This window comes from Occultella aeris (assembly GCF_902703175.1).
Classification (GTDB): domain Bacteria; phylum Actinomycetota; class Actinomycetes; order Actinomycetales; family Beutenbergiaceae; genus Occultella; species Occultella aeris.
The window spans coordinates 1-55181 of record NZ_CACRYJ010000011.1; the positions used below are offsets into that span (position 1 = coordinate 1).

53 protein-coding genes (1 of these 53 running past the window's edge) are annotated in these 55181 nt (G+C 70.9%); 24 read left to right on the plus strand and 29 right to left on the minus strand.

The window, feature by feature from the left end; translation table 11 throughout:
• Positions 1–3 precede the first annotated feature (3 nt).
• From HALOF300_RS03045 to HALOF300_RS27600, 3 genes are all read right to left on the minus strand, one after another.
• Complete coding sequence (locus HALOF300_RS03045) at positions 4–576, minus strand: GNAT family N-acetyltransferase (RefSeq protein ID WP_156739184.1); 573 nt, start codon at positions 574–576, stop codon at positions 4–6.
• Between the two features lie 91 nt (positions 577–667).
• Positions 668–1786 carry a TNT domain-containing protein gene (locus HALOF300_RS03050; protein ID WP_156739185.1) on the minus strand — a complete coding sequence of 373 codons (1119 nt, stop codon included), beginning with the start codon at positions 1784–1786 and terminating at the stop codon, positions 668–670.
• A 150-nt stretch (positions 1787–1936) separates the two neighbouring features.
• Complete coding sequence (locus HALOF300_RS27600) at positions 1937–2806, minus strand: DUF2249 domain-containing protein (protein ID WP_156739186.1); 870 nt, start codon at positions 2804–2806, stop codon at positions 1937–1939.
• A 129-nt stretch (positions 2807–2935) separates the two neighbouring features.
• Between HALOF300_RS27600 and HALOF300_RS03060 the strand changes: the two genes are divergently transcribed.
• From HALOF300_RS03060 to HALOF300_RS27230, 7 genes are all read left to right on the plus strand, one after another.
• Positions 2936–3604: a helix-turn-helix transcriptional regulator gene (locus HALOF300_RS03060; protein ID WP_156739187.1), complete on the plus strand. Its 669-nt coding sequence runs from the start codon at positions 2936–2938 to the stop codon at positions 3602–3604.
• A gap of 97 nt (positions 3605–3701) precedes the next feature.
• Complete coding sequence (locus HALOF300_RS03065) at positions 3702–6329, plus strand: multicopper oxidase domain-containing protein (protein WP_156739188.1); 2628 nt, start codon at positions 3702–3704, stop codon at positions 6327–6329.
• Between the two features lie 47 nt (positions 6330–6376).
• Positions 6377–7276 (plus strand): phosphoribosylaminoimidazolesuccinocarboxamide synthase, encoded by a 900-nt coding sequence (locus HALOF300_RS03070; RefSeq protein WP_156739189.1) that lies wholly within the window; start codon positions 6377–6379, stop codon positions 7274–7276.
• An 8-nt stretch (positions 7277–7284) separates the two neighbouring features.
• A complete protein-coding gene (locus HALOF300_RS03075; RefSeq protein WP_156739190.1) occupies positions 7285–7836 on the plus strand; it encodes a TOPRIM nucleotidyl transferase/hydrolase domain-containing protein in 552 nt (183 codons plus the stop codon).
• A gap of 101 nt (positions 7837–7937) precedes the next feature.
• Positions 7938–8192, plus strand: a complete 255-nt coding sequence (gene purS, locus HALOF300_RS03080; protein WP_156739191.1) for a phosphoribosylformylglycinamidine synthase subunit PurS — start codon at positions 7938–7940, stop codon at positions 8190–8192.
• Positions 8192–8875, plus strand: a complete 684-nt coding sequence (gene purQ, locus HALOF300_RS03085; RefSeq protein ID WP_156739192.1) for a phosphoribosylformylglycinamidine synthase subunit PurQ — start codon at positions 8192–8194, stop codon at positions 8873–8875. The genes purS and purQ overlap by 1 nt, the downstream gene beginning before the upstream one ends.
• A 55-nt stretch (positions 8876–8930) precedes the next feature.
• Positions 8931–9146 (plus strand): hypothetical protein, encoded by a 216-nt coding sequence (locus tag HALOF300_RS27230; RefSeq protein WP_231954982.1) that lies wholly within the window; start codon positions 8931–8933, stop codon positions 9144–9146.
• Here HALOF300_RS27230 and HALOF300_RS03090 read toward each other — a convergent pair.
• Genes HALOF300_RS03090 through HALOF300_RS03100 form a run of 3 tightly spaced genes read right to left on the minus strand, consistent with a single transcriptional unit; the run spans position 9097 to position 10762 of the window.
• Positions 9097–9408, minus strand: a complete 312-nt coding sequence (locus tag HALOF300_RS03090) for a DUF6510 family protein (protein WP_156739193.1) — start codon at positions 9406–9408, stop codon at positions 9097–9099. The two genes, HALOF300_RS27230 and HALOF300_RS03090, sit on opposite strands and share 50 nt — an antisense overlap.
• Positions 9408–10100, minus strand: coding sequence for a ferredoxin reductase (locus tag HALOF300_RS03095; RefSeq protein ID WP_231954983.1), 693 nt, complete (start codon positions 10098–10100; stop codon positions 9408–9410). The genes HALOF300_RS03090 and HALOF300_RS03095 overlap by 1 nt, the downstream gene beginning before the upstream one ends.
• A gap of 17 nt (positions 10101–10117) precedes the next feature.
• Positions 10118–10762 carry a molybdopterin-dependent oxidoreductase gene (locus HALOF300_RS03100; RefSeq protein ID WP_156739195.1) on the minus strand — a complete coding sequence of 215 codons (645 nt, stop codon included), beginning with the start codon at positions 10760–10762 and terminating at the stop codon, positions 10118–10120.
• Between the two features lie 111 nt (positions 10763–10873).
• Between HALOF300_RS03100 and rnhA the strand changes: the two genes are divergently transcribed.
• The 3 genes from rnhA (at position 10874) to HALOF300_RS03115 (ending at position 13692) form a co-directional block, all read left to right on the plus strand.
• The gene (gene rnhA / locus HALOF300_RS03105; RefSeq protein WP_156739196.1) at positions 10874–11335 is read left to right on the plus strand and encodes a ribonuclease HI; all 462 of its coding nucleotides are present in this window, start codon (positions 10874–10876) and stop codon (positions 11333–11335) included.
• A 163-nt stretch (positions 11336–11498) separates the two neighbouring features.
• Complete coding sequence (locus tag HALOF300_RS03110) at positions 11499–12287, plus strand: TMEM165/GDT1 family protein (protein WP_156739197.1); 789 nt, start codon at positions 11499–11501, stop codon at positions 12285–12287.
• Positions 12288–12414: 127 nt separating this feature from the next.
• Positions 12415–13692 carry an AI-2E family transporter gene (locus tag HALOF300_RS03115; RefSeq protein WP_156739198.1) on the plus strand — a complete coding sequence of 426 codons (1278 nt, stop codon included), beginning with the start codon at positions 12415–12417 and terminating at the stop codon, positions 13690–13692.
• 26 nt (positions 13693–13718) lie between these two features.
• On the opposite strand, the gene HALOF300_RS03120 is transcribed toward HALOF300_RS03115, so the two are convergent.
• The 8 genes from HALOF300_RS03120 to HALOF300_RS03155 form a co-directional block, all read right to left on the minus strand.
• The gene (locus tag HALOF300_RS03120; protein ID WP_156739200.1) at positions 13719–14414 is read right to left on the minus strand and encodes a class I SAM-dependent methyltransferase; all 696 of its coding nucleotides are present in this window, start codon (positions 14412–14414) and stop codon (positions 13719–13721) included.
• 75 nt (positions 14415–14489) lie between these two features.
• Positions 14490–17090 carry a family 78 glycoside hydrolase catalytic domain gene (locus HALOF300_RS03125; RefSeq protein ID WP_156739202.1) on the minus strand — a complete coding sequence of 867 codons (2601 nt, stop codon included), beginning with the start codon at positions 17088–17090 and terminating at the stop codon, positions 14490–14492.
• A 16-nt stretch (positions 17091–17106) separates the two neighbouring features.
• Complete coding sequence (locus HALOF300_RS03130) at positions 17107–18579, minus strand: hypothetical protein (protein WP_156739204.1); 1473 nt, start codon at positions 18577–18579, stop codon at positions 17107–17109.
• The gene (locus HALOF300_RS03135; protein WP_156739206.1) at positions 18576–20489 is read right to left on the minus strand and encodes a heparinase II/III family protein; all 1914 of its coding nucleotides are present in this window, start codon (positions 20487–20489) and stop codon (positions 18576–18578) included. Before HALOF300_RS03135 ends, HALOF300_RS03130 begins: the two co-directional genes overlap by 4 nt.
• Positions 20490–20557: 68 nt before the next feature.
• Entirely contained in the window at positions 20558–21265 is a 708-nt protein-coding gene (locus HALOF300_RS03140; protein ID WP_156739207.1) for a polysaccharide deacetylase family protein, read from the minus strand.
• 108 nt (positions 21266–21373) lie between these two features.
• Positions 21374–23002 carry an extracellular solute-binding protein gene (locus HALOF300_RS03145; protein ID WP_156739209.1) on the minus strand — a complete coding sequence of 543 codons (1629 nt, stop codon included), beginning with the start codon at positions 23000–23002 and terminating at the stop codon, positions 21374–21376.
• Between the two features lie 65 nt (positions 23003–23067).
• A complete protein-coding gene (locus HALOF300_RS03150) occupies positions 23068–23994 on the minus strand; it encodes a carbohydrate ABC transporter permease (protein WP_156739211.1) in 927 nt (308 codons plus the stop codon).
• A complete protein-coding gene (locus HALOF300_RS03155; RefSeq protein WP_156739213.1) occupies positions 23991–24986 on the minus strand; it encodes an ABC transporter permease in 996 nt (331 codons plus the stop codon). Before HALOF300_RS03155 ends, HALOF300_RS03150 begins: the two co-directional genes overlap by 4 nt.
• A gap of 131 nt (positions 24987–25117) precedes the next feature.
• On the opposite strand from HALOF300_RS03155, the gene HALOF300_RS03160 reads away from it, so the two are divergent.
• Entirely contained in the window at positions 25118–26116 is a 999-nt protein-coding gene (locus HALOF300_RS03160; RefSeq protein ID WP_156739215.1) for a LacI family DNA-binding transcriptional regulator, read from the plus strand.
• Between the two features lie 23 nt (positions 26117–26139).
• On the opposite strand, the gene HALOF300_RS26880 is transcribed toward HALOF300_RS03160, so the two are convergent.
• A complete protein-coding gene (locus tag HALOF300_RS26880; protein ID WP_197522262.1) occupies positions 26140–26745 on the minus strand; it encodes a HEAT repeat domain-containing protein in 606 nt (201 codons plus the stop codon).
• Between the two features lie 107 nt (positions 26746–26852).
• Here HALOF300_RS26880 and HALOF300_RS03170 point away from each other — a divergent pair, with 107 nt between their 5' ends.
• On the plus strand, positions 26853–27626 hold the full coding sequence (locus HALOF300_RS03170; protein WP_197522263.1) for a sugar phosphate isomerase/epimerase family protein: 774 nt from the start codon (positions 26853–26855) through the stop codon (positions 27624–27626).
• Positions 27627–27724: 98 nt separating this feature from the next.
• On the opposite strand, the gene HALOF300_RS03175 is transcribed toward HALOF300_RS03170, so the two are convergent.
• The 6 genes from HALOF300_RS03175 to HALOF300_RS03200 all read right to left on the minus strand — a co-directional run bounded on the left by HALOF300_RS03175 (position 27725) and on the right by HALOF300_RS03200 (position 34572).
• Complete coding sequence (locus HALOF300_RS03175; RefSeq protein ID WP_408636734.1) at positions 27725–28576, minus strand: carbohydrate ABC transporter permease; 852 nt, start codon at positions 28574–28576, stop codon at positions 27725–27727.
• Positions 28577–28586: 10 nt separating this feature from the next.
• Complete coding sequence (locus tag HALOF300_RS03180) at positions 28587–29543, minus strand: carbohydrate ABC transporter permease (RefSeq protein ID WP_197522264.1); 957 nt, start codon at positions 29541–29543, stop codon at positions 28587–28589.
• A 3-nt stretch (positions 29544–29546) separates the two neighbouring features.
• Positions 29547–30866, minus strand: coding sequence for an ABC transporter substrate-binding protein (locus HALOF300_RS03185; protein ID WP_156739221.1), 1320 nt, complete (start codon positions 30864–30866; stop codon positions 29547–29549).
• A 120-nt stretch (positions 30867–30986) separates the two neighbouring features.
• Complete coding sequence (locus HALOF300_RS03190) at positions 30987–31913, minus strand: MaoC/PaaZ C-terminal domain-containing protein (protein WP_231954984.1); 927 nt, start codon at positions 31911–31913, stop codon at positions 30987–30989.
• Positions 31910–33259: a 3-oxoacyl-ACP reductase gene (locus HALOF300_RS03195; RefSeq protein ID WP_156739223.1), complete on the minus strand. Its 1350-nt coding sequence runs from the start codon at positions 33257–33259 to the stop codon at positions 31910–31912. The genes HALOF300_RS03190 and HALOF300_RS03195 overlap by 4 nt, the downstream gene beginning before the upstream one ends.
• Positions 33256–34572 (minus strand): acetyl-CoA C-acetyltransferase, encoded by a 1317-nt coding sequence (locus HALOF300_RS03200; protein WP_156739225.1) that lies wholly within the window; start codon positions 34570–34572, stop codon positions 33256–33258. Before HALOF300_RS03200 ends, HALOF300_RS03195 begins: the two co-directional genes overlap by 4 nt.
• Positions 34573–34734: 162 nt before the next feature.
• On the opposite strand from HALOF300_RS03200, the gene HALOF300_RS03205 reads away from it, so the two are divergent.
• Both HALOF300_RS03205 and HALOF300_RS03210 read left to right on the plus strand, forming a co-directional pair.
• The gene (locus HALOF300_RS03205; RefSeq protein WP_156739227.1) at positions 34735–35436 is read left to right on the plus strand and encodes a TetR/AcrR family transcriptional regulator; all 702 of its coding nucleotides are present in this window, start codon (positions 34735–34737) and stop codon (positions 35434–35436) included.
• Entirely contained in the window at positions 35433–37520 is a 2088-nt protein-coding gene (locus HALOF300_RS03210; RefSeq protein WP_156739229.1) for an acyl-CoA dehydrogenase family protein, read from the plus strand. Before HALOF300_RS03205 ends, HALOF300_RS03210 begins: the two co-directional genes overlap by 4 nt.
• On the opposite strand, the gene HALOF300_RS03215 is transcribed toward HALOF300_RS03210, so the two are convergent.
• A complete protein-coding gene (locus HALOF300_RS03215; protein ID WP_156739231.1) occupies positions 37510–38280 on the minus strand; it encodes an MBL fold metallo-hydrolase in 771 nt (256 codons plus the stop codon). The genes HALOF300_RS03210 and HALOF300_RS03215 overlap by 11 nt on opposite strands.
• A gap of 80 nt (positions 38281–38360) precedes the next feature.
• Between HALOF300_RS03215 and HALOF300_RS03220 the strand changes: the two genes are divergently transcribed.
• Together HALOF300_RS03220 and HALOF300_RS03225 are read left to right on the plus strand one after the other, a co-directional pair.
• Entirely contained in the window at positions 38361–39215 is an 855-nt protein-coding gene (locus tag HALOF300_RS03220) for a siderophore-interacting protein (protein ID WP_156739233.1), read from the plus strand.
• 44 nt (positions 39216–39259) lie between these two features.
• Positions 39260–40288, plus strand: coding sequence for an LLM class flavin-dependent oxidoreductase (locus HALOF300_RS03225; RefSeq protein ID WP_156739235.1), 1029 nt, complete (start codon positions 39260–39262; stop codon positions 40286–40288).
• Positions 40289–40344: 56 nt separating this feature from the next.
• Here the strand turns inward: HALOF300_RS03225 and HALOF300_RS03230 are convergent, their stop codons facing one another.
• The 5 genes from HALOF300_RS03230 to HALOF300_RS03250 all read right to left on the minus strand — a co-directional run bounded on the left by HALOF300_RS03230 (position 40345) and on the right by HALOF300_RS03250 (position 45203).
• Complete coding sequence (locus HALOF300_RS03230) at positions 40345–41331, minus strand: aldo/keto reductase (RefSeq protein ID WP_156739237.1); 987 nt, start codon at positions 41329–41331, stop codon at positions 40345–40347.
• Between the two features lie 26 nt (positions 41332–41357).
• Positions 41358–42689 (minus strand): hypothetical protein, encoded by a 1332-nt coding sequence (locus HALOF300_RS03235; RefSeq protein WP_156739239.1) that lies wholly within the window; start codon positions 42687–42689, stop codon positions 41358–41360.
• Between the two features lie 121 nt (positions 42690–42810).
• A complete protein-coding gene (locus HALOF300_RS03240) occupies positions 42811–43176 on the minus strand; it encodes a DUF2255 family protein (protein WP_156739241.1) in 366 nt (121 codons plus the stop codon).
• A gap of 58 nt (positions 43177–43234) precedes the next feature.
• Entirely contained in the window at positions 43235–44272 is a 1038-nt protein-coding gene (locus HALOF300_RS03245; protein WP_197522265.1) for a zinc-binding dehydrogenase, read from the minus strand.
• Positions 44273–44315: 43 nt separating this feature from the next.
• On the minus strand, positions 44316–45203 hold the full coding sequence (locus HALOF300_RS03250; protein WP_156739243.1) for an aldo/keto reductase: 888 nt from the start codon (positions 45201–45203) through the stop codon (positions 44316–44318).
• 194 nt (positions 45204–45397) lie between these two features.
• On the opposite strand from HALOF300_RS03250, the gene HALOF300_RS03255 reads away from it, so the two are divergent.
• The 6 genes from HALOF300_RS03255 to HALOF300_RS03280 all read left to right on the plus strand — a co-directional run bounded on the left by HALOF300_RS03255 (position 45398) and on the right by HALOF300_RS03280 (position 50804).
• Positions 45398–46312: a helix-turn-helix transcriptional regulator gene (locus HALOF300_RS03255; RefSeq protein ID WP_156739245.1), complete on the plus strand. Its 915-nt coding sequence runs from the start codon at positions 45398–45400 to the stop codon at positions 46310–46312.
• A complete protein-coding gene (locus HALOF300_RS03260) occupies positions 46309–46710 on the plus strand; it encodes a (R)-mandelonitrile lyase (RefSeq protein WP_156739247.1) in 402 nt (133 codons plus the stop codon). The genes HALOF300_RS03255 and HALOF300_RS03260 overlap by 4 nt, the downstream gene beginning before the upstream one ends.
• Before the next feature lie 31 nt (positions 46711–46741).
• Positions 46742–47581 (plus strand): alpha/beta fold hydrolase, encoded by an 840-nt coding sequence (locus HALOF300_RS03265; RefSeq protein WP_197522266.1) that lies wholly within the window; start codon positions 46742–46744, stop codon positions 47579–47581.
• A gap of 52 nt (positions 47582–47633) precedes the next feature.
• The gene (locus HALOF300_RS03270; protein ID WP_156739251.1) at positions 47634–48680 is read left to right on the plus strand and encodes an Rv2578c family radical SAM protein; all 1047 of its coding nucleotides are present in this window, start codon (positions 47634–47636) and stop codon (positions 48678–48680) included.
• A gap of 107 nt (positions 48681–48787) precedes the next feature.
• Entirely contained in the window at positions 48788–49939 is a 1152-nt protein-coding gene (locus HALOF300_RS03275) for an aminotransferase class I/II-fold pyridoxal phosphate-dependent enzyme (RefSeq protein WP_156739345.1), read from the plus strand.
• Between the two features lie 4 nt (positions 49940–49943).
• A complete protein-coding gene (locus HALOF300_RS03280) occupies positions 49944–50804 on the plus strand; it encodes an aminoglycoside phosphotransferase family protein (protein WP_156739253.1) in 861 nt (286 codons plus the stop codon).
• 23 nt (positions 50805–50827) lie between these two features.
• Here the strand turns inward: HALOF300_RS03280 and HALOF300_RS03285 are convergent, their stop codons facing one another.
• On the minus strand, positions 50828–52465 hold the full coding sequence (locus HALOF300_RS03285; protein WP_156739255.1) for a right-handed parallel beta-helix repeat-containing protein: 1638 nt from the start codon (positions 52463–52465) through the stop codon (positions 50828–50830).
• A 123-nt stretch (positions 52466–52588) separates the two neighbouring features.
• Here HALOF300_RS03285 and HALOF300_RS03290 point away from each other — a divergent pair, with 123 nt between their 5' ends.
• Positions 52589–53599 carry a GDSL-type esterase/lipase family protein gene (locus HALOF300_RS03290; RefSeq protein ID WP_156739257.1) on the plus strand — a complete coding sequence of 337 codons (1011 nt, stop codon included), beginning with the start codon at positions 52589–52591 and terminating at the stop codon, positions 53597–53599.
• 30 nt (positions 53600–53629) lie between these two features.
• Positions 53630–55117, plus strand: coding sequence for a gluconokinase (locus HALOF300_RS03295; RefSeq protein ID WP_156739259.1), 1488 nt, complete (start codon positions 53630–53632; stop codon positions 55115–55117).
• A 21-nt stretch (positions 55118–55138) separates the two neighbouring features.
• Here the strand turns inward: HALOF300_RS03295 and HALOF300_RS03300 are convergent, their stop codons facing one another.
• A protein-coding gene (locus HALOF300_RS03300; RefSeq protein ID WP_156739261.1) for a pyridoxamine 5'-phosphate oxidase family protein crosses the window boundary here: on the minus strand, positions 55139–55181 show its end. It continues 515 nt past the right edge of the window; only the last 43 of its 558 coding nucleotides appear in the window; the start codon falls outside the window, past its right edge — the gene reads right to left on this strand; the stop codon is at positions 55139–55141.

The window sequence follows — 55181 nt, forward strand, 5'->3', positions numbered from 1 at the left end:
GAACTACGGGCGGGGGTCGGTGGCGAGGCGGGACATGAAGTGCTCGTCGATGCGCTCGCCGTCGAAGATGGCGGCGTCCCGCTTGGTGCCCTCGAACACGAACCCCGCCTTCTCGTAGGCCCGCCGGCCGGCCGGGTTGAACGAGAACACGTCAAGGCCGATCCGGTGCAGGCCGATCACGTCGAGCCCATGATCGGTGATCAGCCGGGTTGCCTCGGTGCCCAGCCCGCGGCCGCGGCCCGCCGGGCCGATCAGGATCCGGAAGTTGCAGGAGGAGGCGTTCGGGTCGTAGTCGTTGAGGACCGCCTCGCCGACGACGGCGCCGCTCGCGTTGTCCACGATCGCGAGGTCGAGGCGGTCGGTCGCCGTGGTGTTACGGAGGTAGAACTCCCGCACGTCCTCGACTCCGGTGTGGTCGGCCTCGAGATCGGCGGTGCTGGTGTAGCTCATCGTCAGCCGGCCCACCTCGGGGTCGTTCAGGACGGCGGCGATCGCGGGCAGGTCCGCCTCCTCGAACGGGCGGAGGGTGACTCGGACCCCGGTCAGGACGGGCTTGGTGGCGAAGTCGTGGGTCATTCCTCGACGGTAGGCGCGGAGGGTCCGCGATGTCGACGCCCGGGTCCGGTCGCACGTCCGCCGTATGTGTTGCTGGTCCGCCAGGGAGGTCTCAGTTCACCGGCAGGACCTGACGCAGCACCCCCGCGCGAACCAGGTCGCGCACGCCCCGGCCCTTGCCCTCCACGTGGAACCGGATGCCGCCGCCGGGCTGGTCGAACCACGGTGGCACGATCTCGGCCTGCACCTCGACCGGCTGCATCGCCATCAGGATGATCTCCCGGGCGCCCTCACCCGCAGCGGCCGGCGGCAGCGAACGCTGTTCCCAGGGCGTGCGCCAGGGGTAGAAGTAGAGGCCGTCGAGCACTCCGATCCGGTCGTAGGGCACTCCGGCCGCGAGGTTCGTGATGATGCCACCGGGCCCCGCCTGCATGAGCCGAGCGTGTAGGTCGGTGTAGCTGCGCTGGGCGGCCTGCGCGCGCTGGGCGAGCTCCTCCGTCGGGATCTGGAGCGGCTGCGGGACCGGCGCGGTGAGATAGCCCCAGACCGTCGCGCAGGCGTCGCGCTCGGTGAAGTGTTCGGCCAGGAGTTCGTGCTGGCCGTAGTCCTCGATCTGCACCCCATAGTGGCGAGGGCCGTAGCGGACGACTTCGATCGTGCCCTCGAGCGCAGCGTTCGGATCGTCGCCGGGCAGCACGACCCCGCGCTGCGGGTGCCCGATCGTGCCCAGTGCCGCACGCAACCGGGCCGCCTCCTCGCCCTCCACGTGATCCGGGGTCAGCCAGGCCGGCACCAGGTCGCGCTCCCGAGGGTGGCGGCGCAGGTCGGCCAGCCACTTCTCGTCGGTGGGCACCGGTGGCTCCTCGGGCGCGTCCAGCATCGAGCCGGTGGTCGAGTTCCAGTACGGGCGGCGGTCGTAGTTGTAGCTGACGTCCAGCGACCCCGGCGGGGTCATCGACGCCGCCGCGGACAGCCACGTGCCCTTGCGGGCCGCGCTCATGTGTGCGCGCAGCGCGGCCAGCGCTCCGACGGCGGCGTCCGGCACCCGCACGGGACGCGGGGCCGCATGTCCGGTGTCGGTCAGGTAGGCGCGCCCGCTGTGCTGCGTGCCGGCCTGCGACCACTCGACGTCGAACCTCAGCCATGACTGGGTGCCGGCCTCGACCTTCGCCGCGGTGAGCAGCGACCGACCCAACTGCTCCGTGAGGTCGGAGATGGCGTCGAGTTCCATGCCAGGCATTATGCCGTCCGGACCCTGCTCAGACGCATGGCCGGACGCGCCGCTGCGCCACTGACCCGTCGCGCGAATCAGTGACGCAGCGCCGGGGTCGGCGCGCCGTTGCGCCGGTGATGGCTCAGCGGTGCCATGCCACGGAATCGCTCAGTTGCGGGTGAACCGCAGCCGCCAGGCCTGCGGGGCCCGCTCGACGTAGATCACGTCGAACGCGCCAGGCCGGCGCTGCTCCAGCTGGGCCAGCAGTGGCAGCGGGTCATGGGGTGCGACGAGGATCATCGACGCTCCAGGCTGCACCGCATCGAGTGCCCCGAAGACGGTTGCGTGCCGGATCGGGTGCGGCACGGTCCGGGCATCGAGTTCCGGTTCCGCCACCTCGGTGCCGCCGCACGCGCAGGTGTGGCCGTGACCGGTGGCTGCTTCGACGGCGAGAGCCGGCTCCGCATGGTCCGGCCCGACGGCGAGGGCCGGGTCGGTCGCCGCGCTCGCGTCGTCGGCGGTGGCTGGCGCCGCGGTGCCGGTGCCGGCCGTGGCTGGGGCCAGCGCCGCCGCGAGGTCGGCGAGCGACACCACCGGAAGCGCAGCCAGGGCGGGCAGCAGGTGGTCGTCGACGTCGGCGAGGTGGGCGGTGGTGAGAGCGGTCAGGGCGCCGGCCGCAGCGACGCCGGCGATCGGGTCGGGCGCGTGGGCGAGGGACTGGGCCGCGCCGACGATGCCGGCCTGCTGGCCCGCGAGGCTCTGCGCCAGGAGTCGGGTGCCGCCATGCTCGCGGGCCTGCGCGAGGGTGTTGGCGGCCAGCCGGGTCAGATGGGGCAGCACGGCCGCGGCGGTGAACTCCTGCAACTCGCGCCGGGCGGCCTGGGCCGCGGTGGTGCCGTCCGTGGTCGCGCCGCCCGCGGCGGCGAACAGGGCGTCGGTGCGCGCCCGCAGCGCGGCCGCGAGTTCGGTGTGCCGGGCGCGGATCTCCTCGACGGCGGTGGCATCGGCCTGGGTGCTGGCGACAACGAGCGTGTTCATGAGCTTCCTCCGGAGTGGTGCGCCTGACTCCAGAACTTTATTACACTCTATTCCGTGATTATTAATCGAGGGCGCCCGTCGGACCTTGGCCCGCGGCCGATGGCGCCACCGGCAACGGTGCACAGACCGATGACCGCGGCTCGCGGGGCCGTGCTCGACCTGCTCGCGCAGCAGTCCGCCCCGTGCACCGTCGGCGCCCTCGCCCAGGCGCTGCACCAGCACCACAACACCGTCCGCGAACACCTCGACGCCCTCATCGACGCCGGCCTGGTCACGCGCACCCGCGCCGCGGCCAAGGGGCGGGGCCGGCCGGCCTGGCTGTATGTCGCGACCGAGCAGGACGCGCCGATGGCGACGCAGGAGTATGTGGGCCTGGCGACCGCGCTCGCGGCCCAGATCGCCCGGACCAGTGCGGATCCGCAAGAGGCCGGCATCACGGCCGGCCGGTACTGGGGTCAGGACCTGGCTCGTCGATCGACTGCTCGTGCCGACTCGAGTCCCGCGAGCCTCGGGGACGCCTACGACGAGGTGCTCGACACCCTGGACGGCCTCGGCTTCGACCCCGACCCGGAGCACGGCTCCGACGTGGTCCGGCTGCGCCGGTGCCCGCTTCTGGAGGCCGCCCACCGCCACGAGCACGTGGTCTGCGGCGTGCACCTGGGCATGGTCCAGGGATTGCTGGAGGAGGCCGGTGCGGACCCGGTCGGAGTGAGCCTCGAGCCGTTCGCCGAGCGGGGGGCGTGTGTGCTCCATCTGCCCGAGCAGTTGCCTGTTCGCGCGCCCGGGTCCGAGGCCTGAGCCAGTGCGGTCCCGATCCGACCTCCGACTGCCGGCCGCCCCGGTCGGCCCCACATCGCCCGAGGACGGACGCGCTGCCCGCCCGCCGCTACCGCCGATGCCGGACCGCACCCGCCATCACCTACGCGCGAACGCACCGGTCGTGTTCTGGCTGCTCGCCGTCGTGGTCGTCGCCATCGCACACCGGTGGATCCCCGACCAGCGCTGGCTACTCGTGCACCTGCTGCTGCTCGGCGCCGTGACGAACGCCATCGGAGTGTGGAGCAGCCACTTCACCGACGCACTGCTGCGCCACCGGCCGGCGTCCCGGCGCTGGCAGATGGTGCGCGCCGTCGCACTCAACGTCGGCGTAGCGGTGACCGTGACCGGGGTGGTCGCCGGGATCTGGCCCTTGGTGCTTGCCGGCGCGATCGTCGTCGGCGCCGCGGTGGCGGCGCACGGGACGGCCCTGGCGCTGCGGGCTCGGCGCGCCCTCTCCTCCCGGTTCGCCGCCACGATCCGCTACTACGTCGTCGCGTCCTGGCTGCTGCCGGTCGGTGCCGGCCTGGGCGCTCTCATGGCCCGCGGACCGGCCGACGAGTGGCAGGCGCGTCTTCAGGTGGCGCACGTGGCCGTGAACCTGCTCGGCTTCGTCGGCCTCACCGTGCTCGGAACGCTCATGACGCTCTGGCCGACCATGCTGCGCACCCGGATCGACCCCGACGGCGAGGCCGCGTCCCGGCGCGCACTGTGGCTCCTGGCGGGCTCGGTCGTCCTGATCGGGGTCGGGGCGGTCGCCGGGTCCAGGTGGCTGGTGCTGGCCGGGCTGGTCGGCCATCTCGTCGGGATCGCCTGGATCGGGGCGCCGATGGCGCGCGTGACACGCACGAAGGCGCCGACGTCGATGCCGACCCTGTCCGTGCTGGCCGGGATGTGCTGGCTCGTGTTCGGCCTCGTGCAGCTGATCGTCATCGTGGCGCGGACCCCGGACTGGGCCGAGCTCGCCACCGCCGTCGACGCGGTGGCGGTCCCGTTCGCGGCCGGGTTCGCCGCCCAGGTGCTCATCGGCGCGATGACCTACCTGGTGCCGGTGGTGCTCGGCGGCGGGCCGGCGGTCCTGCGCGTGACCATGACCGCGGTCGAGCGCGGCGCCGGGTGGCGGTTGGCGGTCGCCAACGCGGGCCTCGTGCTCGGCGTGGCTCCGGTGCCCTCGCTGGTGCTCGTCGCGGCGTCGTTCGCTGTGCTGATCGGGCTCGGGTCCTTCCTGCCGCTGCTCGTAGCCGCGGTCGTGACGAACCGCCGGGCGCGCTCGGCTGCGCGGACCCCGCGCGCGACCGGTCCGGTCGCGCCGGTGCCGCACCGCTATCGGAACCAGGCCGTCGCGGGTCTGGCGGCCCTCGCCCTCGCCGTCGCCGCGGCGGTCGCCGCGGACCCGGCGGCGGTCGGGGCGGGTGCGGGAGCAGGCGCCGGGGCGGACGGGACCGGGCAGACCACGACTGTGGTGGTCGAGGCCGCGGACATGCGGTTCACGCCGGATGTGATCGACGTGCCAGCCGGGAACCGGCTCGTGATCGAGGTGCACAACGGCGACGCGACCCAGGTGCATGACCTGGTGCTCGACAATGGCATGAGTTCGGGGCGGCTCGACCCCGGGGAGTCGGCCACGGTCGACGTCGGCGTGGTGGGCCGGTCCCTCGACGCCTGGTGCTCGGTGATCGGGCACCGGCAGATGGGCATGGTGCTGGCCATCCAGGTGACCGGCGGCGCCACTGACGCGACGGGCGACGCGGACACCGACGGCGCGGCGGGGCACGACGGTCACGACATGACCGGCGCCGCCGGCGCCACCGGCGCCGGCGCGGCCGCCGACCTCGACCCGGGCGCGACCCCCGCGCCGGGCTGGGAGGCGCCGGACGCCGTCGTCCCCGCGATACCGGCGGGCACCACGCACGAGTACACGTTCACGGTCGGGGAGGCGCAGACGGAGGTCGCGCCCGGGGTCACCCAGACGCTGTGGACGTTCGACGGGACGGCGCCCGGCCCCACCCTGCACGGCCGGATCGGGGACACGTTCGTGATCACGCTGGTCAACGACGGCACCATCGGGCACTCGATCGACTTGCACGCCGGTGCGCTCGCGCCCGACGAGCCGATGCGCACGATCGCGCCCGGGGAGTCGCTGACCTACACGTTCACGGCCACCCGCTCCGGGATCTGGATGTACCACTGCGCCACGATGCCGATGAGCGCCCACATCGCGAACGGCATGTTCGGGGCCGTGATCATCGACCCGCCGGACCTGGCGCCGGTGGACCGGGAGTACCTGCTGATCCAGTCCGAGTACTACCTCGGCGAACAGGGCGGCGAGGTCGACACCGCCAAGATCGCGGCGGGGGAGGCGGACCTGGTGGTCTTCAACGGGTACGCGAACGCCTACGACTTCGCGCCGCTCGAGGCCGTCGTGGGGGAGCGCGTGCGGATCTGGGTGCTCGCGGCCGGGCCGAACCGGGGCATCTCGTTCCACGTCGTCGGCGGCCAGTTCGACACGGTGTTCGCCGAGGGCGCCTACCTACTCACGCCGGACGGGACCACCGGGGGCGGCGCGCAGACCCTCGCGCTCGGCGCCGCACAGGGCGGGTTCGTGGAGCTCGTGATGCCCGAGGCCGGGCGCTACCCGGTCGTCAACCACGTCATGAGCGACGCCGAACGCGGCGCGCACGGCGTCCTCGAGGTGACCGCGCCGTGACCGGGCGGCGGCGCCGGCGGCCGCGATGATGGTGCCAGACTGGACCCGTGACCGACACCGCGACCACCCCACCCGCGCTGCCCGGCTGGCGGCACACCTACTCGGGCAAGGTCCGCGACCTGTACGTGCCCGACGACGGCGCCACCGACGTGGTCCTGGTCGTGGCCAGCGACCGGATCAGCGCCTACGACCACGTGCTCCCGACGACCATCGACGACAAGGGTGCCGTCCTCACGGCGCTGAGCCTGTGGTGGTTCGATCAGCTGAGCCCGCTCGTGGCGAACCACGTGGTCTCGCTCGAGGTGCCGGAGCAGGTCGCCGGCCGGGCGATGATCTGCCGCCGGCTCCAGATGTACCCGGTGGAGTGCGTGGCGCGCGGCTACCTCACCGGTTCCGGACTGGTGGAGTACCAGGCCACCCGTGAGGTGTGTGGGGTTCCGTTGCCGGACGGCCTCGTGGACGGCTCTCGGCTGCGCGAGCCGATCTTCACCCCGGCCACCAAGGCGGCCGTCGGCGAGCACGACGAGAACGTCTCGTTCGACGTGGTCGCCGCCCAGGTCGGTCAGGACGTCGCCACCCGGCTGCGGGACACCACCCTCGCGGTCTATGCGCGCGCCGAGGAGATCGCGGCCGAGCGTGGCGTGATCCTGGCGGACACCAAGCTGGAGTTCGGCACCGACCCGGTGAGCGGCGAGTTGATCCTCGGTGACGAGGTGCTGACCCCGGACTCGTCCCGGTACTGGCCCGCCGACCAGTGGCAGCCCGGCCGCGCCCAGCCCAGCTTCGACAAGCAGTTCGTCCGGGACTGGCTGACGTCGCCGGAGTCCGGGTGGGACCGGCGTTCGGAGGAGCCCCCGCCGCCGCTGCCCGCGGACGTGGTCGCCCGCACCCGGGACCGTTACGTCGAGGCCTATGAGCGGATCACCGGCCTGACGTTCGGAGCCTGACCCGAGCCATGCGGGCAGCGGTGCTGGTCGAGGGGCGCAGTGACAGCGCCGCGCTCGAACGGCTCGCCATCCGCCGGGGCCGGGACCTGGCCGCCGAGGGCGTCGCCGTCGTCGCGATGGGCGGCGCCACGAACATCCGCCGCTACCTCGAGCGGCTCGGCCCACGCGGGCTCGGACTTGACCTCGCCGGTCTGTGTGACGCGGCCGAGGTCGGCTACTACCGGCGCGGACTGGCCGCCGCGGGACTCGGTGCGGACCTGACCCGGGCGCAGCTGGAGCAGCGCGGGTTCTTCGTCTGCGTCGCCGACCTCGAGGACGAGCTGATCCGCGCCCTCGGCACCGACGCCGTCGAGGCCGTCATCGACGAGCGCGGCGACCTCGGCTCCTTCCGGACGATGCAGCAGCAACCGGCCCAGCGGGACCGGCCCCTGGACGCCCAGCTCCGCCGGTTCCTGGGCACGCGTGGCGGACGGAAGATCGCCTACGCACCGGCGCTCGTCGACGCGCTCGACCTGGACAGGGTGCCCGCGCCGCTCGACGGGGTGCTCGGCGCAGTCTGAGCCGACTGCCCGCTCTGCGGTCACCTCGCAGGACCGACGACGGCGGCCGGTAGGATCGGGACGTCCCGTCACCTTTCGTAGAACCAGGGAGTCCAGCTCAGATGGCACGTGTCGTCGTGGAGATCATGCCGAAGCCGGAGATTCTGGACCCCCAGGGCAAGGCGGTCGCCGGTGCGCTGCCGCGGCTCGGGTTCACCGACTTCGCGTCGGTGCGTCAGGGCAAGCGGTTCGAGCTGGAGGTGGCTGGCGACGCGACCGAGGACGTCCTCGCAGCGGCCCGCAGGGCCGCCGAAGAGGTGCTCTCCAACCCGGTCATCGAGGATGTCGTCTCGGTGCACGTCGCCACGGAGGACTGATGGCCCGCATCGGTGTGATCACGTTCCCTGGCAGCCTCGACGACCGGGACGCCGCCCGCGCGGTGCGCCTCGTCGGCGCCGAGCCGGTGCGGCTGTGGCACGCGGACGACTCCCTCGCCGAGGTCGACGCGGTGATCCTGCCCGGCGGCTTCTCCTACGGCGACTACCTGCGCGCCGGGGCGATCTCCCGGTTCGCTCCGATCATGGGCGCCCTCGTGGACGCCGCCAACGGCGGACTGCCGGTCCTCGGGATCTGCAACGGCTTCCAGATCCTGTGCGAGACGCACCTGCTCGCCGGCGCCATGATCAAGAACGAGCGCCTCACCTTCGTCTGCAAGGACCAGACGCTGCGGGTGGAGAACAACACCACCGCCTGGTCGAACGAGTACGCGGCCGGTGAGGAGATCGTCGTCCCGCTGAAGAACCAGGACGGGCAGTTCATCGCCGACGAGGCCACGCTCGACGAGCTCGAGGGCGAGGGCCGTGTCGTGTTCCGCTACGTCGGCAACCCGAACGGCTCCCGCCGGGACATCGCCGGCATCACCAACGCCCGCGGCAACGTGGTGGGCCTGATGCCGCACCCCGAGCACGCCGTCGAGGCCGGATTCGGCCCCGAGGGCTCCGGCACGGACGGTCTGCGCTTCTTCACCTCCGCGCTCGGGTCGCTGCTCGCTCGCAACTGACCCCCTCACCCGCAGCCCATCTCACCTCGTCGCGAAGATCGCGGACGGCCGCCCGGTGGGCACTGCCGTCATCCATTGGGACGGCTACCACGACGGTGACGTCGCCGACCGGCTCGGCCCGATCCCGGAGATCGCCACGCTGCACGTGGCCGAGCGCACCCGCTCCCGGGGAGTCGGCACTGGGACCGATCACACGGCTACCGAGACCGATCGGGCCATGGTCAAGATCCTGGGCGCGCAGCGGCTCCCGATCCCTCGCCGGGAAGGATGAGCAGGCGCGTGCCGGTCATGTCCAGGCGCAGCCGGCCCCCGGCGGTGGAGTAGCGCAGCACGACGTGGTCGCAGCCCCGGCAGCGGATCACCAGGCCGGGGCCGTGCGCGTACACGTCGTACCGCGCCAAGTCCGTGGTGGCCGCGCAGCCGTCGCACTGGACGGTGGCCATCGTGAGATCCACGGCGAACAACTCGGCGAGCGGTCCGGCGGCGGCATTGATGTCCAGCCTTCTGTCCGGCGGGTTCGGTGGCGTGCTCATCAGGGTCCTCCCGTGGCTCCGAAGCGTTCCGTCTTGATCCGAGACTGGTCGTGACCGAGGCTGAGCAGTCCGGCTGCGACGGTCTCGACGAAGGACGTCGGCCCGCACACGAACACCAGCGGCGATCGTTCGGGCGCGAGCGTGTGCTCGGCGAGCATCGTCACGTCCACCCGGCGGCGCAGGCCCTCCCAACCGGGCGGTACGGCTCGGGTCAGGGTCAGCGTCGTCGAGATTCCGGGGCCGGCGAGCTCGCCGGTGCCGATCAGATCCGCCTCGGACCTGGCCGAGTACAACAACCGCACCTGGATCTCGCTACGGGTCGCACGATGCTGGCCGAGCATCGACAGGAACGGAACCACGCCGGAGCCCCCGGCGATGAGCTGGACCGGACCGGCCGCCGTCGCCGGCCACACGAAGTAGCCACCGATCGGCCCGCGCAGCTCGAGCAGGTCGCCGCTGCGCAACTCCTCGGTCATGTAACCCGACACCTCGCCGTCCTCGAGTCGCTCGACGACCAGGTCCAGGTGCGGCGCCTGCGGCGGCGAGGCGATCGAGTAGCTGCGCTGCGCCGTGTAACCGTCCGGCGCGGTCAGCCGCACGTCCACGTGTTGGCCGGCGTCATGCCCCGCCCAGTCGTGGACGGCGAGGCGGAGGCGGCTCGCTGTCGGCGTCTCGGCCGTGACCCTCAGCACGTCGGCCACCTGCCAGTTCAGTCGCCGGCGTAGCGCTGTTGGCGCCATGGGTCCCCGTAACGGTGGTAGCCGAACCTCTCCCAGAACCCGAGCTCCTCGACCTCGCCGAGGACAAGTCCGCGCACCCACTTGGCGGACTTCCAGAAGTACAGATGCGGCACGAGTAGCCTGGCCGGGCCGCCGTGCTCGGGCCGCAACGGCGCGCCGTCATAGGTGTCGACGATCCAGGCGCGCCCGCCGGTGAGATCGGCCAGCGGCAGATTGGTCGTGTACCCGCCATCACTGAACGCGAGGGCGTACTCCGCCTCGGACTCGACGTCAGCCAGCAGCGTGTCCACGGAGACGCCCTCCCACCGGGTGTCGAACTTGGACCAGCTCGTCACGCAGTGGATGTCCACCTGGACCGGCTCGCGGGGCAACGCCCTGAACTCCGCCCAGGAGTAGTGCCGCACCCGATCCACAAGGCCCTGAACGGTGAAGTCCCAGCTGGACAGGTGGGTGTTGGGTGTCGGGCCGGCGGACAGCACCGGGAACCCGGTGCCGACGTCGTACTGCCCCGGTGGGAGCCGGGCCGAAGGTGGCCGGCGTGCCCGACCTGTGAAACCACGCGAGACGAATCGCGGCGTGGTGCCGTTGTTCGGATCGATATCGTTCGCGCCCATGGCCACATCCCGTCTCGAATATGCCCAACGTAGACGCCCGGCCGGGCCGGGCACCAGTGCTGCGCGGCCGCCGGTATGACTCGACCGCTCCGACGATCTAGGGTGCCAGTCATGGCTGAACCCGAACTCCCTGCGGTGTCGATGTGGACGGACGGTGCCTGCAAGGGCAACCCGGGCGTGGGCGGTTGGGGTGCCTGGATGCGCTTCGGCGAACACGAGCGCGAATTGTTCGGTGGCGAGGAGCTCACGACGAACAACAGGATGGAACTCACCGCAGTCATCGAGGGTCTGCGTGCGTTGAACCAGCCGTGCGAGGTGACGCTGCACGTGGACTCCTCCTACGTGATGAACGGGATGAAGACCTGGTTGGCCGGCTGGAAGCGCAATGGCTGGCGCACGGCGGACAAGAAGCCCGTCAAGAACGTGGAGTTGTGGAAATCCCTCGACGAGCAGGTGGCCCGGCACACGGTGCACTGGGTCTGGGTCAAGGGCCACTCCGGCGATCCGGGCAACGAGCGCGCGGACGAGCTCGCCAACCGCGGCGTGGACGCGGTGCGTACCGCGGCCGGATGAATTGTTCGGCCGACCGAATTCATAATTGTTCGCAGAGGCGAACATTCTCACCATTCGAGAATTCGGTGATGCGAATGTTCCGCGGGATTTGATTCTGCGTCGAACGCGCGCGTACCGTCATAGATCGCGGGGCATTCCCCGCGATCGATGAGGGGTCTGCTCCGTGCTGTCTGCGCTCGTGCTGAGTTTCGCCGTGATCTTCGTCGCCGAACTGGGGGACAAGTCCCAGCTGATGGCAATGACGTTCGCGCTGCGCTACCGCTGGTGGGTGGTCCTCGGCGGGATCACGGCCGCAACGGCCCTGGTGCACGTCGCCTCCGTCGGTCTCGGCCACGTCCTCGGCAACGCCATCCCGACCGGCCTGATCGCGGTCATCGGTGGGTTGGCGTTCATCCTCTTCGGGTTCTGGACATTGCGCGGTGACAGCCTCAGCGACGACGAGGAGGCCAAAGCCGCCCGCGTGAAGAAGTCGGCCTTCGTCGCCGTCGCCTCCGCGTTCTTCCTGGCCGAGATCGGCGACAAGACGATGCTCGCCACCGTCGCACTCGCCACCGACCACGACTGGGCCGGGGTCTGGATCGGCTCCACCCTTGGCATGGTCGCCGCTGACGCATTGGCCATCGTCGTGGGCGCCGTACTCGGCAAGCACCTGCCCGAGCACGTCATCCAGCTCGGTGCCGCCGTGCTGTTCTTCGCATTCGGTGGCTGGCTGCTCCTCGACGCGATCGTGCCGGACACGCCGGCGGGCCCGATGGGCGCGGTGCTGGTGGTCCTCGGTGCCGCTGCGGTCTGGATCGGCCAGCGGAACCGGCCGCGCGGCATCGGCCCGGCCGAGGGTACGGCCCAGGACGTCGGCCCCGGTGCCGAGCCGGCCGCCGTCGACCAGTCCGCCGCGATCGAGCCGGCGGTCCTGGCCGACGTCACCGACGGCGCGCTGAGCACAGGTCGCTGACCGGAGGCCGTCGCCCTGGCGGCCGCCAGGGCGGTGCTTCACGAAAGCAGCCTCCCGGCGTGGAAGACTGACCGCGCGGGGCAGACCCCCGCCGCATCATCCTCAGCGGGCCCAGCACAGGAGCAGCATGTCCACCCAGTCAGGATCGGGCGTTCTCGAGGTCAACTCGCGGCCCTCACTGCAGACCACGGCGCTCGTGCTCGGGGGACTCACGATTGCGGCGGTCGGCCTGCACTTCGCGTCCAGCATCGTCGCGCCCACGTTCTTCGCGCTCACGCTCATCGTGTCCGCCCGGCCCCTGCAGATGTGGCTGACCAGGCACCGGGTCCACCCGATGGTCGCGGCGATCCTGGTGTTGCTGTTCCTGTACGTGATCCTCGTCGCGCTGGTGATCATGCTGGCCCTCTCGGTCGCCCGCCTGGTCGCCGAGCTGCCGGCGTACTCGTATCGGTTCCAAGCGATCTACGCCGACCTCATCGAGTGGCTGAGCCAGTTCGGCGTCGACGAGCAGACCCTCGAAGGGGTGCTCGGCGACTTCGACCTGAACCGGATCGTCGGGCTGCTCGGCACCGTGCTGGAGGGGATGTCGTCCGCAGGCGGTCAGGCGGCACTGCTGTTGGTCGTCATGTTCTTCCTGGCCATCGACTCGACCAACGTCGGGCGCAGGTTCGAGCTGTCCGTCGCCCAACGTCCCAACCTCACCGCCGCCCTGGTCGACTTCGTCACCGGCGTTCGCAAGTACTGGATCGTCGCGACCGTGTTCGGCCTCATCGTGGCCGTGCTCGACGTGATCGCACTGTCGATCATCGGGGTGCCGATGGTCCTCGTGTGGGGCGTGCTCGCCTTCGTGACCAACTACATCCCGAACGTGGGGTTCGTCCTCGGCCTGATCCCGCCGGCACTGATCGCCCTGGTCGACGGCGGGGTGAGCCAGATGATCTGGGTGATCGTCGTCTACTCGGTGCTCAACTTCACCGTGCAGACGATCATCCAGCCGAAGGTCACCGGCGATGCGGTCGGGCTGAGCCCGGTGGTCAGCTTCCTCAGCCTGACGTTCTGGACCCTGGTGGTCGGCCCGCTCGGCGCCATCCTCGCGGTCCCGCTGACCCTGTTCGCCAAGGCCGTTCTCGTGGATGCCCACCCCGCGTCCCGGTGGATCAGCGCGTACCTGGTCACCGACGCCGAGGCGCGAAAACAGCTCGCTCGGTTCCGAGATGCCAGGACCGGCGCCGATCCGGAGCCCGACCCGGCCGACCCGGACGAGGTCGACGACGCAGCCGGGCCGGAACCGGCCGGGCCCGAGGCCACCGTGAACGCGACCAGCGGGTCCATCGCGGACGGCCCCGAGGAGTCAGGTGTCGGTCGCGATGACGATCCCGGCGAGGAACGGCGCCCGCAGGCGTGATGCCCGGCGCGGACCTGCCGGCTGAGTCAGGCGGTCCGGCGCGCGCGCAGCACCACGTCGTCCACATGGCCGACGCCCGCCCCGCTCGTGGGCACCACCCGTGGACGGGTTTCCAGCGTCTCCACCTGCCAGCCCTCGTCCAGCGTCGCCGCGAACTCCTCCGGGCGCAGGAACTCACCGGGGTCCGGCCCTCGCCACTGCCGTGAGGGGGTGGTGCCGCCGTCCGCACCGATACCGGCGGGCGCGCCGTGGTTGTGGTTGTGGTTGTGACCATGCCCGTGCCCTGCGGCGGGCTGGTCCGCTGGTGCGCCCAGGTCGTGCGCGACCATGAGGAACAACCCGCCCGGGGCGACGGCGTCGGTCAGGCCGCGCACCGCCGTCAGGCCCTGGCTGCGCAGCAGCGGGAAGTACATGAGGGAGACCAGGTCGTACCCGCCCGGCTCGGGCACTTCGGCGGTCAGGTCGACGTGGACCCACTCGATCCGATCCCCGTGCTCAGCGGTCACGGACGCGGCCGCGCGCTCGAGTGCGACGGGGGAGATGTCCGTCGCCGTGACGCGCCATCCGCGGGCCGCGAGCCAGAGCGCATCCCCGCCCTCGCCGGAGCCCACATCCAGCACCCGTCCCGGTTCGAGGTCGGCGGCCTCGACCGCCAGGGCGCCGTTGACCGCGCCGCTCCAGTTCCGCTCGGCGTAGATCTCGTCCCAAACCGCCTGGTCCATCCGGGCTCCTCTCGTCAGTGCCAAGCCTGAGGTCCGGTGTGTCAGTTCGACAACTCCCGTTGCCGGACTGGCAAACTACCCGACGGCGCCACGCCTGCGGAGAGTGGCGTCCCAACGGATGTTCATCTTGCCCGCCGGAGCGTTCGTGATCTCGATGCGGTCAGCTGCCCAGGCGATGGCCGCGCCTGCCGGGGCATCGACGGTGGCGCCCTCGGGGAGACCGAGCTCGGCTCGGTGGACGATGAGGTGGCCGGTGGTGTTCGGCGGCGTCGCGACGTCCAGCGTGCCACGGGCCCGGTCGTAGTCGACGGTGACCGGGCCCCTGATGGTTGGGACCGTCCCGGACATCCGGTTGAGGAGCCCGGGACGCGGTTCGATGAGGACGCGCGCCGCCCCGGGGGACTGCGAACGCACCCCGAGGACCCATCGAGCGATCACGTTGACCGGGGCCGAACCCCAGGCGTGGGAGTACGTCATGTTGGGCTTCAAGGACGGATCCCAAGCCTCGGGAACGATCGTGGCAGCGAGGTTGTCGATCAGATGCAGCCAGCTGTTCGGCCCGGACGCGGACATGAGCGCGAGCGCGTGATCGCTCCGGCCCGCCCGGCACAGCGCCTCCAGGAGGAACTGGGCACCGTAGACGCTCATCCGGATGCCGCCGCGCCCGAGCCAGTCACCGAGACCGGCGAGCCGGTCGGTAGGAGCGAGGCCGAGCGCGACCGGGAACGCGGTGGCGTGCTGGGCGTGGTGGGTCGACCCCAGCCCGTCACGGTAGGCGGACGCATCGAGCAGGAGGGAGTTGAGGGCGGCGCGCATCCGGTCGGCCAGGGCACGGTAGCGGGCGGCGGCCTGCGGGCGGTCGGTGACCTCGGCGATACGGGCGAGGGTCGCATAGGCGGCTGCCTGGAAGGCGTTCAGGACCGTGTTCACCTCGGTGAACTCGTATCCGTCCCGGTACGTGACCGGCCAGTCGACCAGATCGGCGTCCCAACCGCCGGCAGCAGGCCCCGGGTCCTTCCGCAGCAGACCGTGCACACCGAGGAAGTGGTCGTAGTTGAGACCTTCCCAGTGCTCGAAGTCGGTCCGCAACTGCCGATCGTCACCGGTGGCGAGGTAGTCCTCCCACGCCATCAGGACCGGCATCAGGTGGTACTCGGACGGCCAGGTGGACCGCCGGGTGAGGTACTCGCCGGAGTAGCGTGCCAGCGCGTAGCTGCGCTCGACCGCGTACTGGGAGAGCTGGTTCACATACGCATCTCCCTCGTACGGGCCGCGCTCGCGAGCCGGCGTGTCGATGTACACGTCGAGCGAGGTCGCCTCGATCGTGTACCGACACAGCTCCCAGACTCGGTCCAGATCCGGGTCGGAGGAGGAGAACGCCGCGCCACCCACGTAGGGCGAGCGGAGCACGAGGGGCCGGACCGCGTGGGTCAGGTCGAGCGCCGGGTCCGCCTCGAGCTCGATGTAGCGGAACGCCCGGTACCCCCAGTGCTCCACGGACTGCGGCCCGTCACGCAGGGTCCAGGTGTCCTCGTAGACGTTCTGGGTGCGCATCCGGAACCGCACGCGTCCCTGCGCCAGCTCCTCTCCGAGGCGAACGTGCACGCGTGCACCCGAACGGCCGTCGACGTCGAGGCGGATACCTCCGACGATCTCGCGACCGAGGTCGATGAACCAGCGACCGTCCGGCTGCCGAGCCGCCTCGGCGACCTCGCCGAGACTCTGCTCGATGCTGACGATCGCCGGGGCGGGATCGGGCGGCGCCGCGCATACGCGGGCCGGCGCCCAGTCGCGGTCGTCGAAGCCTGGCTCGGTCCAACCCACTGGTTCGTGTCTGGCGTCCCAGTCCTCGCGGGGGGCTCGGTACCAGCCGCCGCCGATGTCCGCGGAACCGGGTAGCAGCCGCTCCCCGCTCGCGGCCTTCCACCGGCTGGAGGTCGTGACCTCGATGCGGTGGCCGTCGGCGAGCACGACGACGAGCCGCGCGATGAACTGCCGTCCGTGCTCAGCCCAGCACAACGCCGCAAGTGCGTTCCGGCCAGGCTTGAGCGCGTTGGCGAGATCGTGGGTGTGATACCGGGCGCGCGAGTCCGAGTCGCGCACGCTGCCCCGGCCGGCGACGGAGGCGTTGGCCCACAGCTTGTAGACGTACTGCCGTCCGCCCCGAGGTCCGGTCTGCGCCGTCTGCCCGCCCTCGGCCGAGCGCCCCGCCGCCTCGACGAATGCCGACAGGACGGGCGCGTCCGGCAGGTCGAACTCGTGCCGCAGAAGCACCCAGGAGTTCTCGGCGCCCGAGTCCTCGACGCCGGCGGGTCCCCAGATCGCCTCGCCGCCCCACGAGTCGGCGGCCGTGATCAACCGTGACGGCGTCGACCAGTCCCCGGCCACCGACGTGTCCGCTCGCACCCGCCACCAGTACGGCGTCGATGCCGCCAGCCGCGGCCCCGCGTACGGCACGGCGGTCGACGACGACGACGTGACCGGCCCGCTGTCCCAGAACGGCGCGCCGAAGGACGCCGGCGAGGCGGCCACCTGGATCCGGTACCCGACCTGCATACCGTCGCCGAGTGCCGGGACGAGCCAGGAGAACCGGGCGTCGGCGACGTCCACGCCGACCGGCTCCGACTGCAGATCGACCATCAGGCCGGACGGCCGGCCGGGCGAATCGGCGCTCATGCCGCGCACTGCCGGATCAGAAGACCCCGCCCCGGCGAGACCACTGCAACGTCAGGCCGGCTCCGCCGTCGACATCCGACGGCGCCCGATAGTGCAGCCACCACGTGCCGTCCGGGGCGGACTCGACGCGTTCCAGCGCGGCGGCGCCGGTGACGGCGACCTCCAGTCCGGGCAGCCGCCACCGCTCCGGCGTCACCGATCCGCCGTCGAGCCCGTCCGCCCGGACCTGGAACGCGAAGGAGCCACCCGCCGGCCACCGCAGCCGGACCTCGACGGCGTCGCTGCCCGCGCAGGACGCGGCGACGTCGATCGTGAGCTCGCTGACCAGCCGGAGCCAGCCTACGCCGGTGCCGAGGCGCCAGTGTGCGGTCAACGGATGGAACTGATCGCCCAGACCGCTGCGATCGCCACCGAGATGCTCGGCGCCGACCATGACGTTGACGTCGAGCACCGTCGTCGCGACCCGACGTCCGTCGATCGGCTGCTCGAGGGTGCGCGGACCGGGGAAGGACCGCAGCGCTGCGCGTACCGGTGACGGCAGGTCGGGGATGCCCAACGCGGCCACGGACGGGCCGAGCGCGAGGTCCCAGAAATGTTCGAACGGATCGCTGATGTCCGGGAACGGCGCGGCCTCCCGGCCAAGGGCCTGCCACAGCCACAACCCGATCCCACTTGCGTAGGAGTTCAGGTCCATCCCGTAGGAACGGTCGTACGGCCCGGCCAGGTTGCACAGACCTGCATGGTAGTGGTCGGCGACGTCGCGCCAGAGCGCGAGCTCGACGGCGCCGGCTCGCTGGACCGTGCCCGGCTCGCTTCCGTAGCGGCGCCAGAGGGCGAGCGCGTAGAGGTCGATGCCGTAGTAGGTGGGCGAGTTGTACTCCTCGAACGCCCCGCGGGCCTCGAACGCCTCGAGCACCTGCCCCATCAGGTGGAGGCCGCGCGCGTCGCACTCGCGATCGGATCGGCGTCGTCCGACGGCGTGCATCAGGAATCCGGCCATGAGCGCGATGTTGGAGTAGAGCGGGTCGACCCCACGTGCGAGCGTGCCCGCCACGGCCAGGTCGAGCGCGTGCTCGATCCGCGCGACGAGCTCGGCGGGCAGGTGACCCTCCCTCTCGACGAGGATGTGCAGGAGCGCGCAGCCGATGAACTCCCGCCAGTTGGGGTCGTAGTCACGGAACGCTCGCGCGCCGTCGACGGGCGTCGGCTCGTCGGGCCAGCGGAGCCAGGTACCGTGCCAGGGCGCGCCTGGTTGATCGAACTGGTGGTCCAGCACTGCGTCGATCGCGCGCACCGCGCGCCGGTTGTCTGTGGAGCCGCCACGAGCGAGCAGTCCGAGCGCGTACCAGCAGGTCTCGCGCACCCGAGCCCGCCGCTGGGTCGGCGCCCAGGCAGGATCTACGACCAGGCCGATGCTGGCATCCCACCACTGGTCCAGGACCGCCATCGAGGCGGCCGCGAGTCCGCTCTCGCTCGCCTGCCTGGTCATGCGTGTGACCCTTCCCGCGTGAACGTCGCACGCAGGGTCGTCGTGCCCTGCGTGAGACCCCGTACCGCGACGACCCCGAGTGGTAGACCTGTCGGGTTGGCGGGCGCGCAGGCTCGGTTCGCCGTCCATCCTGGCGGCACCGCGATCCTCAGCGTCGGGGCATCCGGGTGATCCCACGTCACGGCCACGATGCCATCCAGCACGGTCAACGACCGGACGTCCGTGAGCCACCCGTGCCCGAGGTCGTCGGACGGCAGGTCGATCACCGGGCCGGCCGGCGCGACGATCGTGCCGTCACCGTGGAACAGCCACTCGAGCGCAGTTCCCGGGACCCCCGCCACCTCCATCTCGTCGGTCCAGCCCGATGCCGTCAGGCGCAGGGTGCGGCGGACCTCGGCGCCGTTCCAGCTGGACTGGGCCACCAGGGACCGGTCATCGGCATGGACCAGCAGACCGTCGTGCGGTGGCTGCGGCCGGTCCCCGACGACGAGCAGGTTGTGCGCAGCCTGCGAACGCATCCACACCGTGATGTCGGCCCCGTACCCGCTGGTTCCGAGGTCAAGGCTGCGCCACCCGCCACACTCGACGTCCACGGCGAGCTTGTCGTGGTGATCGTGCCAGCCCGCATCCGGACCGAACCGCATCGCCAGCCGAACCAGCGGGCTCCGGAGCACTCCGATGCCTGGCCCAGGCCACACGAACGAGGCCGGCGTCACGCCGTCGTCGGTGCCATGCAACGAGTCCGCGCCGAACACCATCGCGCCCACGCTGTAGCGGCCGGCGCGCTCGGGCGACGGACCGGCGACCCGGCCCGCTCCGAACCACAGCTCGACGGCCGCCGGAGCGTCGCCGAGGTAGGACGACGCGAGCTGCGCACCCGCCCCCGGCAGCAGCCTCGACGCGACCTCGGCGGTCTGGGCGAAGTCGCCGAGGAAGCTGTTCGGCCAGCCATCGCCGTAGGCGGGCACGCGGCCGTCGGAGTAGGCCAGTCTCGCGGGCGCCTGCACGGCCCGGAGGAGCCGCTCGGCATGCTCGTCCTCGAGCGCGCCCGGCCCGGCGACCTCGACGAAGGACAGCAGCGCGTTGACCGCGTAGAAGTGGTAGTGCGGGTTCACCTCGAACCACAGACCCTCCGGGTGGATGCCTTCGAGGATCTGGTTCCGGGCTCCGAAGGGTCCCTCGGTCACCGTGCTGAGCAACTGCTCGTCGCCGATGGCGACCGCACATTCGGCCAACGCGGCAACGAGCCAGCAGTGGATGTTGTGGATCATCCCGAGCTGGGGCGCCAGCACGGCAGCGATCTCCCCGGCAAGCCGCCGGGCCGCGGCCCGGGTCGACTCCGCCAGCAGTGGCCCCGCCCATCGGACCGAGCGCAGCAGTCCGATGGCCCACACCGACTCGTCCAGGTTCTGCGGCAGCACTCGCCCCTGCCCGACGTTGACGCCGTGCAGCGCGTAGGAGCCGTAGTCGCAGGCGTAGCGGTCCACGATCTCGGCTAGGGCAACGGCGGCGCTCCGCCGCCGATCCTCGTCGCCATCGAGCCGCGCGAGCAGTGCCGCCCGCTGTGACTGGGCCGCTGCCATGTTGTGCATCCGGGTTCGCCACGCGCCGTCCCAGGGCTCCCCGCGATAGGCACGCCCACAGGTGGGGCACACGTGCTCGTCCGGGCTGCCCGGGTCGAACCGCAACGGCTCACCATCGTCGTCGCAGAAGTAGTGGTGCGTCCAGGCGCTGACCTGGTCCGGTCCCGGCAGCCGCAGGTGCGACTGCCAGAACACGAAGTCCTCGCGCACCGCGTCGAGGGTGTCCGCCGCCCAACCGGGCTCGCCGACGCGGCTGCGTACCTGCTCCCAGTCCGGGACGACGCTCGTTGCCATCGCTGGGGCTGCCGCCCGCTCATCGTGAAGCATGTGTTCCTTCTGTCGGTGTTCGTGTCGATCGTGCTGGTGGAGCGCCGCTCCGGTCCTTGCGCCAGATTTCAGTCGGGCAACACCCCGAACCCCTCGGCCGTGAGTCCTCGTTCCTGCGCCGCCGTCAGCACAGCTCGCAGCCGATCGGGGGTGATGAAGTTGCGCCCCTGCGCCAGTCCGTGATCCCACTCGGCGATGTCGTGCGCGAACAGGCACACGCCGGCTCCGGTGCGTGCCGCCTCGTCAAGGACGACGAGCAGCGCACCACGGTCGTCGGGGTTCGCGACACCGCTCCGGCCAACGTCGATGCCGCGGGCGGGCAGGACCCTGGTCGGAGCGTCGAGGTCGACGAGCACCTGCGTGGCGCTCCCGTCCAGATGCCTGGCTGACGTCGTCCGCACCCAGGAGAACCGTGCAGTCAGCACGTCGTCGGTCGCCCGGTCATGGCGACCGAAGGGGTAGGCGAAGTCGCGATGACCCAGACCACGGTCCGCGAGAGCTGCGATCGACGGTTCGATCTCGTGCTCGAGATAGGCCCCAAGGCCGTGCTGGGCGACGTACTGCGGGCCGTCGAGATGACGCAGGCCGTGGCTCGCGATCGTGTGACCATCGCGCTGAAGAGCCCGCAGCTTGTCGGTCTCGTCGTCGGTGAGCCGGTCGACGTGCGAGACGAAGAACGTGACCCGCGCCGCGGCGTCGTCGAACACGCCGCGGTGGACGAACCAGTGATCGACCGTGCAGTCGTCAAAGGTCATCAGCAGCTGGGGCTGCCTCATCGTCCTCCTCGGCTTCCTGGATTGACTCTCGACGCCTGGTTCGACGGGTCCTGGCCGCGTCGGCCGGCACGGACCCGGTCAGGTCCGCGCCGGCCGGCTACCGCCGGATCAGCCTTCGGCGCTGGCGGCGAACGCCTCGGCGAACTCGTCTCGCATGGCGTCGCCGCCGTCCTTCTTCCAGGTTGCCACCGCATCGGTCCACGCCGACACCGGCTTGCGACCCTGCAGGATGTCGACCTCAAGATCGGAGAGTGCACTGCCGATCTGTGGTCCCTTGCGTGACTCGGTCTCACTGAACAACGTGGACGAGGGGTTGGAGATCGCCGTCGGAACTGCCTCGGTCTGCACGTCGTAGAGCGACTGCGCGACGTCGGGCCGCCCGGGCATGTAGGTCACCCACGGCCCTTCGGCGAGGTACCTCAGGGCGAGCTGGGTCTCGCTCTTGCCCTTGTCATTGAGCACCGGGTCGCCGTCGACGAGCGTGTGATGCACACCCTCCAGGCCGTAGTTCTTGAACAGGTGCTCGGAGCTGCCGAACGGAGCCGCGAGGTAGTTCAGCACGTCCAGCAGTGCCTCGGCGCGGTCCGCCGACCTCAGGCTGATCCCGGTCAGGTTGTGCGTCGGAGCTGCCCGCCAGATCGGGGCCATGCCACCGCCCTCGGCGAGCGGCGGCAGGATGACATTGAGATCGACGGCCTGGTCGCCGGACAGGTTCGCGAACGCCGGCCACGCGCTGAAGGTGTCCTCGACGAACCGGGTGGTGCCCGCGATCGTCCAGGCCTGCCGCTGCTGGTTGTCCGCGGACGTCGTGTCCGGGTGCACCAGCCCGTCGGCGACGAGCCTGCGACCCGCCTCAAGGGCGTCGAGCTGCCGCTCGTCCTCGTTCGCGCTCACCCAGGTGTCGCCGTCCACAGACCACCCGTTGGGCAGGCCGAAGGACTGCCGGATGATCTGCAGCGGGACGTTCGCGAGCGCCCACGTGTTCGTGGAGCTCAGCTCGGCGAACATGCTGTACATGTCGTCCCACGACTGGGCGGCCGGGTCGATGCCCTGCTCCTCGAGCAGGTCGTAGCGTCCGTACAGCACGACGCTGCTCTGAGCGCCGCGTGCGATCGGGATGCCGTAGATGCGCCCGCCGTAGACGCTCGACTTCCAGCTCTCGGTGGGGATGCTGGCGAGGAACGGGTACTTCTCGATCGCGTCGCCGCTGAGCAGCTCCGTGAGGTCCGTGGCGCGCTCGTGCAGGAGCGACGGGAGACCTGGGATGCCCTTCGGCCAGAACGTGAAGAGGTCAGGGAGTCGGTCGCCTGCGACCGTGGTCTGGAACCGGTCGGTGTAGTCGCCGCTGGGGACCAGGGAGACCGAGAGTGTGAACCCGAGCCGTTCGTTCAGCTCCTGCCAGAACGCGTTCTGGTCCATGGCGGGCGGCACCGGGTTGTTGGTGAGGGCGAACGCGGAGACGTCCTGCCCGTCGCCGGGAGGGCCGTCGGTGATCGGCTGTGGGTCGGCCGGGTAGCTCAGCATGGTGTCGCTGACACCGTTCTCACCCGGCAGGTCTGCGGTGAACCCTGCGTACGGGATGTAGGTGGGCAGCGTGACCGTGCTGTTCTCGGCCTGCGAGCCGGCGTCACCGCGGCCCTCATTGCTGCAGCCGGCGAGGCCACCGAGCGCAGCGAGGCCGCCGAGGGCGAGTGTGCCCTGCAGCAGTTGCCGCCGTGCGATCCGGATCTCTGACATGTGGTTACTCCTTTTTGTCGTGGTCACGCCCGCAGCGGTGCGGACGGGTGCGGTGGTGGACGGGCTCAGCCCTTGACGGCGCCGGTGAGCATGCCCTTGGCGAAGTGCCGCTGCAGGAAGGGATAGACGATGAGGATGGGGATGATGGAGATGACGAGGATCGCCATCTGGATCGTCGTCTGCGGCGGCAGCGACATCTCGGCGCCGAGGTCCTGGGCTCCGAGTTGGGTGCCGTCGACCACGTAGGTGCGCAGTACCAGCTGCAGTGGCCACAGCGCGGAGTCGCTGAGGTAGAGCATCGCGTTGAAGAACGCGTTCCAGTAGCCGACGCCGTAGAACAGGCCGACGACGGCGAGCACCGGGCGTGCCAGCGGCAGCCCCATGTACCAGAACAGCTTCCACTCGCCCGCACCGTCGATGCGGGCGCTGTCCATGACCTCCTGGGGCAGCCCCACGAAGAAGGCGCGCACCACGATGACGTTGAACGCGGACACGGACGTCGGAACGATGATGGCCCAGAGGCTGTCGAGCATGCCGAGCTGCTGTACGACCAGGTAGCTGGGGATGATGCCCGGGTTGAAGAGCAGGCTGACCAGGACGAGCAGCAGCAGCTGCCGGTTGCCGATCGTCTGGCGGCGCGACAGGGCCCAGCCGAGCATCGCCGTCAGGGTCAGGCTCAGCACGGTTCCGACGGCGGTGACGCCGGCGCTGATCAGCAGGGCCCGGGTGACGACGCCGCCGGTCAGGATCGAGGCGTACGCGGTGAGGTCGATGCCCTCGGGCAGGAGCACGAAGCCGCCGGCCGTGTTGACCTGCTCGGCGGGCGCGAGGCTCGTCGAGATGATGCCGACGAACGGCAGGATCACCAGAGCGCAGATGATCGTCAGCACGATCGCCTTGACGACGTTCTCGACCCGGCCGGGGCGCGGGACGCCGTCGATCAGAGTTCCGGAGCCGGCCTTGCGCCGGCGCGGTGCCGTGGTGGTGCTCATGCGCGGTACACCCCTTCCTCGCCGAGGATGTGGGCGATCTTGTTGGCCACGAGGACCAGCACGAGGCCGACCAGCCCCTTGACGAGTCCGACGGCGGCGGAGACGCCCCAGGCGCCGCCGATCACACCGTTGTTGTAGACGTAGGTATCCAGGACTTCTGAGACGTCTCTGCCGACGGCCTGTTGCTGCAGGAGTAGTTGCTCGAAGCCGACCGACAGCGAGTCGCCGAGCTTGAGGATCAGCAGCAGCACGATGATCGGCTTCATCCCGGGCAACGTGACGTGCCAGATCTGGCGCCACCTGGTGGCGCCGTCCATCGCCGAAGCCTCGTACAGTGACCGGTCGATCTGCGAGAGGACCGCGAGGAACAGGATCGTGGCCCACCCGGTGTCCTTCCAGATCACCTGCGAGGTGATGAGCGCGTAGAAGGCGTCCGGGTTGCCGATGATGTCGACCGTGTCCCAGCCGTGGCTGCGCAGGAAGTTGTTGATCATGCCCGCGCCGCCGAGCATCTGCTGGAACACGGCCACGACGATGACCCAGGACAGGAAGTGCGGCAGGTAGAGCACGGACTGCACGGCCTGCTTGACCTTGTTGGAGACCAGGCTGTTGAGCAGCAGCGCCAGGATGATCGGGGCCGGGAACACGAAGACCGTCTGCAGCAACGTGATGTAGAGCGTGTTGCGCAGGGCGTTCAGGAACTCCGGATCACCCGAGAACAGGATCGAGAAGTTCTCGAACCCGACCCACAGGCTCCGTCCGATGCCGAGATACGGCTGGTAGTCCTGGAACGCGATGACGTTCCCGCCCAGCGCCACGTACTGGAACACGATCACGACGGCGATGCCGGGCAGGGCCAGGAGCAGCACCGGATGGTCGCGGCGCAGTCGCGCCCAGAAGCCCTGGCTCTCGCGACGCTCGGGTTTGTTGGTTCCGCGTGGTTCCGGGGTAGGTGCAGGGGCCGACGTGCGCGTCTCGCGCGTCGCCGTCATGAGACACACCGCGGTGTGGCGCGGGTGCGTGAGCGTGGTGAATGTGCCAACTCTGGCGCTCCTTCGGGCCTAAGTGATCGTTCACTCGGACTTTAAGTGATCGATCACTCTGCGTCAACTACAGTGGCCGCATGAGCCAGTCGCGACGACGCCCGACGATCCGAGAGGTCGCCAAGCTCGCCGGCGTGTCCCACCAGACGGTGTCGCGCTTCCTGCGCGACGACCCCACTCTTCGCCCGCAGACCCGCAAGGTCGTCGAGGACGCGGTCGCGGAGCTCGGATACCGGCCTAATCTCGCTGCCCGCTCCATGCGCACCAGACGCTCCGGCCTGGTGGCGATCGTGCTACCCACGATGACGGGGCCGGAGCGGACCGTCGCAGCCGCCGTCGAGGAGGCCCGCGCCAGCGGTTTTCGCGTCGAGGTCATCATCGGCGTCGACGAGAGTGCAGCGGCGCTGAGCGCACGTGCACGCGACCTGCTGGACAGCGGTCAGGTCGAGGGGGTGCTCTCGGTGGCGCCGATCATCGCCTCGACCAACCGCAGCGGTGCCGTGATCGACACCGGCGAGTACGACCAGCGGATGCGTGCGGTCGAGGCCGTCGCCGGTGACGTCGACACGATGGCGTCGCTCGTTCACGCTCTGGCCGATCTGGGTCACCGTCACTTCCTGCACGCCGCCGGGCCGCAGGACTGGAACTCCGCCCAGCTGCGTTTGCAGGGATACCTGACCGCGATCGACGAGCTGGCGCTGACCTCGCACGGCGAGCCCGATGGCGACTGGCACCCCGAGACGGGGATCGCGGCGATCGCGACCCTCGGCGTCGACTCGCCGGTCACCGCCGTCGTGGCCGCGAGCGATCGCATCGCGGCCGGCGTGCTGTCCGCAGCCGCGAATCGTGGCTGGGACGTGCCGGGCAGGCTCAGCGTGACGGGCTGGGACGACATGCTGCTGATGCGCTACGCGACCCCGCCGCTATCCACCGTCGTCGTCGATCGGGAGAGCGCTGGGCGTCATGCCATGCGGCGGCTGATCGCCGCGATCCGTGGCGAGGCCGAACCGAAGCCTCCGGAAAGCACGCTCACCCGGATAGCCCTGCGTGGCACCACCGGACCGCCGCCGCGACCCTGAGGCGCCATCGCCCGCCAGGCGCGTCAGTACTCGTCCGACGGAAGGTCCACCCGGTCCGCGATCGCGGTCCGTGCTCGAGTGGCCGCCGCGCGTACCGCGCGGTCCGGGTCGGAGCCGGTCACATCGGCGAGCCGACCCATGTGCTCGTGCTCGCCCACGGCCCCCAGAGAAGTGGCGGCGGCCGCGCGGACCCGGGGGACGCCGTCGTCCAGGAGCACGGCGAGCCGGTCGGCGCCCGCGCCGACCTCGCGCAGACCGACCACCTTCGCGGCCATCTCCCGGACCCGCCAGTGCGGATCCGTGAGGGCACCCAGCAGAGCCGTGGCTGCGTCGTCGGCGGCCGGTGTGCCCTCCGCCCAGCAGTACCGCATCGCGCGGGCCGCCCACACCCGCGACCAGTGCTCGAACATCGCGCCGCGGAGACCGGTGAGGTTGCCCGGCAGCGCCGCTCCCGGGGTCCCGCCGATCCACGCGAGCGGATGCGAGCTGGTCAACGGGTCGGCGCCGGCGAGCAGGTCGGTGCACCAGGCGAGCACCTCGGACGTGCCGAGCTCACGCTCGGCCTGGGCAACCCAGACGCTGGGATGCGCGCTCGGGTCGTCGGGGCCGTCGTCGCTCGCCTGACTCATCCCCCCAGCCTGACATGGGTCGCATCCCGGGCAAGCCCGCGCGTCGGTGCCGCGCCCACCCGCCGGATCAGCAAGGATCGGGGCATGGCAATCCTGAGGAGCGTGCAGTGACCGAATTCGGAGTGATCGTGGGGACCGACGGCGTCGATGCCGCGTGGTCGGCGGGCGCGGACTACGTGGAGCCGACGATCGTGGGCAATCTCGTGGTCCCGAGCCAGGACGGGGGATGGATGCGCTCCCCGCACTACGACGGGGCTCCGAGCCCGTCGTTCGCGATCCTGTTTCCCGGAGAACTGCAACTGGCGGATCCGAGCTTCCCGACCGAGCGCATCGACGCATATCTGGAGTCGGCGATGGCGATCGTTGGCTCGGCGGCCCAGCCCGGAGCCAAGATCGTGTTCGGCAGCGGTCGGGCTCGGACGCTGCCCGACGGCGTGGACGAGGCGCAGGGGCGTGCGCTCCTCGCGCGGGTGCTCACCCGGGCCCGGGACGTGGCCGCCCGGCACGACCTGCGGGTTCTCCTCGAGCCGCTGCACCGCGGCGAGACCAACATGATCAACTCGATCACCGAGGCCGTGGCGTTCCTGGACGAGTTCTCGATCGCCGATGTCCAGGTGGTGGCGGACCTGTTCCACATCATGACCGAGGCGGAGCCCCTGGACGTGGTCCGTGACGAGGGTGCGCGGATCGGGCACGCCCACATCGCCGACTCGGGCCGAATCCCGCCTGGGCAGGGGGACTGGCCACTGGCGGCGTTCCTCACGGCACTGCGTGAGGGCGGCTACACCGGGCCGGTGAGCGTGGAGTGCCATTTCGCCGACTTCGAGCCCGAACTCACCGCCGCCCTCGCCCACCTGCGGGCGCTCGACGCGGCCGCCTGAGCCTGCCTCGGGCGAGGGCGGTCCGCCGCGCCGGCAGACCGTCGAGACCGCACCGGTCGCCGCTGGTCCCGGTGAGCGGTGCGGTCTCGGGCGGCCCGCTACTTCCCGCCCGTGGTGGCGATTCCTTGGATCAGGTACTTCTGCCCGAACAGGAACACCAGGAACAGCGGCACCAGCGAGACGATCGACATCGCGAACATAGCGCCCCAGTTGCTCCCTGACGTCGCGTCCAGGAAGGAGCGCAGGGCCAGCGGGACCGTGTACATGTCCGGGGCGGTCAGGTAGATCAGCGACGTGAAGAAGTCGCTCCACGTCCAGATGAACGTGAAGATCGCCGCCGTTGCCAGCGCCGGCACCATCAGCGGGATGATGATCCGGAAGAAGATGCGGAAGTGGCCGCAGCCGTCGATGCGGGCCGCCTCGTCCAGCTCGCGCGGGATGCCCCGGATGAACTGGACCATCAGGAACACGAAGAAGGCGTCGGTCGCGAGGAACTTCGGCAACACCAGTGGCAGGAACGTGTTCACCATGCCGAACGTGTTGAACACGATGTACTGAGGCACGATCACGACGTGGAAGGGCAGCATGATCGTCATCAGCATGATCGCGAACCAGAGCGTTCTCAGCCGGAACTTCAACCGGGCGAACGCGTAGGCCGCGAGCGAGCAGGACAGCAGGTTCCCGATGACCGCTCCCGCGACCACGATGCCCGAGTTGACGATGTACCAGTCGAACGGGCGGGCCAGCGCCGTCCAGCCCTCGATGTAGTTGTCGAGGTAGAGCTCGTTGAGCCACAGCCCCGGGGTCCGGAAGATGACCTCGGTGGGTCGCAGCGAACTGACGAGCATCCAGACCAGCGGATAGATCATCACCAGGCTGGCGGCGATCAGCAGCGCGTGCTTGCCCACCGAGCGTAGACGGCTGGCCGCATCGGGCCGTGGCCCGGCCATGAAATCGACGTCAGTCATCGTAGAACACCCAATACTTGGCGGCGAAGAAGTTGATCGCGGTGAAGGCGGCGATGATGACGAGGAGCAGCCACGCCATGGCGGAGGCGTAGCCCATCTGGAAGTTCGTGAAACCGCGCTCGTAGAGGTAGAGCGTGTAGAACAACGTCGAGTCCGACGGGCCGCCGGACCCGCCGGAGACGATGTACGCCTGGGTGAAGGACTGGAACGCGCCGATGACCTGAAGCACCAGGTTGAAGAAGATGATCGGAGAGAGCAGCGGCAGGGTGACCTTCAGGAAGATGTTGCGCCTGTTGGCGCCGTCCAGCGCGGCGGCCTCGTAGTACATGGTCGGGATCTGCCTCAGCCCGGCGAGGAAGATCACCATCGGGGACCCGAACGTCCACACGTGCAGCAGGATCAGCGTCCACAGCGCGTAGTCGGGATGCGAGACGTACCCGGTCGTGGCGTCCACGCCGAACGCGCGAAGGACCTGGTTGATGAGACCGTCGGTCCCGAAGATCTGCCGCCACAGCAGCGCGATCGCGACCGATCCGCCGAGCATGGAGGGCAGGTAGAACACCGACCGGTAGAACGGCAGCCCCCGCATCCCCTTGTTCAGCAGGAGCGCGATCCCGAGGGCCACGATGAGCTGCACTGGCACGCCGACGAGCACGTAGGTGAAGGTCACCCGCAATGACGTGTGCAACCGCTCGTCCCCGAGCATCCGCACGAGATTGTCGAAGCCGGTGAAGTTCGGGGACTGGATCAGGTTGTAGTCGGTGAAAGACAGGTACAGCGATGCGAGCATCGGGCCGATCGTGAACGCGAACAGGCCAACCAGCCAGGGCGCCAGGAAGGCATAGCCGGCCCGGTTGTCCCGGGCCGCCTCCTTGTCGCGGGCCGCGCGCTGCTCCGGTGTCTGGTGCCCGCCCGTCTTGAGTTTTGAGAGTTCCCCGATCGCGCTCACGGGTTAGGACCCGGAGATCGCGGCGGTGAGCTCGTCGTAGAAGCCGCTGGCGGCTTCGGCCGCCGTGGCGTTCCCGAACAACATTTCGGTGGCGTAGCGGAGCAGGAGTGCGCCGAACTGGCCGCCGCCCGGCGGGGGTGCGATCGGGGTGTCGCCGAGCTCGCCCTCGATGTCAGAGATGAACGCCGCGACCCGCTGCTGCGGGTCCGAGAGCAGGTCCGCGATGTGGGCCTGAACCTCCTCGTTGGCCGGGATGCCCCGCTCGGCGAGATTGGCCTCGCCGGCCGCGGTGCTGTTGATCAGCCAGTTGATGAATGCGACCGCGGCCTCAGGGTTCTCGGTACGGGCCGAGGCGGACCAGAGCATCGAGGCCTTGTACCAGGCCTTGCGGGTCGTGGCGTCCCCGTCGAGGCTCGGGAAGCGCAGGATCGTGAGCTCGCTTCCACTCGCGGTCTCCGCCGCCTCCAGCTGGTTGGACCAGTACATGGCCATGGCGGTCTTCCCGGTCAGGAACATGCTCTGGTCGAACGCGACCGAGGACTCCTCCGTGATCTGGGAGGCGGACGGCATGGCGCCCGCGTCGGCGAACCTCTGTTGGAACTCCAGCCAGGCCGTGACGTCATCCACCTCGAATCCCAGTTGGGCGCCCTCGAGGAAGAGTTCCTTGCCCTGCTGGCGCAGCCAGGCGCTGATCATCGCATCGTTGGAGATGATGGCCGACGTGCCGATCACCGCACCGGCCGAGGCGTCAGTGATCGACGTCGCCAGCGCGAGCCAGTCGTCCCAGGTCCACGTCATGTCATCCGGAAGTGCGATGCCGTACTGGTCCAGCAGCGCCGTGTTCACCATCACGAGCGGGGTGTTGATGCCGGCATTGACCCCGTAGTTGGTGCCGTCGATCACGCCGGAGTCCGCCGTGCCCTCGAGGAAGCCGCTGGTGTCGAGGCCGTACTCGTCGAGGTCGAGCAGCGCGCCACGGGCGCCGTACTCGCTGATGTACGCCATGTCCATCTGGATGACGTCCGGCGCGGTGTTGCCGGCTGTCTGGGTGGCGAGCCGGTCCCAATAGCTGGCCCACTCGCCCGGCTGAGCCTCGATCGAGACGTCGGGGTTCTCATCCAGATAGGCCGCGATGGCGTTCGTGGTGTTCTCGTTACGGACCGGGTTGCCCCACCAGGTGAACGTCAGGGAGGTGGCGCCGTCAGACTCTCCGCCTCCGCCACCATCGTCATTGCCCGTGTCCCCGCGGCTGCAACTGGCCAGCCCGAGACCTGCGGCCCCGGCGCCGGCCATGGCCAGGAACTGTCGTCGTGAAGATCGCATGTCAGTCTCTCTCTCGTCTTCGTCGTTGAATCCGTTCACTCCGAGGCCGTCAGAGTACAACGATCGGGGTGTGAATGAGAGATCGGGAGACCGGTATCTGGACACCGTCTGCCGGGCGGGTCAGGGCAGCGGTCGCACCGACCCCGCGAAGTGCACCGCCTGGCTGCGCGGGTCCCAGCCGAGGTAGCTCGTCGCCCCTTCCGCCGGCGTCAGGTTGATGGCCACCTGGCCGGGCAGGAGCACGGGCTTGAGGAACTCCACGTCCCACACGAACGCGTCCGGACGGGCCGGCCCCACAGTGGCCAGCGCGCGTGAGGCCGTGTACATCCCGTGCGCGATGGCGCGCTTGAAACCGAACAACTTCGCGCTCAGCCCGGACAGGTGGATCGGGTTCCTGTCGCCGGACACGTCCGCGTACCGGCGCCCGGTGGACGCGCCTAGCCTCCAACTCGCGGTGACGGCAGGCAGTGGCGCGTCGGCGTCCCGGCCGTCCGCGCGGGCGGGCCGGGCGCCGTCGGCGGACTCGACGAGCGCGAGCCCCTTGAGCGGCTTGCCCTTGGCCAGGTAGCTGGACACCCCGCGCCAGAGCACGTCCAGGCCGTCGGCCTGGCCGACCTCGGTGACCAGGTCCACCTGCGTCCCCGAGCGGTGCGCGCGCAGGTTCTGCGCCCATGCCCGGACGGTCAGCACATCGTCGGCGTGAACGGGGTGGCGCTGCTGGACCTGGTTGGCCACGTGCACCATGCCCATCAGCGGCAGCGGGAAGTCCTCCCTGGCCATCACGGCCACCGCGACCGGGAATCCGAGCACGTGCACGTACCCGGCGGGCAGGGTGTCCGTGCCGGCTTCGCCGAGCAGGTGCTGGTAGGCGGCGAGCTGGGCCCGGTCGACCCGGACGTCGTCGACCCGGTAGGAGATCTCGGGCAGCCGGGCCACGATCGGGCCGGGCCGGCGCACCATCAGGCGGGCGGACCGGGCCACGGCCTGCCCGTACAGCGAGGTGAGCGAGGGAACCTCGGGCAGGATCTGCTCGCGGCGGGTACTCACTGGCCCACCAGGTTCTGCCCGCACACCCGCAGCACCTCACCGTTGATGCCACCGGCCTGCGGCGACGCCAGGAACGCGATCGTCTCGGCGACGTCTACCGGTTGCCCACCCTGCTGCAGCGAGTTCAGCCGGCGAGCCACCTGGCGGGTCAGCGCGGGAATCCGCGCCGTCATCTCGGTCTCGATGAAGCCCGGCGCGACGGCGTTCGCAGTCCCGGCCCCGTCGGCGAGCCGCGGCGCGAGGGCTCGCGTCATCCCGATCACGGCGGCCTTGGAGAACCCGTAGTTCGTCTGACCGCGGTTGCCGGCGATCCCGGACGTGGACGCGAGCGAGACGAGTCGCAGCCCGTCCGGGCTCAGTCCGTCGGCGGCCAGGAACGCCCCGTTCATGCGCAGCTGCGCCTCGACGTTCACGGCGACGACCGAGTCCCAGTGGTCCGGCTTCATGTTCGCGAGGAGTTTGTCCCGCGTGATCCCGGCGTTGTGCACCACGATGTCGATCCTGCCGTACCGGGACGTGGCTCGCTCGATGATGCGCGCGGCGGCGTCGCCCGAGGTGATGTCGAGCTGCAGCGCGATGCCGCCGACCTGGTTCATCACCGTGGCCAGAGACTCCCCGGCCGCCGGCACGTCCACGCCGAGCACCTGCGCGCCGTCACGGTGCAGCACCCGCGCGATCTCAGCGCCGATGCCGCGCGCGGCGCCCGTCACGACGGCGACCCGCCCCTGGAGCGGGCGCGTCCAGTCCGCCGGTGCGACGCCGTCGGCCGTGTTCACGTGGACGAACTGGCCGTCCACGAACGCCGAGCGGGCGGACAACAGGAACCGCAGCGCCCCGACGGCGGAGGGCGCGTCGGGGCTGATCTGATCGCCCAGCACGATGCCGTTGCCGGTGGCACCGGCACGCAGCTCCTTCGCGATCGAGCGGAGCAGGCCGTCCACGCCGGTGCGCACCGCCGCGACGGCCGGCTCGTCGCCCGGGTCCGCCGCCCGGGAGACGGTGACCACCCGGCCGCCGGGGGCGAGCGAGCGCAGTACCGATCCGAGCGCGAGGACCCGCTGCGAGGCCTGCTCGGGCCGGGTCAAGTCGGTCAGGACCACCACGACGGCCCCGATCCGGCCGTCGGGAACGTTGCGGTGCACGTCCAGGTCCCAGCCGAGCAGCGTCCGGGCGATCGCGTCCGCGTCCGGGCCCTCGCCGATGACCATGGCCCGGCCCGGGATGAGCGGGGTGTCGACTGCGGCCGGGTCTGTGCGGCGCAGGTGTGCCGGTCGTGGCAGTCCGAGCTTCTTCGCGAGCGTCTTTGTGACGCCCGAGTTCACGAGTTCGAGGTAGGCGTCGCTCATGCTGCTTCCAGGATCATCGCGACGGCCTGGCCACCGGCGGCGCAGACGGAGATGAGCCCGCGCACGGGCCCGCCGTCCGGCCGGGACTGCTTCGCCCGGGACAGCAGGCTGGCCAGGGTGCCGACGATCCGCGCGCCGGTGGCGCCGAACGGGTGCCCCGCGGCCAGCGAGGAGCCGGCCACGTTGAGTGCGGCCGGGTTGAGCTTGCCGAGCGGGGGGAGGCCGACCTTGGAGACCATGAACTTCTCGTCCGCCCACGCGGCCGTGGTGGTGAGCACGGTGGAGGCGAACGCCTCGTGGATCTCGATGAAGTCGAAGTCGGCGAGGACCAGCTTGTTGCGGTGCAACAGGCGCGGCACGGCGTACGCGCCGCCCATGAGCAGGCCCTCCTCGCCGCGGACGAAGTCGACCGCGGCGGCCTCGGCGTCGACCATGTGCGCGAGCACCGGCAGCCCGCGCTCGGCGGCCCACTCGTCGGTGCCGAGCAGAACGGTCGCGGCGCCGTCGGACAGCGGTGTCGAGTTGCCCGCCGTCATCGTGGCGACACCTTCACCGAGGCCCCTACCGAACACGGGCTTGAGCTTCGCGAGCTTCTCCGCGGACGTGTCCGAGCGCAGCGACTCGTCCCGGACGAGACCGCGGTAGGGGGTGATCAGGTCGTCGAAGAGGCCGTCGTCGTAGGCCTGCGCAAGGTTCTTGTGGGACGCCAGGGCGATCTCGTCCTGGGCCTCGCGGGTGATCTTCCACTTCAGGGTGGTGAGCGCCTGGTGCTCGCCCATCGACAGCCCGGTGCGCGGCTCGGCGACGTCCGGGGCCACGGGAGCCAGGTCTCCGGGGCGGATGCTCGCGACCAGCTTCAGCCGGTCCGGGAGAGTCTTGGCGCGGGAGAGCTTGATGAGGGTGCGGCGGAGCCGGTCGCTGACCACGATCGGGGCGTCGGAGGTGGAGTCGACGCCGGCCGCGATCCCGGAGTCGATCTGGCCCAGCGCGATCTTGTTCGCGATCGCGGTGACGGTCTCGAGGCTCGTGCCGCAGGCACGCTGGACGTCGAACGCTGGGGTCTGCGGGGACAGTGCGGACCCCAGGACGGCCTCGCGGGTCATGTTGAAGTCACGGGAATGCTTGAGAACAGCGCCGCCGGCCACGTCGCCCATTCGCTCGCCCTGGAGCTGGAACCTGGCCACCAGTCCGGAGAGGGCGGCACCGAGCATGTCCAGGTTGGTGGCGTTGGCGTACGCGCCGCCGGCCTTACCGAAGGGGATGCGGTTGGACCCGATCACCGCGGCGCGGCGGGGGCTGGAATTGCTGGGCATGGAACTCCTCGTTCTGATCGTTGCGACTCGGAACTGATGGTCGTGGTCGTGCTCTGATCGTGGCCTGATCAGGCGCCGGATCGCATCCGGAGCCCGGCGTGTCAGGGGCGGCTCCCGCCTCGACACGTGTCTACTACCAACAGTACCTGATACTCTCAGTACGTGAGTAGGGCCACAGTCACCACGACCCCTCCGGAGCCACAGGGCTCCGATGCGGACGGCCGCTCGCGCCGATGGGACGCCCACCGTGCCGAGCGCCGGGCCGAGCTGTGCCACGCAGCGCGGCGGGCCGTGCACCACGGCGGCGCCGAACTGTCGATGGATGAGATGGCCGCCCAGATGGGCACCTCGAAGTCGATCGTGTACCGGTACTTCACGGACAAGGCCGGCCTGCGGTCCGCCGTCGGGGCCATGGTCCTGGCGGAGATGTCCGGTGCCTTCGAGGAGGCCGCGCACGGTGCCGGTACCCCCCAGGACCGGCTCCGCGCAATGGTCGGGATCTACGTGGGCACCCTGGCCCAGTCGACGAACGTCTACCGGTTCGTGACCCGATCCGGTGACGGCGCCCCCGGCCCGGATGCGGACGTCTCCGACTTCCTGACCACCCTCACCGACTACGTCGCGGCGCCGCTGCGCGAGGTACTGACCGGATCCACGTCCGACCCGCGCCTGGCCGACGCCTGGGCGGCCGGCGTGGTCGGGTTCGTCCGAGGCTCGGCCGAGTCCTGGCTCGCCCTGGACCCCGTGGACCGCCTGGACCCCGACCGCCTCGTGGTCCTCATCAGCAACTGGCTCTGGGCCGGGGCGAGCGCCCCGCTGCCCGGCATCACCCGGATCTCGACAGTTCCAACGGAGGAAGCATGAGCAGCACCGCCAAGCCCACCACCCCCGCGCGTCTGCACTTCGACACCGCGGTCGTCGCCGATCTGGTGGACGGCCGCTGGGCCCAGATCCGCCGCGAGATGCGCGAGTGGATGCTGGACGAGCGGTTCCGCAAGATCGAGGGGCAGCCCTACCGCGTGCACCGCGCGCGAGTCCTCGAGCAGGCCAAGCTCCTGGTGGAGAACGGCTTGGTGCAGCGGGCGTTCCCGGAGCGACTGGGTGGCTCGGACGACCCGGGCGGCAACATCGCCGGCTTCGAGGAGCTCGTGGTCGGGGACCCGTCCCTGCAGATCAAGGGCGGTGTGCAGTGGGGCCTGTTCGCGGCGGCGATCCTGCACCTGGGCACCGACCGCCACCACGACACGTTCCTGCCCGGTGCCATGGACCTGACCGTGCCCGGCTGCTTCGCGATGACCGAGATCGGACACGGCTCCGACGTGGCCGAACTCGCGACGACCGCGACGTACGACGCGCAGACCGAGGAGTTCGTCATCAACACCCCGTTCCGTGGCGCGTGGAAGGACTACATCGGCAACGCCGGTGAGCACGGCACGGCCGCGGTGGTGTTCGCTCAGTTGATCACCGGTGGCGTGAACCATGGTGTGCACGCCTTCTACACCCCGATCCGGGCCACGAAGGCGGATGGCACCGCCGGTGACTTCCTGCCCGGCGTGCAGGGCGAGGACGACGGCCTCAAGGGCGGCCTGAACGGCGTGGACAACGGCCGGCTCGCGTTCGAGAACGTGCGGATCCCGCGGACCAACCTGCTGAACAGGTACGGGGACGTCACGCCTGAGGGCGAGTACTCCTCTCCGATCGACAGCCCCGGGCGGCGGTTCTTCACGATGCTCGGCACGCTCGTCCAGGGCCGGGTCTCGCTCGGGGGGTCCTCGGTGGCGGTGTCCAAGATGGCGCTGGCGACGGCGATCCGGTACGGCAACGAGCGCCGTCAGTTCACCGGTGCCGACGCAGGCGTCGAGACCGTGATCATGGACTACCAGCAGCACCAGCGCAGGCTGCTGCCGCTGCTGGCCCGGACCTACGCGGCCCAGTTCACGCACAACCAGCTGCTGCAGCGCTTCCACGAGGTGTTCTCCGGCGAGTTCGACACCGACTCCGACCGCCAGGACCTCGAGACGCTCGCCGCCGCGTCGAAGCCGCTGAGCACCTGGCTCGCGATGGAGACCATCCAGACCGCCCGCGAGGCCTGCGGCGGCGCCGGCTACATGGCCGAGAACAAGCTGGTCGGCCTGCACCAGGACATGGACGTGTACACCACGTTCGAGGGCGACAACACGGTGCTGCTGCAGCTCGTCGGCAAGCGGCTGCTCACCGACTACGGCCGGTCCATGGCGAAGATGGATGTCGCGGGCGCGGTGCGGTACGTGGCCGACCGGGCCGTGGACATGACCCTGCACCGGACGCCGCTGCGCCGCGCCGCGCAGTCCATCCAGGACTGGGGCTCCAAGGCCCGTTCCGCCGGTGAGCTCCGTGATCCGGAGGCCCAGCGCGAACTTCTCGAGGACCGCGTCGAGACCATGATCGCGGGCATCGCGACGTCGCTGCGGGGTGCCAAGGGTGCCTCGCCGGAGGTCGGCGCCGAGCTGTTCAACGACAACCAGCACGAGCTCATCGAGGCGGCCCGCGCCCACGGCGAGCTGCTGCAGTGGGAGGCGTTCACCGAGGCGCTCGCCCGGATCGAGGATCCGGACACCCGTCAGGTGCTGACCTGGCTGCGGGACCTGTTCGGGCTGGTGACCATCGAGAAGAACCTCTCCTGGTACCTCATCCACGGGCGGATCTCGACCCAGCGGGCGGCCACCGTGACCTCCTACATCAACCGGCTGCTGCCGCGCCTGCGGGTGCACGCCGGCGATCTGGTGGATGCGTTCGGCTACACCGACAAGCACATCGGCGCCACCATCGGCACCGGCGTGGAGGCCGAGCGGCAGGCGCAGGCACGCGAGTACAAGCGCCAGCAGCGGGCGAGCGGAAACGAGCCGGTCACGGAGAAGGCGCTCCGGGCAAGGGAGAAGGCGGAGCGCAAGACGAAGGTCAACGCCTGACCGAGGCCTCGTGCCGGTTTGCCTCGTGCTCCTCGCGGAGCCAGGCGGGACCGGCCAGGCGCGGGTCCTCGTCTGCACCGTCGCGCGACAGTTCGGCCAGGTAGGCGCGGTCCGCGCGCAGCCGGGCCGTGGGGGAGTCGGGGGTGCCGACCCGGGCCGGGTGCCCGTGCCCCGGGATGAGCACCGCCGCCCTTTCGACGTACGGCGCGAGCCGCTCGAGCCCGCGCGCGTAGGCCTCGAGCCCGGTCTCGCCGGCGAGCGGGATCTCGACGTCGGAGAGCATGTCCCCGGCGACGAGGACGGCCACCCCGGGTAGCCAGAGCGCCCCGTGCCCGGGCGCGTGCGCGTCGTGCGCGACGACCTCGGCGACGCCTCCTGCCCAGGGCAACGCCCCGCCGTCGTACCCCGTGACCTGGCCCGCGAGCGGCCGCAGGTCCGCCGCCAGCGCGGCGTGTACCTCGTCGATATGCCCGACGGCGGCGCTCGCCGCCGCGGTCGTGGCAAGTCGCGGACCGGTTCCGAAACGCTCGTGCCAGAGCAGGTGGTCGTGGTGGGCGTGCGTGGACCAGCCGAGCACCACCCGCAGCGACCGGGCGGCGAGCAGGTCCGCGATCGCGTCGAGTTCGTCGGCGTGCCAGGCTGGGTCGACGAGGACGGCGTCGTGCCCGTCGTGCAGCACCGTGGTCGTCGTGTGCATGGTGCGGGAAGTGAGCACGATGATTCCGGCGGCCGGTTCCAGCGGGTCGGCGGCGTGCTCCATCAGATCAGTGTGACGCAGGCCCCGCCGCCGGTCCTCCAGAGCCGGGTTAGGGTGGCCTTAGTCAAAGTCGAGGAGTTGTCATGTCCCAGCCTGAGCCGAACCGCAAAGGGTCCGCGATCCGGGCCGAGGTGGTCTCCGCCGAGACCGTCACCCCCCACATGCGGCGGGTGGTGCTGGCCGGCCTCGAGGGGCAGCCCCTGCCGATCGAGTTCAGCGGCCTGACCGACGCATACGTGAAACTGGTGCTGCCGCGGCCGGGCTCCGGCGTGAGCGAGCCGTTCGACCTGGACGAGGTCAAGGGGTCGCTGCCCGCCGAGCAGTGGCCGGTGCTGCGCACCTACACGATCCGCGCCTGGGACGCCCAGACCGGCCGGATGACCCTGGACTTCGTGGTCCATGGCGACGAGGGGATCGCCGGGCCGTGGTCGGTCGCGGTCGAGCCCGGGGACCAGGTGCAGTTCCGGGGTCCCGGCGGCGGGTACGCGCCGGATCCCACGGCGGACTGGCACCTGTTGATGGGCGACGAGAGCGCGCTGCCCGCGATCGCGGCCGCCCTGGAGGCGATGCCGACCGACGTCCCGGTGCGCGCGTTCATCGAGGTCTCCGACCCGGCCGAGGAGCAGCCCCTGCTGACGGCCGCGCAGGCGCAGGTGCGGTGGATCCACCGGGAGACCTCACCGCGCCCGCCGGGGGTGGAACTGGTGGAGGCCGTGCGGGAGCTGGAGTTCCTGCCGGGCCGGGTGCAGGCCTTCGTGCACGGGGACGCGGACGTGGTCCGCGAGATCCGCTCGCACCTGCGCTTCGAGCGGCGCCTGCCGGCGGCGGACCTGTCCATCTCCGGCTACTGGCGCCGGGGCCTGGACGACGAGGGGTGGCGGGCCGCCAAGCGCGAGTGGAAGGCGGCCGTGGCCGCCGAGGAGGCGGCGCACGCCTGAGCGGAGGCGAGGAATACCGCCGATCGGTGCGAGGTTGACTGGCGATGAGCTCGCGCAAGAACATCGGATTCCTGTCCTTCGGGCACTGGACCCCGCACCCCACCTCGGCCGTCCGGACCGCGGCTGACGCCCTGCTCCAGAGCATCGATCTCACCGTTGCCGCGGAGGAGCTCGGCGCGGACGGCGCCTACTTCCGCGTGCACCACTTCGCCCGGCAGCTCGGTTCGCCGTTCCCGCTCCTGGCCGCTGCCGGTGCCCGGACGAGCCGGATCGAGATCGGCACCGGGGTGATCGACATGCGCTACGTGAACCCGCTGGCCTTCGCCGAGGACGCCGGCGCCGCAGATCTCATCGCCGGGCGTCGGCTCCAGCTCGGGATCTCCAGGGGCTCACCGGAGCAGGTCGTCGAGGGCTGGCGCCATTTCGGCTTCGCCCCCGCCGAGGGGGAGACGGACGCAGACATGGCGCGCCGGCACACCGAGCTGGCGCTGAGGGTCCTTGCGGGCGAGGAGTTCGCGGAACCGAACCCGCGGCCGATGTTCCCCAACCCACCCGGTCTGCTCCGGATCGAGCCGTACTCCGAGGGGCTGCGACGGCGCATCTGGTGGGGTGCGGGCTCGGACGCGACGGCACGCTGGACCGCTCAGCAGGGCATGAACCTGATGTCCTCGACGCTCAAGTTCGATGAGTCGGGCGAACCCTTCCACGTGCAGCAGCGCAAGCAGATCGACGCCTACCGTGCCGAATGGGCTGAGCACGACCACGGCTTCGAACCGCGCGTGTCGGTGTCCCGGTCGATCTTCCCGATCGTTGACGACCGGGACCGCAGCTACTTCCTCGGCAGTGGCGACCGCGCCGATCAGTTCAGCCGGATCGACGGCACCCGCGCGGTGTTCGGCCGCTCGTACGCCGACGAACCCGAGGCGCTCATCGAGCAGCTCCGGGGCGACGAGGCGATCGCCGCGGCCGACACTCTGCTGCTGACTGTCCCGAACCAGCTCGGCGTCGACTACAACGCGCACGTCCTGGAGTCGGTTCTCACGCACGTCGCACCAGGGCTCGGCTGGCGCTGAACGTCACCGCCGGGCGCTGCGGAGGTCACGCCCGACGGTCCATCCTCGACCTGGTCTCAGATGCCGACCATGGCCATGCCGGCGTCGTTGTAGCGGTTGCCGCTCACCGGGATGCGGTCGGTGAGGGCGTCGAGGTCGGCGACCTCGTCCGCGGACAGCCCGACGCCGGTCGCAGCGGCGTTCTCCTCCACGCGCTCGATGCGCCGAGTGCCCGGGATCGGAACGATCCAGGGCTGCTTCGCGAGCAGCCACGCCAGCGCGATCTGACCGGGGCTCACGCCCTTCGTCGCCGCCAGCGTGCGGACCTGGTCCACGATCGCGGCGTTCGCCGCAAGGTTGCCGGCCTCGAACCGTGGCACGCGGTTGCGGATGTCGCCCTCGGAGAAGCTGGTGGACGTGTCCACGGTGCCGGTGAGGAATCCCTTGCCGAGCGGGCTGAACGGCACGAACCCGATGCCGAGCTCCGCGAGCGTGGGCAGCACCTCGGGCTCCGGGTCCCGGGTCCATAGCGAGTACTCGCTCTGCACGGCGGTGACCGGGTGCACGGCGTGGGCGCGGCGGATCGTGCCGGCACCCGCCTCGGAGAGGCCGAAGTGCCGGACCTTGCCGGCCCGGACGAGCTCGCCGACAGTGCCGGCGACATCCTCGATCGGGACGTTCGGGTCCACCCGGTGCTGGTAGAAGAGGTCGATGACGTCGGTGCGCAGCCGCTTCAGCGACGCGTCGGCGACCCGGCGGATCTGCTCGGGCCGGCTGTCGGTGCCGGTCGTCGTGCCGTCGACGATGTTCCAGCCGAACTTGGTGGCGAGGACGACGTCGTCGCGGATCGGCTCGAGGGCCTCGCCGACGAGTTCCTCGTTCACGTAGGGGCCGTAGACCTCCGCGGTGTCGATGAACGTCACGCCGCGTTCGACGGCCCCCCGGAGCACGCCGATCATGTCGTCGCGGCTGCCTGGGTTGGGTCCGTAGCTCTGGGACATGCCCATGGCGCCGAGTCCGATGGCGGAGACCTGGAGGTTCTGTCCGAGGGTGCGGGTGTGCATGGTGTCTTCCTTCTCGTTGGGTGTTCCTAGGGCAACAGGTTCGCGAAGAGGTGCCGGCCGATGCTCTCGAGCGCCGCCTCGTCGTTGGTGAGACCGACGTAGCCACTGCGGTCGACGATGAGGATGTCGTCGGCCGCCTCGGCCCGCTCGAGCAGCCCGGTGACCCAGGAGCGCTGGTGCTTGTAGACCGCGACCCGGACGCCCTGACGGACGAGTTCCAGGACGACGTCGGCGAGCGCCGCCTTGGCCTGGGCGACCGTGGCGTCAGGGTCCGCGGCGCGCGGGTCGTCCCAGTCGGGGTCACCGGCGAGCCGCAGGCTCTCCAGGGCCGGCATATCCAGCAGGAACGCGCCGTCGGCGCCGTCCAGGTCGAGCCGCATCTGCCGCACGGGCAGATCGACGAGCAGAGAGAGGTCGGCGTTGCGGGTGGTCCTGGTCAGGTGCAGTTCCGTCAGTTCCGGCAGGCCGAGGATCGGATCGACCCCGAGCAGACCGGGCAGCCCCTCGGCGCCGACCCGGAGCGTGCGCAGCCCCGTGCACTCGGCCAGCGGAGTCAGGTCCGCGCCGTCGGTGAGGACCACGTCCAGGCTGGTCAGGTCGGGCACGGCGCCGATGCCCTCGATCGACGGCGCCACGCCGAGGTCGAGCGTGTACGGCGCCTGGCGGAACATGGTGGCCGCGAACTCGCGGCGGTCGAAGTTTCCCCAGGCCTTGTGCAACTCGTCCAGGACGGCATCGGGGTATTTGTCCTGCGCGTAATGGCCGAGCACAGTGAGCGCCTGCCGGGTGGCGATCGTGCCGAGGGCGCGGATGGCGGCCGTGCGGGCCGCCGCCTTCTGACCCTTGCCCGGCGCGAGCACGGTCGGGTCGACGTCGGGGTGGGCGGCCAACCAGCGCTTGACCTCCGAGACCTTCTGCGGGACGTCGGGGCCGGGCTCGACGCGTGCCGGCGGCTTCGCGAGGTCGGCGGCATGCTTGGCCGCGGCGCGACGGATCGTGGCAAGTTTCCTCGCGACGTTCGCATCGCCGTCGAGAAGGCCGGCCATGCGGTCCACGACGCCGAGGTCAGCGCGGGCGGCCAGGGTCAGCAGCCCCCAGAACTCCTGGGGCTGGGACGTCAGGTACCTGATCTCGAGCTCGGGTGACGGGGCCAGGCCCAGGGCCACGGCGAGCCCGGTGTCCTCCACCAGCGCCAGCGCCGCCCGCTCGGCGGGCGGGTCACCGGCGGACTTGGCCATGCCCTTGATGGCATTGGGCTGGTTCGAGAAGCCATTGATCCGGTTCAGCAGCGCCTCGGCGGCGTCGGCGCCGAGATGCGCGCTCAGGCCGGTCAGGATCGGGTCGTCGAAGGTGTCCATGGTGGGCTCTCCCCTGTGCGTCGCGGTGTCGGCTCCGGGCCCAAGGCCCGGCCATGGTCGAGGCTAAGCGGTGCCCTCGCCTGCTGGCTCGATCCGGACCGGGCCGCGCACGCGAAGTGGGTCAGGCGGGGTCGACACGCAAGGTGGTGGCGGTCGCGACGGCGTTCGTGATGGCGACGACGGCGGAGCCGCCGCCGTACTTGGCGCGGTAGGCCGCGTCGATGGAGGCGTCGTGCGTGTCGTCGCGGGTGAAGGTCACCTCGGCGTGGACACCACCGGCGTCGACGACGCCGGTGCCGGTCCGCTGCACGCCCCGGTACCACGCGCCCTCCTGCCCACGCACCGAGCGGATGTAGAGGGCGCCGTCCACGACGACGTGCCAGACGACGCGGGAGTTGCGCAGGGTTCCGTCGGGGCGGTGCGCGGCGACATCGAGCTCACCGACGTTGTCGATGGCGGCGAGGTCGTCAGGGTTCCAGGTGGTCATGGGGTCTCCTCGGGTTGGGGCGGGTGCGGTGGCGTCGGTAGCGCCCCGCACCCCTCGGTCACGGGCGGACGAGCACCTTGAGGGCCTCGCGCGAGTCCATCAGTCGGTAGGCCTCGGCGATGTCGTCGAGCGAGGTCTCGGCGTCGAACACGCGGCCGGGGTCGAGCCGGCCGTCGAGAACCTGGGCCAGGGCGTCCTCGAGGTAGGCCCGCACGGGTGCGGGACCGCCGTTGAGGGTGGCGTTCTTGCCGAACAGCGACCCGAATCCGACGGGGGCGTCCTCGTACTGGGGCACGCCGACGCGGGAGATGACCCCGCCCGGGCGCAGCACCCCGTAGGCCTGCTCGTAGGCGGGCATCAGACCGACGGCCTCGAGCACGACGTGGCTGCCCTCACCGCCGGTGAGCTCGATGACCTTCGCGATGCCCTCCTCGCCGCGTTCGGCGACGACATCGGTCGCACCCCACTCGCGGCCGAGGTCGGTGCGCACGGTGTGGCGGCCCATCAGGATGATCCGTTCGGCGCCCATCTGCTTCGCGGCGAGGACCGCGGACAGGCCGACTGCGCCGTCACCGATCACGGTGACGGTCTTGCCCGGGCCCACCCGGGCCATGTGGGCCGCGTGGTAGCCGGTCAGGTAGACGTCCGCGAGGGTCAGCAGCGCGGGCAGCAGCGCGTCGTCGACGTCGGTGGGCAGCTTCACGAGGGTGCCGGAGGCCTGGGGCACGCGGATCTTCTCGGCCTGCGCGCCTCCGGTCTGCCAGTTCCCGTAGAAGCCGCCGTGCGGGCACGCGGTGTGGAACCCGTCGCGGCAGATCGGGCAGGTGTTGTCCGCCCACGCGAACGGGGACACGACGAGGTCGCCCGGTGCCAGGCCGGTCACCGCGGCACCGATCTGATCCACGACGCCGATGAACTCGTGGCCCATCGGGCGGCCGGTCTCGTCGGCGGGCATGGAGTGGTAGGGGTGCAGGTCCGACCCGCAGACGCAGGCCAGGGTGACCTGGATGATCGCGTCGGTCGGTTCGAGGATGGTCGGTTCGGGGATGTCGACGACGCGGACGTCGCCGGCGCCGAACATGAGTGCTGCTCGCATCAGTGGTGTTCTCTCGGTTCGATCAGATGTGTGGAGGACGTGCTCAGGCCTCGGGGATCGGGCGGCCGAACGTCTCGAGGGTCATCGCGGCAGGGTCGGGCCCGCCGCGCACGCCGGTGTCGAGGGCGTCGATCCGGGCCAGTTCGGCGTCGCTGAGATCGGAGTCGACGACGTCGAGGTTCTCCTCGATCCGGTGCGGGGTGACGGACTTGGGGATCGCCGACCTGCCCTGCTGCAGGTGCCAGCGCAGCATCACCTGGGCCGGGCTCCTGCCGTGCTCGGCCGCGATCTCGACGATCGTCGGGTCCTCGAGAGTGCTGCCGTGGTCCCCGTCGCGGTAGAACGTGATCCCACCGATCGGGGACCAGGCCTGGGTGAGGATGCCGTGGGCGGCGTCGATTGCCTGTACCTCGGGTTGCTGGAAGTAGGGGTGGACCTCGATCTGGTTGACGGCCGGCACCACCTTCGCGCTCGCGAGCAGCGAGTCGAGGTCACCCGGCATGAAGTTGCTGACGCCGATGGCCCGGACCTTGCCCTGTGCGTACAACTCCTCCAGGGCCCGGTAGGCCTCCAGGGTGCGGTCGAACTCCGTGGTCAGCGGCTGGTGCAGGAGCAGCAGGTCGATCACGTCGACGCCGAGCTTGCCTGCGCTCTTGTCGAACGCGTGCAGCGTGGCATCGTAGCCGTAGTCGCTGATCCAGATCTTCGTCTCGATGAAGATCTCGGACCGGTCGATACCGGAGTTGCGGATGGCGGCACCGACCTCGCGCTCGTTGCCGTACGCGGCGGCCGTGTCGATGTGTCGGTAGCCGCTGCGCAGCGCCGTCTCGACGGCTGCCACGGTCTGCTCGGGCGGGGTCTGGAAGACACCGAAGCCGAGCGCGGGCATCGTGACGCCGTTGTTCAGAGTGAGGTTGGGGATCTGGTTCATGGTCACTCGCTAGACGGTAGAAGGGATCGGGCGGCCGGGGGAGGCCCTGTTGGTACCCGGCTCGATGGAACCTCCCGGGCGGCGCAGGTGGTCGCCGGGCGAGCGGTGCGGCAGCGGGGGCAGAGAAGCCCGCCTCGTTCCGGGGTACCGCCAGGACCTCCCACGAGCACCGGTTGCGCCGTACCGTCGTAGGCATGGACCTGAAGGCAGAGACCCGCGAGTTCCTCGCGACGCGACGTGCCCGGATCACCCCCGATCGCGCGGGCCTGCCCGCCTATGGCGGCAACCGCCGGGTGCCGGGGCTGCGCCGCGAGGAGGTCGCGATGCTCGCCGGCGTGAGCGTCGACTACTACACGCGGCTGGAGCGCGGGAATCTCGGCGGTGTCTCCGAGGAGGTCCTTGAGGCCCTCGCCGAGGCGCTGCAGCTCGACGAGGCAGAGCGCCTGCACCTGTTCGACCTCTCCCGCGCCGCGAATGCCTCCGGCGCCGCCCGCTCGCGTGCCCGCCGCGCGCCCGCACCGACCCTGCGGCCGGCGGTGCAGCGCGTCCTGGACTCGATGGTGATGACACCAGCGTTCGTGCGCAACGGCCGCCTGGATGTGCTGGGCGCGAACCTGCTCGGTCGCGCGCTGTACTCCCCGATGTACGACTCGCCGGAACGGATCGCGAACCGTCCGGTCAACACGGCCAGGTTCCACTTCCTCGACCTCACGGCGGCGCACGCCTTCTGGGGCGAGCGTTGGGAGAAGATCGCGCACGACGCGGTCGCGATCCTGCGCGCCGAGGCGGGACGCAACCCCTACGACCAGGGCCTGACCCAGCTCGTCGGGGAACTGTCCACTCGCAGCGAGGACTTCCGTCGGATGTGGGCCTCGCACGACGTACGCCTGCACCAGAGTGGGACGAAGGTGTTCCATCACCCCGCCGTCGGGCGTCTTGAGCTCGACTACGAGGCGCTGCCGTTGCCCGCGGACCACGGCCTGCAGATGAACGTCTACACGGCCGTCCCCGAGTCGCCGTCGGCGGACGGCCTGAAGCTGCTCGCGTCCTGGGCCGCCACGTCGCTCGCCGAGGCCACCGAGGTTGCCACCACGAAGGAGAACCGATGAGAGTCCTGCCCAAGCCCGCCACCGCCAAGACCCCGCAGGAGCGGTTCACCGGCGACGTCTGGCTGGACATGGTCGTGACACCGCAGGAGGGCGACCAGCGGATGACCGCCGGCCTGGTCCGGTTCTCGCCCGGCGCGCGCACCGCCTGGCACTCGCACGCCCGTGGCCAGTACCTGCACGTGGTGTCCGGCGTTGCCCTGACCGGCACCCGGGACGGCCAGGTGCTGCGGGTCTGCGCCGGTCAGACGGCGTACTGCGCGCCGGGCGAGGAGCACTGGCACGGCGCCACGCCGGAGGATTTCATGGAGCACCTGGCGATGACCGAGAACGCCGATGACCCCGCGCGGACCACGGTCTGGCTCGAGCACGTCGCAGACGAGGACTACCGGTCCGCCTGATCGCAGGAGCAGGTTCGGTAGCCTTCGCGCCGTGGAGTTCGTAGGGATGAGCGACGGCGTCCGACTGGCCACGTGGACCGCGGCAGGTCCCCGGGTGGGCGCCGACCACCCGGCCGTGATCCTTGTGCACGGCGGCCCCGGGCTCTGGGACTATCTCGAACCGGTGGGCGCTCTGCTCGCGGGCCTGACCACGGTGCACCGCTACGACCAGCGCGGCTGCGGGCGCTCCTCGGCGTCGGAGGTCCTGACGATGGAGCGGTTCGTCGCCGACCTGGACGAGCTGCGGATCGCGTTCGGGCACGAGCGGGTGGTGGTCATCGGGCACTCGTTCGGCGCCACGCTCGCGCTCGCCTACGCCGGCACGCACCCGGACCGGGTGGCGGGCCTCGGTTACCTCGACGGCACCGGTATCGGCGACTGGCGGACGGCGTCGCGAGCGGAGGAGGCGCGGCGCCGGATGCCGTGGGCCGAGCGGTTCGCCGCTCTCGACGGGCGTGAGCGCACCCGCGCCGAGGAGACCGAGTGGCGCCGCATCCAGTGGGCCAGCGACTACGCCGACCCCGCCGCCGGCTATGACCTGGCGCGGGGGATGGCCGAGGCGCCGCACGAGATCAACCGCGTCGCGAACCGGAGCCTGATGGCCTTCGGCGACGCGGACCAGATCGCCTGGGCGGCCACCGCCGGCTGCCCGATCACGTTCGTCCATGGCACGGCCGACCCGCGGCCCGCCGAGAACGTCGTGGCTCTCGCCGCCTACGCCCACCTGCCGCGCAAGCGCATCGTCTCCGGTGCCGGTCATCTGCCGTGGGTCGAGCAGCCCGAGCAGGTCCGCGAGATCCTCCACGAGATCGTCCTGACCGCTCAACCGTGAGCCAGCGTGTCGCGCCGTCGCCGGCTCTTCGAATGTATGTTCGAATGGAGGTATGCGATGGGAAGCGCGGGAAATCACGACCACCGACGACGCGGCGCTGCTGCCGCTCAAGGGCCTGGTGCGCAGCGTCCGCACGCCCGAGTTCGCCGGCGTCACGTTCCATGAGGTGCTCTGCCGCAGCGCCCTGAACAAGGTGCCGGGCAACTCCGAGATGCCGTTCGGGTGGACGATCAACCCCACCCGTGGCTGTCTGCACCGATGCACGTACTGCTTCGCCCGCAAGACCCACGAGTACCTCGATCTGGACTCCGGTGTCGACTTCGACACCCAGATCATCGTCAAGACCAACCTCGTCGAGGTACTCCGCAAGGAGGTGGCCCGGCCCTCCTGGAACCGTGAGCACGTGGCCTTGGGCACCAACTCCGACCCGTACATGCGCGCCGAGGGCCGCTACCGGCTGATGCCCGGCGTGATCGAGGCGCTGGCCGGCTCGGGCACCCCGTTCTCGGTGCTGACCAAGGGCCCCCTGCTCAAGCGAGACCTGCCGCTGCTGGTCGCCGCCGCGGAGCGGGTCGAGGTGGGCCTCGGGGTGTCCCTGGCGTTCATCGACCCCGACCTGCAGCAGCGCGTCGAGCCCGGCACCCCGACTCCGAAGGCCCGGCTCGACCTGGTCCGCGCGATCACCGGCGCCGGGCTCGACTGCACCGTGATGGCGATGCCGATCCTGCCCTGGCTGACCGACTCCGACGCCCATCTGGACGCACTGTTCGGCGCCGTCGCCGAGGCCGGCGCCACCTGGATCACGGCCGGCGCACTGCACCTGCGCCCCGGCGCCCGCGAGTGGTTCCTGGCCTGGCTCGGCCGTGACTACCCGGACCTCGTGCCGCGGTACCGCGCCCTCTACGACGGCGGCTCGTACGTCTCCGTCGAGTACCGCGAGTGGCTCACCGGGCGGCTTCGGGCCGCTCGGCGGCGGCACGGGTTCGTCGCGCGGGAGAACCGTCAGTTCCCGCTGCGCGGGACCACGCCCGACGGCGGTGCCGCCCCGGTCCCGACGCTTCAGGTGGGCGGGGGGCAGGAGCAGCTGGCGCTGTTCTGAGGTCCACCGGTCCGGTGGGCCCGTGCGTTCGAAGGCGCAGCGGCCGGTTGTGGGAACCTGAGCGGGTGAAGGTCGCCCACCGCGCCGCAGTCCCCCCGTTCGAGGTGATGAGCATCCTGGACCGGGTCGCCCAGCTGCGCGCATCGGGCCGGGCCGTCATCTCGCTCTGCGCCGGGGAACCGAGCGGGGGAGCACCGCAGGACGTGAACGTCCGCGCCGCAGCCGCCTTCACGAACGGCTCCGACCTCGGCTACACCAGCGCGCTCGGCCTACGCGAGCTGCGGGACGCCGTCGCCGAGCACTACCGGCGCTGGTACGACCTGGACGTCACCGGTGACGATGTCGCGATCACCACCGGCTCCTCGGGGGCGTTCGTGCTCGCGTTCCTGGCCGCGTTCGACGCCAGCGACCGGGTCGCGCTAGCCAGCCCCGGCTACCCCGCCTACCGCAACATCCTGTCCGCCCTCGGCTGCGAGGTCGTCCAGGTCGAGTGCGGCCCCGAGCAGCGCTTCCAGCCGACTCCCGAACTCCTCGAGGAGACCGTCCGCACGCACGGGCGCCTCGATGGTCTGATCCTCGCCTCGCCGGCGAACCCGACCGGCACCATGGTCAGCCGGGCGGAGCTCACGGCATTGACGCAATGGTGCCGGGTCAACGGCGTGCGGCTGATCAGTGACGAGATCTACCACGGCATCACCTACCCCGCCGATCCGACCCACGCCGACGCCCGCGGTGTCAGCGCCTGGGAACTGGATCGGTCGGGCGTCGTCGTCTCCTCGTTCTCCAAGTACTGGGGCATGACCGGCTGGCGACTCGGCTGGGCCCTCGTGCCCGAGGACCTACGCGCCGCCGTCGACGCCTTGGCCGGCAACGTCGCGCTGTGTCCGCCGACGCCCGCCCAGCTGGCCGCCGTAGGTGCATTCACCGAACGTTCCTACGCGGAGGCGGACGAGCGGGTCGCGTCCTTCGCCCGCACCCGCGAGGTGCTCCTCGGCGAGGTCCCAAGGCTGGGCTGGGGGCCGATCGCCCCGGCCGACGGCGCGTTCTACCTCTACGCCGGGCTCGGGAGCAGACTCGGCGCCCACGCCGACTCGACGGCGTGGTGCCGCGCACTGCTGGAGGAGGCCGGGGTGGCCGCGGTACCGGGCAGCGACTTCGACCCGATCCACGGCCACTCCTACGTGCGCCTGTCCTTCGCGGCCGGACCGGACGCAGTCGCCGAGGCGGTGCGGCGCATCGCGGCGTTCCAGGAGGGCTGAGCCCGTGGCCGCGCCGCCGGACGTCCGCGACTGGGCGGCCCGCGCCTGGCCGGGGCACGACTGGTCCCGGGCCCGCCTCGCGCACGGCGCGTTCCACCGGATCGCCGTCCTGGAGCAGACCGTGGTGGCCCGGGTGGCGTTCGGCGCCGACGCGATCGAACGCACCGACCGCGAGGTGCGCACGCTGCACGTGGTCGCGGACCTCGGCCTGCCGGTGACCACGCCGTGCCCGCTCGGCCAGATCGTGCGCCTGGACGGCGCGGCCGGGATCCTGACCACGTTCGTCCCGGGGACCGCTTCCGAGGCGCCCTGGCCCGAGGTTCGCGAACCGCTCGCGGCGCTGCTCGACCGGTTGCACCGGGTCGCACCGGGCGACGTCGGACTCCCGGGCGTCCGCGCCTGGTGCGGCGGCCCGCAGTGGCCGCGGATCGTGGCCGAGTTCCTCGCGCCACGGCTCCCGACGGCGGTCGCGGCCGAGGCGGTCGCGCTCACCGAGCGGGTCGTCGCGGTAGAGGCCGGCGTGCCGCCGGTGTTCGTGCACGGCGACTTCGGCATGCACAATCTGCTCTGGTCCGGTGCCCGGGTCACCGGCATGATCGACTTCGACCACGCGGCCTGGGCGGACCCGGCGATCGACATGGCCACCCTGATCGGACAGTTCGGCGCTGCGCAGGTCGCCGAGATCGTCGAGCCCGAGGAGCTGGACCGGGCCATGCACCACCGCGCCACGCTGTCCCTCCAGGTCGCCGCCGCGGCGCAACTGGCCGGGGACGCAGAACTACGCGACTTCGCCCTCGGCAACTTCGCCCGCCGCCTGGCCGAGGGCACGAGTCACGATCCGGGTGGCACGCGCCCCAAGTCCTGACCGAGCGCGCTCGGGTGGATGCGTCAGACGACGGCCCCGGCAGCGTCCCGCCAGGCCGAGCCATCGGACCAGATCGGCTTGTGCAAGGTGGTGTCGTAGAGGTTCCCGCCAATCCCGACGCTGGCGGCCGTGGGGCGCGACACGGTCGGGAGTGCGGGTGCCCGGAACCCTGCCCCGCCTGAGGTCTGGGCAGCGCCGACGATGGTGTTGCCGACCGCGAGGGTGCTGACACCCTGGGCACCGATCACGCCGTAGATCATCACGCCGCCGCGATCGTCCGCGATCTGGTTGAGCGCGATCGTGGTGTTCGTGCAACCGGCGGCGGCCGGCGCGAACGGCCCGATGCCGGTGTTGCGGTAGGTCGCGTCCGGCGGGATGGGGGTGACGCCGTCCACATAGGTCGCTGAGCCCGGGTTGTGGACAGTGTTGCCGATGATGCTGATCTGGTCCGTGCCATGCATCAGCACGCCGGCGCGGTCGGCATTGCTGATCGTGTTGCCGATGATCTGGATGCGCTGCGCGAGCCGCTCGTAGTCGGCCTGATTGCCCGAGCTCGTCGCCTCCGAATGGGTCAGCGGCATCCCGGCCACCATCACGCCGACACCGTAGATGGGACCGTTCCCGTCGCTCTCCCAGGTGCCGTAGCCCCGTAGGACGCCGTCGATGACATTGGCCTGGACCAGGGCGTCGGTGGTCCCCTTGGTGAGCTGGATGCCGCAGAGCGCGCTGTCCAGCACCGTGTTCGCGACGATCGTGATCTGGCTCGGGCCAGGATCGTCGCCGAAGCCGCCGGCGAAGATCCCCGCAGCGAAGGACCCGATGATCGTGTTCCCGACGCAGACGACCTCTGAGCATCCGCGCGAGAGCGAGACGCCGTTGTCCGCGCACCACTCGACCCGGTTGCCGATGAAGTGCACCGACGTGCAGAACGTGAAGCCGATGTCCAGGCACCGCCGCGCGTAGCAGTCGCGCACGACGACGTTGCGCACGCCCTTGAGCAGGATCGGCAGGCCGTCCGTTCCGTAGAAGCGACAGTTCTCGATCGTGACCCCGTCCACTACGGCATGTCCGGACGCGGTGGGGTCGTCCGCGCCGAGCGCGTAGATCGCGGTCCGCAAGTAGCCGCCGGCTGGGAACGGCCGTGGCTGCGCGCCGTCGCGCGCATGGGCTTCCGGCTCCGGGCTCAGCATGCCCCCGTGGAATCCGAGGTTGCGCAGCGTCACGCGGGCAGTCGCGGCTGTGCCGCCGATCACGAACAGGTTGTTCAGCGCGGTGGCCCGGGCCGGGTCGACGCGCAGCGTCGTGGACGTCGGTCCTAGCCCTTCGATCGTAAGGTCCTGGAACCCGGTCAGGTTGAGCGGCTGGGTGAGGTGGTACGACGCGCCGCTCGCGATCACGTGGGAGGGCCCGGGGAGAGCAGCGGCGGCGTTGAGGGCGGCCTGCCACGCCTCCTGGTCGGTGGTCGTCGACGCCGGATAGTGGTCCTCGACCAGGACCCGGCCCGACGGCGGTGGGTCGGCATGGGCAGGGCGGCTCGCCGCGAGCACTGCGGCGAGAGCGCCCGCGCCCGCGAGTCCGGCCAGGAGACCACGGCGGGTGGCCGTTGCGCCGCCTACCGTGTCGATGTGCGCGCCATCCTCGGGCCTCACGTTCGTGATCATCTCGTCTCCTTCGACGGACACCCTGCATGGCGTACGCCACGGGTGGGTGATGATCACCTTATATGGGTGACTGATCTACGTGCTAGCGCACTCGACCGGCGTAGACCGGCTAGGCTCGGCGCCGTGACTGCTGAAGACGTCAGGGTGGGTCCGTCCGTCGAGAGTGCGATCTGGCGCGGTGCCGCCGACTGGGTCGCGGAGGGGGATCTCTGGCAGCCGTGGCGCCTGCTGTCGGCGCAGGCCGACCGCGCACATGCGCCGGACCTGATCAGGGTCGCCAGGATGGCGGCCGGGGTACGCGCGCAGGTGCGCACGGACGCCACCGAGATCCTGCTGCCGGTCGAGCACACCGACGGCGAGGGTCGTATCGACCTGGTCGTCGACGGCGACCTCGAGCGGCGTGTCGAGCTGCCCCAGGGCCGGTCCGAGGTGAGGCTCCCGCTCCCGGCCGGGGTCCATGATGTCGAACTCTGGCTCCCGCAGCTCGCCAACACACGCATCGGCGATCTCGTCCTGGTCGGCGCGAGCCTCGCCGAGCCGCCGACGCCGCGCCCGCGGTGGACGACATACGGCAGCTCGATCAGTCAGTGCGGTGCCGCGTTCGGGCCGAGCGAGACCTGGCCCGCACTCGTCGCCCGTCGGCTCGGCTGGGACCTGACCTGCCTCGGCTTCTCGGGCCAGTGTCACCTCGACCCGATCGCCGCGCGCACCATCGCCGCGGTGCCCGCCGACGTGATCTCGCTCTGCCTGGGCATCAACATGATGGGTGGCGCCACGTTCAGCCCGCGCGCGTTCGCGCCGCACGTCTCGGGGTTCGTGGAGCAAGTGCGCCAGGCCCACCCGGACACCCCGATCCTGGTCATGACACCGATCGTGAGCCCGCCGCGCGAGCGGACCCCGAACGCCGTCGGCCTCACCCTGGAGTCGATGCGTGTGGCCATCGGCGAGGTCGTCGCCACGCTGGCGCGCACCGACCCGAACCTGCACCTGCTCGAGGGGCCGACCATCATCGGTACCGGCGACGTCCACCTCCTACCCGACGACCTGCACCCCGACGGCGAGGGCTACCGGCTGATGGCCGAGCGGCTCGCACCGGTGCTCGCCCAACTGCCGCAGCCGGCTCTGGCACGCTAGCGCCGGCCCCGGACGGTGAGGACAAGGTCGATGGCGTCCGGCCAGCACAAGATCAGCCCAGCGGCCGCGATCGACCCGCTCGTCCTCGGGCTCGACGTCGGCTCCACAGCATCCCGCGGCGGGCTCTACGACGCCGCCGCCCGCCCGCTCGAGGGACCGAAGGCGAAGGTCCCGCACGCGTTCACCACGGCAGGCGACGGCACCAGCGAGATCGATGCGGATGCCGTCGTCGATGAGATCGAGCAGATCCTCGACCTGCTCGCGACGCCGGACCTGAAGGGGCGGATCGGCGGAGTCGCCATCGACACGTTCTCCGCCTCGCTGGTCGGCGTCGACACCGCGGGCCGCGCCGTCACGCCGTGCTACACCTACGCCGACTCCCGCTGCACCGCCCAGGTGCGCGAGCTGCGCGAGGAGCTCGACGAGGCCGAGGTGCTCCAACGAACCGGGACCCGGATCCACAGCAGCTACCTGCCGGCGCGGCTGCGCTGGTTGGCCGCCACCGACCGGGCGAGGTTCAACGCCGTCGACCGCTGGATGTCCCTCGGCGAGTACCTCCATCTGCGGATCATCGGCACGGCGGTGGTGGGTACCGCGGCCGCGGCGTGGACCGGCTTGCTGGACCGGCGCACCGGCACCTGGGACGTGGCGATGGTCGAGGCGTCCGGGATCGACGTCCGCACACTGTCCCCGGTGCACGACCCGGACGATCCGGTCCGCGAGGTGAGAGGCGGCGTCGCGAAGCGGTGGCCGGCGCTCGCGGGGGCCCTCTGGTACCCGGTGATCGGCGACGGGCTCGCCGCGAACGTCGGCGTCGGGGCGACTGCGGAGGGCACCGTGGGGCTGTCCGCCGCCACGAGCGGAGCGATGCGGGTGCTCCTGCACCACCTCCCCGAGACGATCCCCGATGGGCTCTGGTGCTATCGGGTCGACGCCCGCCGCAGCCTGCTCGGCGGCGCACTGAACGATGTGGGCCGCGTGGTCACCTGGCTCGACGCCACGCTGCGGGTACCCGAGGACCTCGAGGCCACGCTCACCGCGGAGCCGGACCCGGCCACCCCGAGCGTGCTGCCCTACCTGAGCGGGGAACGCAGCACCGGGTGGGCGGCGGGCGCCAGGGCGACCATCACCGATGTGGGCGCCACGGCCACGGCGGACCTGATCTACCGGGGTGCGATGGAGGGCGTCGCGCTCAGCTACGCGCGGGTCGCGGACGCCCTCGCCGGCGCCGCCGGCGGGCGCGCCCGTCAGATCCGGGCCGCCGGCCGGGTGGCGGCGGACCTGACCCCGTGGCTGCAGGTGGTCGCCGACGCGCTCGACGCGGACGTGCAGCACGTGACGAACAAGCGCACCACCCTGCGCGGCACCGCGCTGATCGCACTGGAGTCGCTCGCCCCGGGGGTCGAGCGGTCCGAACCGGACATCGGCGCCACGTTCGCTCCGGTGCCGGCCCGCCGGCGTTACTACGACGAGCGTGCCCAGCGGTACCAGGAGATCTACGAAGCGCTCGTGAAGTGAGCTCCCGGCCCGGGTGGGCTGTCAGACCTCGAGCAGCGATTCGGGAAGGTGGGCGTCGTAACCG

What these genes read in the sequence shown, in the direction of transcription:
- HALOF300_RS03045 (WP_156739184.1), bottom strand. Translation starts at nt 576, where the DNA reads ATGACCCACGACTTCGCCACCAAGCCCGTCCTGACCGGGGTCCGAGTC.
- HALOF300_RS03050 (WP_156739185.1), bottom strand. Translation starts at nt 1,786, where the DNA reads ATGGAACTCGACGCCATCTCCGACCTCACGGAGCAGTTGGGTCGGTCG.
- HALOF300_RS27600 (WP_156739186.1), bottom strand. Translation starts at nt 2,806, where the DNA reads ATGAACACGCTCGTTGTCGCCAGCACCCAGGCCGATGCCACCGCCGTC.
- HALOF300_RS03060 (WP_156739187.1), top strand. Translation starts at nt 2,936, where the DNA reads ATGACCGCGGCTCGCGGGGCCGTGCTCGACCTGCTCGCGCAGCAGTCC.
- HALOF300_RS03065 (WP_156739188.1), top strand. Translation starts at nt 3,702, where the DNA reads ATGCCGGACCGCACCCGCCATCACCTACGCGCGAACGCACCGGTCGTG.
- HALOF300_RS03075 (WP_156739190.1), top strand. Translation starts at nt 7,285, where the DNA reads ATGCGGGCAGCGGTGCTGGTCGAGGGGCGCAGTGACAGCGCCGCGCTC.
- purS (WP_156739191.1), top strand. Translation starts at nt 7,938, where the DNA reads ATGGCACGTGTCGTCGTGGAGATCATGCCGAAGCCGGAGATTCTGGAC.
- purQ (WP_156739192.1), top strand. Translation starts at nt 8,192, where the DNA reads ATGGCCCGCATCGGTGTGATCACGTTCCCTGGCAGCCTCGACGACCGG.
- HALOF300_RS03090 (WP_156739193.1), bottom strand. Translation starts at nt 9,408, where the DNA reads ATGAGCACGCCACCGAACCCGCCGGACAGAAGGCTGGACATCAATGCC.
- HALOF300_RS03100 (WP_156739195.1), bottom strand. Translation starts at nt 10,762, where the DNA reads ATGGGCGCGAACGATATCGATCCGAACAACGGCACCACGCCGCGATTC.
- rnhA (WP_156739196.1), top strand. Translation starts at nt 10,874, where the DNA reads ATGGCTGAACCCGAACTCCCTGCGGTGTCGATGTGGACGGACGGTGCC.
- HALOF300_RS03115 (WP_156739198.1), top strand. Translation starts at nt 12,415, where the DNA reads ATGTCCACCCAGTCAGGATCGGGCGTTCTCGAGGTCAACTCGCGGCCC.
- HALOF300_RS03120 (WP_156739200.1), bottom strand. Translation starts at nt 14,414, where the DNA reads ATGGACCAGGCGGTTTGGGACGAGATCTACGCCGAGCGGAACTGGAGC.
- HALOF300_RS03125 (WP_156739202.1), bottom strand. Translation starts at nt 17,090, where the DNA reads ATGAGCGCCGATTCGCCCGGCCGGCCGTCCGGCCTGATGGTCGATCTG.
- HALOF300_RS03130 (WP_156739204.1), bottom strand. Translation starts at nt 18,579, where the DNA reads ATGACCAGGCAGGCGAGCGAGAGCGGACTCGCGGCCGCCTCGATGGCG.
- HALOF300_RS03135 (WP_156739206.1), bottom strand. Translation starts at nt 20,489, where the DNA reads ATGCTTCACGATGAGCGGGCGGCAGCCCCAGCGATGGCAACGAGCGTC.
- HALOF300_RS03140 (WP_156739207.1), bottom strand. Translation starts at nt 21,265, where the DNA reads ATGAGGCAGCCCCAGCTGCTGATGACCTTTGACGACTGCACGGTCGAT.
- HALOF300_RS03145 (WP_156739209.1), bottom strand. Translation starts at nt 23,002, where the DNA reads ATGTCAGAGATCCGGATCGCACGGCGGCAACTGCTGCAGGGCACACTC.
- HALOF300_RS03150 (WP_156739211.1), bottom strand. Translation starts at nt 23,994, where the DNA reads ATGAGCACCACCACGGCACCGCGCCGGCGCAAGGCCGGCTCCGGAACT.
- HALOF300_RS03155 (WP_156739213.1), bottom strand. Translation starts at nt 24,986, where the DNA reads ATGACGGCGACGCGCGAGACGCGCACGTCGGCCCCTGCACCTACCCCG.
- HALOF300_RS03160 (WP_156739215.1), top strand. Translation starts at nt 25,118, where the DNA reads ATGAGCCAGTCGCGACGACGCCCGACGATCCGAGAGGTCGCCAAGCTC.
- HALOF300_RS26880 (WP_197522262.1), bottom strand. Translation starts at nt 26,745, where the DNA reads ATGAGTCAGGCGAGCGACGACGGCCCCGACGACCCGAGCGCGCATCCC.
- HALOF300_RS03175 (WP_408636734.1), bottom strand. Translation starts at nt 28,576, where the DNA reads ATGGCCGGGCCACGGCCCGATGCGGCCAGCCGTCTACGCTCGGTGGGC.
- HALOF300_RS03185 (WP_156739221.1), bottom strand. Translation starts at nt 30,866, where the DNA reads ATGCGATCTTCACGACGACAGTTCCTGGCCATGGCCGGCGCCGGGGCC.
- HALOF300_RS03195 (WP_156739223.1), bottom strand. Translation starts at nt 33,259, where the DNA reads ATGAGCGACGCCTACCTCGAACTCGTGAACTCGGGCGTCACAAAGACG.
- HALOF300_RS03200 (WP_156739225.1), bottom strand. Translation starts at nt 34,572, where the DNA reads ATGCCCAGCAATTCCAGCCCCCGCCGCGCCGCGGTGATCGGGTCCAAC.
- HALOF300_RS03210 (WP_156739229.1), top strand. Translation starts at nt 35,433, where the DNA reads ATGAGCAGCACCGCCAAGCCCACCACCCCCGCGCGTCTGCACTTCGAC.
- HALOF300_RS03215 (WP_156739231.1), bottom strand. Translation starts at nt 38,280, where the DNA reads ATGGAGCACGCCGCCGACCCGCTGGAACCGGCCGCCGGAATCATCGTG.
- HALOF300_RS03220 (WP_156739233.1), top strand. Translation starts at nt 38,361, where the DNA reads ATGTCCCAGCCTGAGCCGAACCGCAAAGGGTCCGCGATCCGGGCCGAG.
- HALOF300_RS03225 (WP_156739235.1), top strand. Translation starts at nt 39,260, where the DNA reads ATGAGCTCGCGCAAGAACATCGGATTCCTGTCCTTCGGGCACTGGACC.
- HALOF300_RS03230 (WP_156739237.1), bottom strand. Translation starts at nt 41,331, where the DNA reads ATGCACACCCGCACCCTCGGACAGAACCTCCAGGTCTCCGCCATCGGA.
- HALOF300_RS03235 (WP_156739239.1), bottom strand. Translation starts at nt 42,689, where the DNA reads ATGGACACCTTCGACGACCCGATCCTGACCGGCCTGAGCGCGCATCTC.
- HALOF300_RS03240 (WP_156739241.1), bottom strand. Translation starts at nt 43,176, where the DNA reads ATGACCACCTGGAACCCTGACGACCTCGCCGCCATCGACAACGTCGGT.
- HALOF300_RS03245 (WP_197522265.1), bottom strand. Translation starts at nt 44,272, where the DNA reads ATGCGAGCAGCACTCATGTTCGGCGCCGGCGACGTCCGCGTCGTCGAC.
- HALOF300_RS03250 (WP_156739243.1), bottom strand. Translation starts at nt 45,203, where the DNA reads ATGAACCAGATCCCCAACCTCACTCTGAACAACGGCGTCACGATGCCC.
- HALOF300_RS03255 (WP_156739245.1), top strand. Translation starts at nt 45,398, where the DNA reads ATGGACCTGAAGGCAGAGACCCGCGAGTTCCTCGCGACGCGACGTGCC.
- HALOF300_RS03260 (WP_156739247.1), top strand. Translation starts at nt 46,309, where the DNA reads ATGAGAGTCCTGCCCAAGCCCGCCACCGCCAAGACCCCGCAGGAGCGG.
- HALOF300_RS03270 (WP_156739251.1), top strand. Translation starts at nt 47,634, where the DNA reads ATGCGATGGGAAGCGCGGGAAATCACGACCACCGACGACGCGGCGCTG.
- HALOF300_RS03275 (WP_156739345.1), top strand. Translation starts at nt 48,788, where the DNA reads ATGAGCATCCTGGACCGGGTCGCCCAGCTGCGCGCATCGGGCCGGGCC.
- HALOF300_RS03285 (WP_156739255.1), bottom strand. Translation starts at nt 52,465, where the DNA reads ATGATCACGAACGTGAGGCCCGAGGATGGCGCGCACATCGACACGGTA.
- HALOF300_RS03295 (WP_156739259.1), top strand. Translation starts at nt 53,630, where the DNA reads ATGGCGTCCGGCCAGCACAAGATCAGCCCAGCGGCCGCGATCGACCCG.